The sequence below is a fragment of the Cutibacterium sp. 37298 genome (assembly GCF_023838685.1).
GTDB classification, from domain to species: Bacteria; Actinomycetota; Actinomycetes; order Propionibacteriales; family Propionibacteriaceae; genus Cutibacterium; species Cutibacterium acnes.
In genome coordinates, this window is record NZ_JAJNRJ010000002.1 from 1 (window position 1) to 54676 (window position 54676).

58 protein-coding genes, 3 tRNA genes, 1 other RNA gene and 3 pseudogenes (1 of these 65 cut by a window edge) are annotated in these 54676 nt (G+C 59.6%); 53 read left to right on the forward strand and 12 right to left on the reverse strand.

Features of this window, described 5'->3' with window-relative positions; genetic code table 11:
* Positions 1–374: 374 nt before the first annotated feature.
* From LRP59_RS11990 to LRP59_RS04440, 16 genes are all read left to right on the forward strand, one after another.
* On the forward strand, positions 375–1493 hold the full coding sequence (locus LRP59_RS11990) for a tetratricopeptide repeat protein (RefSeq protein WP_014604391.1): 1119 nt from the start codon (positions 375–377) through the stop codon (positions 1491–1493).
* Positions 1490–2488: an HAD-IIA family hydrolase gene (locus LRP59_RS04370; protein WP_002513291.1), complete on the forward strand. Its 999-nt coding sequence runs from the start codon at positions 1490–1492 to the stop codon at positions 2486–2488. The genes LRP59_RS11990 and LRP59_RS04370 overlap by 4 nt, the downstream gene beginning before the upstream one ends.
* A 55-nt stretch (positions 2489–2543) precedes the next feature.
* Positions 2544–3128, forward strand: coding sequence for a biotin transporter BioY (locus LRP59_RS04375; protein WP_002521443.1), 585 nt, complete (start codon positions 2544–2546; stop codon positions 3126–3128).
* Positions 3125–3877, forward strand: coding sequence for an energy-coupling factor ABC transporter ATP-binding protein (locus LRP59_RS04380; RefSeq protein ID WP_002513293.1), 753 nt, complete (start codon positions 3125–3127; stop codon positions 3875–3877). Before LRP59_RS04375 ends, LRP59_RS04380 begins: the two co-directional genes overlap by 4 nt.
* Positions 3874–4506, forward strand: coding sequence for an energy-coupling factor transporter transmembrane protein EcfT (locus LRP59_RS04385; RefSeq protein ID WP_002513294.1), 633 nt, complete (start codon positions 3874–3876; stop codon positions 4504–4506). Before LRP59_RS04380 ends, LRP59_RS04385 begins: the two co-directional genes overlap by 4 nt.
* Positions 4507–4761: 255 nt before the next feature.
* A complete protein-coding gene (locus LRP59_RS04390; RefSeq protein WP_002521445.1) occupies positions 4762–5553 on the forward strand; it encodes a TlyA family RNA methyltransferase in 792 nt (263 codons plus the stop codon).
* A 39-nt stretch (positions 5554–5592) separates the two neighbouring features.
* The gene (locus LRP59_RS04395; protein WP_002513297.1) at positions 5593–6528 is read left to right on the forward strand and encodes an NAD kinase; all 936 of its coding nucleotides are present in this window, start codon (positions 5593–5595) and stop codon (positions 6526–6528) included.
* Positions 6525–8204: a DNA repair protein RecN gene (gene recN, locus LRP59_RS04400; RefSeq protein WP_002513298.1), complete on the forward strand. Its 1680-nt coding sequence runs from the start codon at positions 6525–6527 to the stop codon at positions 8202–8204. Before LRP59_RS04395 ends, recN begins: the two co-directional genes overlap by 4 nt.
* A gap of 15 nt (positions 8205–8219) precedes the next feature.
* Positions 8220–8441 carry a hypothetical protein gene (locus LRP59_RS04405; RefSeq protein ID WP_002513299.1) on the forward strand — a complete coding sequence of 74 codons (222 nt, stop codon included), beginning with the start codon at positions 8220–8222 and terminating at the stop codon, positions 8439–8441.
* Positions 8438–8584, forward strand: a complete 147-nt coding sequence (locus tag LRP59_RS04410; RefSeq protein ID WP_002532986.1) for a hypothetical protein — start codon at positions 8438–8440, stop codon at positions 8582–8584. Before LRP59_RS04405 ends, LRP59_RS04410 begins: the two co-directional genes overlap by 4 nt.
* Before the next feature lie 385 nt (positions 8585–8969).
* A complete protein-coding gene (locus tag LRP59_RS04415) occupies positions 8970–10658 on the forward strand; it encodes a CTP synthase (protein ID WP_002513302.1) in 1689 nt (562 codons plus the stop codon).
* Positions 10655–11314 carry an NUDIX domain-containing protein gene (locus LRP59_RS04420; protein ID WP_002513303.1) on the forward strand — a complete coding sequence of 220 codons (660 nt, stop codon included), beginning with the start codon at positions 10655–10657 and terminating at the stop codon, positions 11312–11314. The genes LRP59_RS04415 and LRP59_RS04420 overlap by 4 nt, the downstream gene beginning before the upstream one ends.
* The gene (locus tag LRP59_RS04425) at positions 11311–12231 is read left to right on the forward strand and encodes a site-specific tyrosine recombinase XerD (protein ID WP_002513304.1); all 921 of its coding nucleotides are present in this window, start codon (positions 11311–11313) and stop codon (positions 12229–12231) included. The genes LRP59_RS04420 and LRP59_RS04425 overlap by 4 nt, the downstream gene beginning before the upstream one ends.
* 91 nt (positions 12232–12322) lie before the next feature.
* Positions 12323–13240 (forward strand): ParA family protein, encoded by a 918-nt coding sequence (locus LRP59_RS04430; RefSeq protein WP_002513305.1) that lies wholly within the window; start codon positions 12323–12325, stop codon positions 13238–13240.
* Positions 13225–13590 carry a hypothetical protein gene (locus LRP59_RS04435; RefSeq protein WP_002513306.1) on the forward strand — a complete coding sequence of 122 codons (366 nt, stop codon included), beginning with the start codon at positions 13225–13227 and terminating at the stop codon, positions 13588–13590. Before LRP59_RS04430 ends, LRP59_RS04435 begins: the two co-directional genes overlap by 16 nt.
* 17 nt (positions 13591–13607) lie before the next feature.
* Positions 13608–14345 (forward strand): pseudouridine synthase, encoded by a 738-nt coding sequence (locus LRP59_RS04440; protein WP_002513307.1) that lies wholly within the window; start codon positions 13608–13610, stop codon positions 14343–14345.
* On the opposite strand, the gene LRP59_RS12215 is transcribed toward LRP59_RS04440, so the two are convergent.
* Positions 14274–14558, reverse strand: a complete 285-nt coding sequence (locus LRP59_RS12215; RefSeq protein ID WP_370531085.1) for a hypothetical protein — start codon at positions 14556–14558, stop codon at positions 14274–14276. The two genes, LRP59_RS04440 and LRP59_RS12215, sit on opposite strands and share 72 nt — an antisense overlap.
* Here LRP59_RS12215 and LRP59_RS04450 point away from each other — a divergent pair.
* Entirely contained in the window at positions 14458–15429 is a 972-nt protein-coding gene (locus tag LRP59_RS04450) for an FKBP-type peptidyl-prolyl cis-trans isomerase (protein ID WP_370531084.1), read from the forward strand. The two genes, LRP59_RS12215 and LRP59_RS04450, sit on opposite strands and share 101 nt — an antisense overlap.
* 42 nt (positions 15430–15471) lie before the next feature.
* Here LRP59_RS04450 and gluQRS read toward each other — a convergent pair whose 3' ends face one another.
* A complete protein-coding gene (gene gluQRS, locus LRP59_RS04455) occupies positions 15472–16473 on the reverse strand; it encodes a tRNA glutamyl-Q(34) synthetase GluQRS (RefSeq protein WP_002513309.1) in 1002 nt (333 codons plus the stop codon).
* 87 nt (positions 16474–16560) lie between these two features.
* Here gluQRS and LRP59_RS04460 point away from each other — a divergent pair, with 87 nt between their 5' ends.
* The 11 genes and pseudogenes from LRP59_RS04460 (at position 16561) to ilvC (ending at position 25914) form a co-directional block, all read left to right on the forward strand.
* Positions 16561–17523 carry a YafY family protein gene (locus LRP59_RS04460; protein ID WP_002513310.1) on the forward strand — a complete coding sequence of 321 codons (963 nt, stop codon included), beginning with the start codon at positions 16561–16563 and terminating at the stop codon, positions 17521–17523.
* Entirely contained in the window at positions 17520–18488 is a 969-nt protein-coding gene (locus tag LRP59_RS04465; RefSeq protein ID WP_002513311.1) for a WYL domain-containing protein, read from the forward strand. The genes LRP59_RS04460 and LRP59_RS04465 overlap by 4 nt, the downstream gene beginning before the upstream one ends.
* A complete protein-coding gene (locus LRP59_RS04470; protein WP_002513312.1) occupies positions 18488–18691 on the forward strand; it encodes a hypothetical protein in 204 nt (67 codons plus the stop codon). The genes LRP59_RS04465 and LRP59_RS04470 overlap by 1 nt, the downstream gene beginning before the upstream one ends.
* A 94-nt stretch (positions 18692–18785) precedes the next feature.
* Complete coding sequence (locus tag LRP59_RS04475; protein ID WP_002513313.1) at positions 18786–19019, forward strand: twin-arginine translocase TatA/TatE family subunit; 234 nt, start codon at positions 18786–18788, stop codon at positions 19017–19019.
* A 3-nt stretch (positions 19020–19022) separates the two neighbouring features.
* Positions 19023–19892: a twin-arginine translocase subunit TatC gene (gene tatC, locus LRP59_RS04480; RefSeq protein ID WP_002513314.1), complete on the forward strand. Its 870-nt coding sequence runs from the start codon at positions 19023–19025 to the stop codon at positions 19890–19892.
* Positions 19889–20056 (forward strand): annotated as a pseudogene (locus tag LRP59_RS04485) (gamma-glutamyl transferase). The gene tatC and the pseudogene LRP59_RS04485 overlap by 4 nt, the downstream one beginning before the upstream one ends.
* A gap of 29 nt (positions 20057–20085) precedes the next feature.
* Positions 20086–22839 carry an RNA helicase gene (locus LRP59_RS04490; protein ID WP_148378398.1) on the forward strand — a complete coding sequence of 918 codons (2754 nt, stop codon included), beginning with the start codon at positions 20086–20088 and terminating at the stop codon, positions 22837–22839.
* A 46-nt stretch (positions 22840–22885) separates the two neighbouring features.
* On the forward strand, positions 22886–23647 hold the full coding sequence (gene hisF / locus LRP59_RS04495) for an imidazole glycerol phosphate synthase subunit HisF (RefSeq protein WP_002513316.1): 762 nt from the start codon (positions 22886–22888) through the stop codon (positions 23645–23647).
* Between the two features lie 44 nt (positions 23648–23691).
* Positions 23692–24102, forward strand: coding sequence for an HIT family protein (locus tag LRP59_RS04500; protein ID WP_002513317.1), 411 nt, complete (start codon positions 23692–23694; stop codon positions 24100–24102).
* A 182-nt stretch (positions 24103–24284) separates the two neighbouring features.
* A complete protein-coding gene (locus tag LRP59_RS04505) occupies positions 24285–24833 on the forward strand; it encodes a thiamine pyrophosphate-dependent enzyme (RefSeq protein WP_002521456.1) in 549 nt (182 codons plus the stop codon).
* Between the two features lie 52 nt (positions 24834–24885).
* Positions 24886–25914: a ketol-acid reductoisomerase gene (ilvC, locus tag LRP59_RS04510; RefSeq protein ID WP_002513319.1), complete on the forward strand. Its 1029-nt coding sequence runs from the start codon at positions 24886–24888 to the stop codon at positions 25912–25914.
* A gap of 66 nt (positions 25915–25980) precedes the next feature.
* Here ilvC and LRP59_RS04515 read toward each other — a convergent pair whose 3' ends face one another.
* Both LRP59_RS04515 and LRP59_RS04520 read right to left on the reverse strand, forming a co-directional pair.
* Positions 25981–26559 (reverse strand): hypothetical protein, encoded by a 579-nt coding sequence (locus LRP59_RS04515; RefSeq protein WP_002513320.1) that lies wholly within the window; start codon positions 26557–26559, stop codon positions 25981–25983.
* Positions 26560–26625: 66 nt separating this feature from the next.
* Positions 26626–27684 (reverse strand): 3-isopropylmalate dehydrogenase, encoded by a 1059-nt coding sequence (locus LRP59_RS04520; protein WP_002513321.1) that lies wholly within the window; start codon positions 27682–27684, stop codon positions 26626–26628.
* Between the two features lie 87 nt (positions 27685–27771).
* Between LRP59_RS04520 and LRP59_RS04525 the strand changes: the two genes are divergently transcribed.
* Positions 27772–28863: a branched-chain amino acid aminotransferase gene (locus LRP59_RS04525; protein WP_002521458.1), complete on the forward strand. Its 1092-nt coding sequence runs from the start codon at positions 27772–27774 to the stop codon at positions 28861–28863.
* A gap of 39 nt (positions 28864–28902) precedes the next feature.
* On the opposite strand, the gene LRP59_RS04530 is transcribed toward LRP59_RS04525, so the two are convergent.
* On the reverse strand, positions 28903–30192 hold the full coding sequence (locus tag LRP59_RS04530) for a thymidine phosphorylase (protein WP_002513323.1): 1290 nt from the start codon (positions 30190–30192) through the stop codon (positions 28903–28905).
* An 80-nt stretch (positions 30193–30272) separates the two neighbouring features.
* On the opposite strand from LRP59_RS04530, the gene LRP59_RS04535 reads away from it, so the two are divergent.
* The 4 genes from LRP59_RS04535 to LRP59_RS04550 all read left to right on the forward strand — a co-directional run bounded on the left by LRP59_RS04535 (position 30273) and on the right by LRP59_RS04550 (position 32391).
* Entirely contained in the window at positions 30273–31073 is an 801-nt protein-coding gene (locus tag LRP59_RS04535; RefSeq protein WP_002513324.1) for a fumarylacetoacetate hydrolase family protein, read from the forward strand.
* Positions 31073–32017: a CPBP family intramembrane glutamic endopeptidase gene (locus LRP59_RS04540; protein WP_002513325.1), complete on the forward strand. Its 945-nt coding sequence runs from the start codon at positions 31073–31075 to the stop codon at positions 32015–32017. Before LRP59_RS04535 ends, LRP59_RS04540 begins: the two co-directional genes overlap by 1 nt.
* Before the next feature lie 93 nt (positions 32018–32110).
* Positions 32111–32182: transfer RNA gene (locus LRP59_RS04545), tRNA-Gln, on the forward strand.
* 136 nt (positions 32183–32318) lie between these two features.
* Positions 32319–32391, forward strand: a tRNA-Glu gene (locus LRP59_RS04550).
* Between the two features lie 126 nt (positions 32392–32517).
* On the opposite strand, the gene LRP59_RS04555 is transcribed toward LRP59_RS04550, so the two are convergent.
* Positions 32518–33237: an IclR family transcriptional regulator gene (locus tag LRP59_RS04555; protein WP_002513326.1), complete on the reverse strand. Its 720-nt coding sequence runs from the start codon at positions 33235–33237 to the stop codon at positions 32518–32520.
* Between the two features lie 105 nt (positions 33238–33342).
* Here LRP59_RS04555 and LRP59_RS12085 point away from each other — a divergent pair, with 105 nt between their 5' ends.
* The 6 genes and pseudogenes from LRP59_RS12085 (at position 33343) to LRP59_RS04580 (ending at position 36738) form a co-directional block, all read left to right on the forward strand.
* Positions 33343–33558 (forward strand): hypothetical protein, encoded by a 216-nt coding sequence (locus LRP59_RS12085; RefSeq protein ID WP_306403121.1) that lies wholly within the window; start codon positions 33343–33345, stop codon positions 33556–33558.
* The gene (locus tag LRP59_RS04560; protein WP_002513328.1) at positions 33458–33769 is read left to right on the forward strand and encodes an aconitase family protein; all 312 of its coding nucleotides are present in this window, start codon (positions 33458–33460) and stop codon (positions 33767–33769) included. The genes LRP59_RS12085 and LRP59_RS04560 overlap by 101 nt, the downstream gene beginning before the upstream one ends.
* Before the next feature lie 123 nt (positions 33770–33892).
* Positions 33893–34259 (forward strand): annotated as a pseudogene (locus tag LRP59_RS04565) (aconitase family protein).
* Entirely contained in the window at positions 34226–34717 is a 492-nt protein-coding gene (locus LRP59_RS04570; RefSeq protein ID WP_002513330.1) for an aconitase family protein, read from the forward strand. Before LRP59_RS04565 ends, LRP59_RS04570 begins: the two are co-directional and overlap by 34 nt.
* Positions 34718–34869: 152 nt before the next feature.
* Positions 34870–35592 carry a 1-acyl-sn-glycerol-3-phosphate acyltransferase gene (locus LRP59_RS04575; RefSeq protein WP_002521467.1) on the forward strand — a complete coding sequence of 241 codons (723 nt, stop codon included), beginning with the start codon at positions 34870–34872 and terminating at the stop codon, positions 35590–35592.
* 48 nt (positions 35593–35640) lie between these two features.
* A complete protein-coding gene (locus LRP59_RS04580) occupies positions 35641–36738 on the forward strand; it encodes a D-alanine--D-alanine ligase family protein (RefSeq protein ID WP_002532977.1) in 1098 nt (365 codons plus the stop codon).
* Positions 36739–36750: 12 nt separating this feature from the next.
* Here the strand turns inward: LRP59_RS04580 and LRP59_RS04585 are convergent, their stop codons facing one another.
* On the reverse strand, positions 36751–37206 hold the full coding sequence (locus tag LRP59_RS04585; protein WP_002513333.1) for a DUF3515 domain-containing protein: 456 nt from the start codon (positions 37204–37206) through the stop codon (positions 36751–36753).
* Positions 37207–37248: 42 nt separating this feature from the next.
* Here LRP59_RS04585 and LRP59_RS04590 point away from each other — a divergent pair, with 42 nt between their 5' ends.
* Complete coding sequence (locus tag LRP59_RS04590; protein ID WP_002513334.1) at positions 37249–38211, forward strand: thiamine-phosphate kinase; 963 nt, start codon at positions 37249–37251, stop codon at positions 38209–38211.
* A gap of 14 nt (positions 38212–38225) precedes the next feature.
* Here the strand turns inward: LRP59_RS04590 and LRP59_RS04595 are convergent, their stop codons facing one another.
* A complete protein-coding gene (locus LRP59_RS04595) occupies positions 38226–38516 on the reverse strand; it encodes a hypothetical protein (RefSeq protein WP_002521470.1) in 291 nt (96 codons plus the stop codon).
* A 19-nt stretch (positions 38517–38535) separates the two neighbouring features.
* Between LRP59_RS04595 and LRP59_RS04600 the strand changes: the two genes are divergently transcribed.
* Positions 38536–40902, forward strand: a complete 2367-nt coding sequence (locus LRP59_RS04600; RefSeq protein ID WP_002532976.1) for a DNA translocase FtsK — start codon at positions 38536–38538, stop codon at positions 40900–40902.
* Positions 40903–40956: 54 nt separating this feature from the next.
* On the opposite strand, the gene LRP59_RS04605 is transcribed toward LRP59_RS04600, so the two are convergent.
* Both LRP59_RS04605 and LRP59_RS04610 read right to left on the reverse strand, forming a co-directional pair.
* Complete coding sequence (locus tag LRP59_RS04605) at positions 40957–41736, reverse strand: DUF805 domain-containing protein (protein ID WP_032499660.1); 780 nt, start codon at positions 41734–41736, stop codon at positions 40957–40959.
* 71 nt (positions 41737–41807) lie between these two features.
* Positions 41808–41881 (reverse strand) — tRNA-Val (locus tag LRP59_RS04610).
* Between the two features lie 100 nt (positions 41882–41981).
* Here LRP59_RS04610 and prfB point away from each other — a divergent pair.
* The 12 genes and pseudogenes from prfB to ssrA all read left to right on the forward strand — a co-directional run bounded on the left by prfB (position 41982) and on the right by ssrA (position 52886).
* Positions 41982–43088, forward strand: a complete 1107-nt coding sequence (gene prfB, locus LRP59_RS04615; protein WP_002513338.1) for a peptide chain release factor 2 — start codon at positions 41982–41984, stop codon at positions 43086–43088.
* A gap of 11 nt (positions 43089–43099) precedes the next feature.
* Positions 43100–43786: a cell division ATP-binding protein FtsE gene (gene ftsE, locus LRP59_RS04620; protein WP_002513339.1), complete on the forward strand. Its 687-nt coding sequence runs from the start codon at positions 43100–43102 to the stop codon at positions 43784–43786.
* A 33-nt stretch (positions 43787–43819) separates the two neighbouring features.
* On the forward strand, positions 43820–44722 hold the full coding sequence (gene ftsX / locus LRP59_RS04625; RefSeq protein ID WP_002513340.1) for a permease-like cell division protein FtsX: 903 nt from the start codon (positions 43820–43822) through the stop codon (positions 44720–44722).
* 45 nt (positions 44723–44767) lie between these two features.
* Positions 44768–45250, forward strand: a complete 483-nt coding sequence (smpB, locus tag LRP59_RS04630) for an SsrA-binding protein SmpB (RefSeq protein WP_002513341.1) — start codon at positions 44768–44770, stop codon at positions 45248–45250.
* Positions 45251–45348: 98 nt separating this feature from the next.
* A pseudogene (gene argC, locus LRP59_RS04635) lies at positions 45349–46403 on the forward strand (N-acetyl-gamma-glutamyl-phosphate reductase).
* Between the two features lie 11 nt (positions 46404–46414).
* Entirely contained in the window at positions 46415–47581 is a 1167-nt protein-coding gene (gene argJ, locus LRP59_RS04640) for a bifunctional glutamate N-acetyltransferase/amino-acid acetyltransferase ArgJ (protein WP_002513344.1), read from the forward strand.
* The gene (argB, locus tag LRP59_RS04645; protein WP_002513345.1) at positions 47578–48510 is read left to right on the forward strand and encodes an acetylglutamate kinase; all 933 of its coding nucleotides are present in this window, start codon (positions 47578–47580) and stop codon (positions 48508–48510) included. The genes argJ and argB overlap by 4 nt, the downstream gene beginning before the upstream one ends.
* Positions 48503–49717 carry an acetylornithine transaminase gene (locus tag LRP59_RS04650; protein WP_148378392.1) on the forward strand — a complete coding sequence of 405 codons (1215 nt, stop codon included), beginning with the start codon at positions 48503–48505 and terminating at the stop codon, positions 49715–49717. Before argB ends, LRP59_RS04650 begins: the two co-directional genes overlap by 8 nt.
* Positions 49718–49858: 141 nt before the next feature.
* Positions 49859–51265 (forward strand): argininosuccinate lyase, encoded by a 1407-nt coding sequence (argH, locus tag LRP59_RS04655; protein WP_032501742.1) that lies wholly within the window; start codon positions 49859–49861, stop codon positions 51263–51265.
* Positions 51262–51786 carry a DUF1707 domain-containing protein gene (locus LRP59_RS04660; protein ID WP_002513348.1) on the forward strand — a complete coding sequence of 175 codons (525 nt, stop codon included), beginning with the start codon at positions 51262–51264 and terminating at the stop codon, positions 51784–51786. The genes argH and LRP59_RS04660 overlap by 4 nt, the downstream gene beginning before the upstream one ends.
* A gap of 98 nt (positions 51787–51884) precedes the next feature.
* Entirely contained in the window at positions 51885–52487 is a 603-nt protein-coding gene (locus tag LRP59_RS04665) for a DUF1707 domain-containing protein (protein ID WP_002513349.1), read from the forward strand.
* 28 nt (positions 52488–52515) lie between these two features.
* Positions 52516–52886, forward strand: a transfer-messenger RNA (tmRNA) gene (ssrA, locus tag LRP59_RS04670).
* Between the two features lie 175 nt (positions 52887–53061).
* Here the strand turns inward: ssrA and LRP59_RS04675 are convergent.
* Positions 53062–53826, reverse strand: a complete 765-nt coding sequence (locus LRP59_RS04675; protein ID WP_002513350.1) for an ABC transporter permease — start codon at positions 53824–53826, stop codon at positions 53062–53064.
* A protein-coding gene (locus tag LRP59_RS04680) for an ABC transporter ATP-binding protein (protein ID WP_002513351.1) crosses the window boundary here: on the reverse strand, positions 53823–54676 show its 3' portion. The gene runs 91 nt beyond the window's last position; only the last 854 of its 945 coding nucleotides appear in the window; its start codon lies beyond the right edge, outside the window; it ends in the stop codon at positions 53823–53825. Before LRP59_RS04680 ends, LRP59_RS04675 begins: the two co-directional genes overlap by 4 nt.

Consider the following 54676-nt stretch of genomic DNA (forward strand, 5'->3'; position numbering starts at 1 on the left):
ATTGATCCATGTGTAGCCATGCCACGTGGGAGGCATGGCTAGCATGTCCTAACACTCGCTAATAGTACCTGCCTAGCGTGTGCTATCACTACAACACTAGCCAAACACGACGTCGTCGTACTGCTTTTAGCTTGGTAGAGAAATCGTAAGAACGCTTACTCAAGATTTCCCGCAAGAGACCTGCGGTTTATTGATGTATCCCTTTTCCGACGCTCGTGTCTACTCGGCATCTGCTGTGCGTTAGAGAAATGGTCTGAATCCCGCGATAGATGCGTTCTATCGTTCATGATGGTTCTGCTATTCCCCGACGTCTACGCATCGGGGGTGTCCCGGTCGGTTCGCCATGAGGCCCATCTGTGCGGGAGAATGTCAGCATGGCAGATTCTCCCTCCCCTAATAATGGTCGATCTGGCGGAGGCCGTCGAGGCCCGGGCCGCAACGGATGGTCCAGTAAGTCTGGTGGACGCGGCGGTTGGACGTCTAAGTCCCGTGAGCGTCGCGAGGGAGACAGCGGGCGTCGCTGGGACGATGATCGTAAATCACAGCGCAAAGGTGACGTAGACCGTCCTTGGCGCGATGACCGTGGCTCTCGTCGAGACGATCAGCGTCGTCGAGGTTTTCGTGGGAATCGGTGGGACGACAAGGATCAGCACGACAGTCGTCGTGACGTTCACAAGGATGGGCGCCGCGACGGCCATCGCGATGATCGCTCGGTCGATAACACTGCCGTCCAACCCACGGAAACGCCGGCATCCGGTGAGCCGATGGCTCCACTGGACTTCGATGAGAAAGCTCTTCCGGCGCCGGTGCGTGCTGAGTTGCGTGGTGTCCCAGCCGACACCGCTCACATCATTGAGGGTCATCTGGTTGCTGCTGCTGAACTTCTCGACGAGGACCCGGCTCAGGCAAATGCCCACGCTCAGGCCGCTCGTCGACGTGCCCCGCGTCTGCCCATCCTGCGCGAAGTGGCTGCCGAGGCCGCATATCAGGCGGGCGAGTATGCCTCTGCCCTCAATGACTACCGTGCGCTTCGACGTATGACTGGTAACGACAACTTCCTCCCAGTGATAGCGGACTGTGAGCGTGCGCTAGGACGCCCGCAGGCAGCTCTTCGGCTTATCCGTGAAGGGCAGGAGGCGGGTCTCAACCCAGCCCAGCAGATCGAGCTCGTGCTTGTGCAAGCCGGTGCACGTCGTGATCTTGGCCAGAGAGATGAGGCTGTTCGCCTGCTTCGTGAAGCCGTCAAAAACCTTAAAGCTCCTACTGAGGCGACCGCGCGCCTGCACTACGCCTACGCCGAGACGCTGTTGGAGGAGGGTGACATAGCTGGCGCTCGAGAATGGTTCGTTTCAGCCCAGAGGCACGATCCTGCCAACTTCCTCGACAGCCAGGACCGCATTGACATCATTGATGGTCGAGAGCCAAGCGGGGACCCTGCTGACGACATGATCTTCATCGAAGGTGACAATGAAGGCGAGGAGACAGACCAGTGAGCGATGCCCTCATTGATGGACATGACGCTGCCCTCTTCGACTTAGATGGAGTAGTCTACCTGGGGCCGGACCCGGTTCCTGCAGCACCTGACACCATTGCCGAATTACGGCGTCGCGGGGTCAAGGTCGGCTTCGTCACCAACAATGCCGCTCGTTCGGCTGAGGTTGTAGCTCAACACCTGACCGACATCGGTATCCCGACGGGGCCTAACGACGTCGTCACCTCAGGACAGGCGATTTCCGATCTCGCTGCCGATACATTGCCTGCTGGCGCCAGGGTGCTCATCGTCGGGACGGAATCATTACGCGATGAGGCGCGGGCACGCGGGCTGAAGCCGGTCGAGTCCGCTAGGGATGATCCTGTTGCGGTCATCCAGGGGTACGATTCACAGATTGCCTGGCCATTGCTCGAGGAGGCAGGATTCGCCTTGCAGTCGGGTGCGATGTGGTACGCCGCTAATCCAGACATCACTCGTCCAACGGATCGTGGCATTGTTCCGGGGATAGGTGCTCAGCTCCAAGTCGTCGCTACTACGTGCAATGCCGAGCCAGTTATCGCCGGAAAGCCCTACCGTCCGTTGTTGGAGGCCACTATTTCCCGATTAGGGTCTACCTCACCAATCTTTGTTGGAGACCGTTTAGACACCGACATTCGTGGCGCAAACACGATGGATATTGACTCGCTATTCGTCTTTACCGGTTCTCACGGTGTCGCTGACGTGCTAGCTGCTGCTCCTGAGGATCGGCCGCAGAATATTGCTGCCGATCTGTCCGGGTTGCTTGAGCCCAAGCGCGAGGTCGATGTGTCCGACGACCGCGCGCGTTGCGGTGGGAGCACAGCGTCGGTGCACGCTGACCGGGAGGTCCGTGCGGAGAGTATCCCTGATGATATTTGTGGGCAGCTCGATGCCGTGGCCGCCATGATGGCCCTCGTCTATGGGTCGGATGTGACTATTCCCGACGAGGCCGGGAGACTTTTCGACAAGCTTCACTGAACGGTGTTCAATGGATCCCAACGGCTGCCCATGTGGGCAGCCGCTGTATCTCGTCATGGGAAGGAACCCGATGTCGTCACGCAATGGTTTCCAGGCCACCGACCTGGCTCTTATCGCGGTCTTTGCAGCCCTCATTGCTGTGCTAGCCGTCATTCCGCCGATGTTCATGGTGGGGGCGGTCCCTTTTGCCCTTCAGATGGTTGCCGTCATGCTGGCGCCGATGGTGCTGGGAAGTATCCGTGGCGGATGCGCGGTAGGCTTGTATATCCTTGTCGGCGCGCTGGGGCTGCCCGTCTTCAGCGGTGGGTCTAGCGGGATTGGCGTCCTGGTGGGTCCCACTGGTGGGTATCTATGGGGATGGCTGATCGGCGCTTTCGTGGCGGGTGCAGTAGCTACTTCCGTGCTGCGTCGACGTCCACGTAAGTCGATGCTTCCGGTATGGCTTTTTGTCGTCGCACTAGTGGACCTAGTGTGCGTCTATCTTGGTGGCATCTTCGGGCTGATGGGCTTCGCGAAGTTGAGCTTGAATGCAGCCCTGACAGCCAATCTTGTCTTGTTCGGCCTCGATGTGGTGAAGGGGATTTTGGCTTGTCTCATCGCTACTGCGGTGCTGACTGCCTTTCCCCGGCTCATGCCGTGATCGAGTTCAAAAATGTCAGCGTTGACGTTGACGAGTATGACGTTGAGGGCCGCCACCGTCGGGTGAAGATTCTTAACACGATGAACCTCATTGTGCCGGAGCGTAGGGTCGCCGTTATCGGCCCCAATGGGGCCGGCAAGTCGACCCTTCTCAAACTCGTTAACGGGCTAGTTGAGGCGACGAATGGCACCGTCACTGTCGATGGGATTAATCCCTCTGAGGATGGTCGTGCGGCCCGTCGCCACGTCGGCTACGTCTTTACCAATCCGATGAGCCAGCTCGTCATGTCGACGCCAGTAGCTGATGTTGAATTGTCTCTTCGTCAACGGATTCGTAACCGACTTGAACGACATGAAGCGGCCATGCAGATCCTTGCCGATCAGGGACTGGAAGCCGTTGCTGGACGCAGTGTGCACGCTCTCTCAGGAGGGGAACGTCAATTGGTGTCCCTGGCGAGCGTACTGGCCGTTGAACCATCAGTCATCCTCGCCGATGAGCCAACGACCCTGCTGGATTTGCGAAACCGGGAGATGGTGCGGCACGCTTTTGAACGCTTGGACCAGCAAATCCTGTGCTGCACCCATGACCTGGAATTAGCGGCGTCCTTTGACCGAGTGTTGGCTGTCGAAGACGGTCGAATTGTCAACGACGGCGACCCGGGGGAGGTCATTGCCGACTATCGGGCCCGGATGATGTCCGGTCAAGGCGGGGACGTGCCTCGACGCGGTGGACAGGATAAGAGCCGATGAAGACTGACGCTTCGGCGTTCTTCGGCGGATACCGGGCTGGGAACAGTCCTGCTCACCGTATGCCAGTCTGGTCGAAGTACCTACTCGTTTTGCTCGTCGGCGTAACCCCGTTTTTCGTCAAACAGTGGTGGTTTTCCCTGGGTTGCCTGGTGGTGGCCGTCGTCATCAACTTGGTTGTTGCCAAGATCCCGGTGCGCACGGCGTTATCTATTGGTGTGCCGTTGTGGATCGCGAATGCTCTCATACTGGCGTATCACTGTTTTTTCACGATGTGGCAACGAGGAGTGATCTATGTTGCTGGGTTGCTGGCCTGTCTCTACATCGCCCGGCTGGTGACGTGCACCACGGATCCCGGTACGCTCATGGACGCCATTGTGGCCTTGGCTCGGCCGCTGCGGCCGTTGGGTGCTAAACCTGAGAAATTCGCACTTACCATTGCGTTGATGTGGACCACAATTCCGTACCTCGTTGGATCCATAGGCCAGGTCAGGGAAGCCGCTAAAGCACGCGGATTGGAACGGTATAGTTGGAGGTTCCTCATTCCGATGTTCGTAGGGGCGGTCGGCCATGCTCTGGAGATTGGGGAGGCCCTCAAAGCTCGGGGGTTGGGGGATGAAGAACCTTTCTGATATCTATATCGTGATATCGATATTCACAGAGTGAAAAAGTTCTTCAGGGCCCGCAGTATTGCGTAGGCCTTACTGTCAACTGTGCTACAGCTTTAGTCAGCAGTTGGCGGTCCCCCTTGTGCGGGATCTTACGTGGGAGATACACGACGACGCTCACGAGATGATGTCTGAACACCAGATGCAGGCAGGACGCGAGTGCAATGCGACTATCAACACTGTGGACACTGCGTGGCAGAAGACCTGCTACGCCGACGGATGAGGCTGCCGCCGATGGATGCACCAAGGTCTTGGAAGTGGCAGTCTGTCCCTGTGAGACTTGACCAGGCCCTTGTCGAAGCCGGACTGGCACGTTCCCGCACCCTTGCCACACGCCTAGTGCGGGAAGGCAGAGTGACGGTCAATAGAGTCGTCGTTACTAAACCGGCGATGAAGGTGAGCACCACCGACGTGCTGGTTGCCGACGAAGAGGTGTGGGTGTCTCGCGCTGCACACAAACTTCTAGGTGCCTTGGATATCCTTGGCGTCCAAGTGCCGTCAAGAGTACTTGATGCTGGTGCGTCCACCGGTGGGTTCACCCAAGTTGTGCTGTCACGGGGAGCCAAACTTGTGCATGCCGTCGATGTTGGTCACGACCAGATGTCTCCGATGCTGCGGAATGATCCCCGTGTCATTGTTCATGAAGGCTTGAACTTGCGTGATCTTCAGCCTGCGGACCTGGCGGTTGACGGCGTTATTGAGCCGGTGGACCTCGTGGTCGGAGATGTCTCTTTTATCTCCTTGACGATGATCCTTGAACCCATTTCAGCTGTTGTCAGCCCAGACGGCCTCATGCTGTTGCTGGTGAAGCCTCAATTTGAGGTTGGTCGCAAGGCTTTGGGAGCCCATGGCGTTGTCACGGACCCTGCCCTGCGCTTGCAGGCCATCGCGGGTGTCATGGCAGCAGCGGTAGATCTGGGTTGGCGTATGCGTGACGAGTGCGATAGCCCGTTGCCCGGGCAGGATGGAAACGTTGAGCACTTCGTCTTGCTGGAACGTAAGGGTCGGTGACAGACGTCCGGGCAGATCACGGGCCGCTACTGTGGTCTTGTGAACGACACGAGCCCTTCCAGATACGTTGTCGTCGTCACCCATGCCACGCGGGACGACGCTTTTGACGCGGCTGCCGAATTCATCTCTGAAATGGCGGGGCGAGACATTGGTTGCGCGGTTCCGGATGATCAGGTGAAGCCGATGTCAAGCAAGCTGCCAGGGATCGATCTTGAAAGCTTGGGAGAGTTCGCCCACGAGGCGGAGGTGGTCGTCGTCTTTGGCGGCGACGGCACGATCTTGCGAGCTGCTGAATGGTCATTACCTCGCCACGTTCCCATGATTGGCGTCAACCTTGGCCATGTCGGCTTTCTGGCTGAGCTGGAGCGCTCCGATATGGCGGATCTAGTGAACAAGGTGTGTTCGCGCGACTACACCGTTGAGGATCGCCTCGTGCTTAAAACCACCGTCACCGAGCATTCCGGACAACACCGTTGGAGTTCTTTTGCCGTCAACGAGTTGTCTCTGGAAAAGGCAGCCCGGCGGCGCATGCTCGACGTTCTGGCGTCTGTCGACGAGTTGCCGGTGCAACGCTGGAGCTGCGACGGGATCCTGGTCTCGACCCCGACCGGATCGACGGCCTACGCGTTCTCAGCTGGCGGCCCGGTCATGTGGCCCGATCTCGACGCCATGCTCATGGTGCCGTTGAGCGCTCACGCTCTCTTTGCTCGACCGCTGGTCATGAGCCCAGCTGCTCGAGTGGACCTTGACATCCAGCCAGACGGTTCAGAATCAGCGGTTCTGTGGTGCGACGGGCGCCGATCGTGCACCGTACGACCGGGGGAAAGAATCACCGTCGTCCGCCATCCCGACCGTCTGCGCATTGCTCGTCTGGCCGCGCAGCCCTTCACATCGCGTCTGGTCAAGAAGTTTGAGCTCCCGGTCAGCGGGTGGCGTCAGGGTCGTGACCGTCATCACCTAGAGGAGACTTCGTGATACGTAGTGTGCGAATTCGTGGACTCGGCGTCATCGATGAGACGGTCCTCGAACCCTCATCCGCGCTGACGGCAGTCACCGGCGAGACCGGTGCCGGAAAGACCATGGTGGTCACCGGTATTGGTTTGCTGCTCGGCGACAAGGCTGACACTGGATTGGTCCGGCATGGCTGCGATCGTGCCGTCGTCGAAGCCGTTCTCGACACGCCTGATGCCGGTCGCGTCAGCGAGCTTGGCGGAACAGTCGAGGATGGTGAGGTTATCTGCGCTCGACACATCACGAGTCGTCGCTCTCGAGCGCTGCTTGGAGGAGCTCAAGTTACCGCTAGTCAGCTAGCCCACATCGTTGGGGATCAGGTGACTATCCATGGCCAATCTGAACAAGTGAGGTTGGTCGACGCAGCGCGGCAGCTCGACGTCGTTGACCGTGCCGCCGGAGATGAGCTGGCAGGCCACCTAAGTCGACATGCACAGCTGTGGTCGGAGTTTCGTGCTGCATCCCAGCGTCTTCAGCGCCTCAACGAGGATCGCGCTGGGGCCGAGATGGAACGCGAGGTGCTTACGCGTCGGGTCGGCGAGGTTGACGCTGTTGATCCTAAGCCCCATGAGGACGACGACCTCATCGCCGAGATAGCGGGGCTACAGGCTGCTCAGTCGATCCGGGAATCCTTGAACAAGGCTGATGTCCTGCTCAATGGGGTAGAGACGTCGACCGGTCCGCAGCCGGGTGCGCTTGCTTTGCTGGAACAGGCCGTACATGAGCTGGATGGCACTGGGGATGCTGATCCTCGCGCCGCTGAGTTGGCTGAGCGCGCCCGCCAGATGTCGTATGACCTCACTGACCTCGCTGCTTCGGTCGCTGGCCATGCGGCTCGGGCTGAAGCTGATCCGCAACGGCTTGAGGAATTGGGGGGTCGTTTGGCGGCTATTCAGCGGCTGTTGAGGGCGCGCACCACCACCCTCGACGATCTCCTCGAGTCCACTGCGGCAGACCGACACCGACTTGCCGAGCTTGACCCTGGCGCGACAGATCTCGATTCCTTGGGACAGCAGGTTGAACAACTGCGATCCGAGTTGAGGCGATCCGCGGACCACATGAGCGCGGTGCGCCGTCGTACGGCCGTCCGGCTTGCTGCTGAGGTGCGTCCTGAGCTGGCTGCTCTTGCGATGCCGCACGCCCGGCTGGAATTTCGTGTCGAGCCTGCACCCATGGGGCCACGCGGCGCTGACTCGGTGACGATTATGTTGGCCGCCAACCCCGGTTCCGATTTGGCCCCGTTGGCCAAGGCCGCCTCGGGCGGAGAGCTTTCACGGGTGAGACTGGCCTTAGAGGTCGTCGTGGCCCAACCCCAGGTTCCGCAAACTTTCGTCTTCGACGAGATCGATTCGGGCGTCGGAGGTGCGGTCGGTATCGAGATCGGACGACGACTGCGTCAGTTGGCAAGACGGCACCAGGTCATTGTTGTCACTCACTTGGCCCAGGTGGCTGCTTTCGCGGACACGCATGTCGTTATTACTAAGGCTTCCGACGGGGCCGTCACCAGTTCGGGGCTGCGCGAGGTCACTGGATCGGAGCGGGAAATCGAACTGTCTCGGATGATGAGCGGCATGGTGGACTCAGAGTCCGGGCTAGAACATGCCCATGACCTGCTGCGCGAGGCTGGTGAGATGGATTGATGATGGCGTTGACACATGGGACGACTGGACCATTTCGAAAAGAGCAACGCATTCATCATGGAGGCGACGGCGGTGACTCTGTCGACGAGTGCTGAAATAAAAACGGCGATCTATCTGGGCCCGGTCGACGTGGGGCGATTCGTCGATACCGACGAGCTGGCGATCCTCATGGTTTGCGCGCAGATGCACGGTCATTACCACATCCGGTGCCCCATCATGTCCAGAGTCTGGGCGTGAACACGGTGCTTGTGATGGCTGACCTCATCCGACTTATGGGGCTGGCCACTCCGATTGCAGTTGACGTCGAATCAATGTACTTCGTTGCGGAGGAATGGGAACTGATTGCCCCTCCACGTAAGAGCAAATGCGTACATATTTGATGCATGAATCGATGCGATGGTTCTCGCCGCATCTCGGTCATACACGGTGAGCAACGTTCGAGGCCCATGAACTTCGATCCGGATATCGTGAGACGCGAAATATCGATGATGTATCCCTACGATCCGGAATATCCGTGGCCCGGGTATTCACCGGAGGTGATGGATGGTTCCTTATCGTGGCGCATGCCTGACGATCTGGTCGTTATGGAATGGCTTTTCGATGTCATAACCATTTCTAGATGGACAGCCACCAGAGCTCATTCATACCGTTCCATTGACAGACGAGATTCACCATACAGACGCGCCATGAACTTCAGCGTAGTGAGTCGGGTACGGTCGTGGGGGCTTGCCCCGAAGTCGTGGTGATCGGTTAGGCTGGAGGTCCGTGGGCACCGACAATCACTGCAGCAAGCACGTTTTCGTCACTGGAGGGGTCGTCTCCTCCCTGGGAAAGGGGCTCACGGCCTCCTCCCTCGGGTCGCTTCTGAAGACGCGTGGCCTTAAGGTCACAATGCAGAAGCTGGACCCTTACCTCAACGTCGATCCGGGAACGATGAACCCGTTCCAGCATGGCGAGGTGTTCGTCACCGAGGACGGCGCGGAGACTGACCTCGACATCGGCCACTACGAGCGTTTCCTTAATGAGAACTTGTCAGGGCAGGCCAATGTGACCACTGGCAAGGTGTACTCCGCGGTCATCGCCAAGGAGCGTCGGGGTGACTACCTGGGAGACACTGTCCAGGTGATCCCCCATATCACCAACGAGATCAAGGAACGTATGTTGGCGATGGAGGAGGGCCATCCCGATGTTGTCATCCACGAGATCGGTGGCACCGTCGGCGACATCGAGTCACTTCCTTTCCTCGAGGCCGCCCGCCAGGTGCGCCACGAGATCGGCCGGGAGAATGTCTTCTTCCTGCACGTCTCGCTTGTTCCTTACATCAAGCCGTCCGGCGAGATGAAGACCAAGCCCACCCAGCATTCGGTGGCCGCGTTACGTGAGGTCGGCATCCAGCCCGACGCCATCGTGTGTCGATCCGAGCGTCCAATTGGCAAGGGCATCAAGTCGAAGATCGCTCTCATGTGCGACGTCGAGGGCCCGGCCGTCGTCTCCTGTCCGGACGCTCCGTCGATCTACCTCATTCCGAAGGTTCTGCACCGTGAAGGTCTCGACGCCTACGTTGTGCAGAAGTTGAGCCTGTTTTTCCGCGACGTCGACTGGACAACGTGGGACGACCTGCTGGATCGCGTCCGTAAGCCGCGCAGCGAGGTGACCGTGGCCTTAGTCGGCAAGTACATCGACCTGCCGGATGCTTACCTGTCGGTGACCGAGGCGCTGCGAGCTGGCGGATTCGCCAACAAGGCGAAGGCCAACGTGGTGTGGGTGGCCTCCGATTCCTGCGCCACTGCCGAGGGTGCTGCCCAGCAGTTACGTGACGCTGATGCCATCTGTGTTCCGGGCGGGTTCGGGATCCGCGGTGTCGAGGGCAAAATCGGTGCCATCCGCTACGCCCGCGAACACAAGGTTCCCTTCCTAGGGCTGTGCCTTGGCATGCAGTGCGCCGTCATTGAGGTTGCCCGCGACCTGGCTGGCATCAAGGATGCCGCATCTAGTGAGTTCGACTCACAAACCCCCGATCCGGTCATCGCGACGATGGCAGAGCAGGTCGAGGCAGTGGCCGGCAAGGCCGATCTCGGTGGAACGATGCGTCTGGGGGCCTACCCGGCCAAGCTTGCCAAGGACTCTCTGGTCGCCGAGTTGTATGGCACGACGACAGTTACCGAACGCCATCGTCACCGTTACGAGGTCAACAACGCCTACCGTGACCGTCTGGAGCAGGCTGGGCTGCGTATCAGTGGCACGTCCCCTGATGGCGGCCTTGTCGAGTTCGTCGAGTTGGACCGTCAGACCCATCCGTACTTCGTGGCTACTCAGGCTCATCCTGAGCTCAAGTCCCGTCCGACTCACGCCCACCCGCTGTTCCGCGGACTCGTCGCAGCGGCCGTCGGGCACGCCAAAGCAGCATCGAAGGGAGCGGCCAAGGAGTCCTCCACCAAGGTGGTCGACAAGTGAGTCAGGAGCGCTGGGATAAGGACGAGTACTGGCAGGTCGTTGACCACCAGGTGAAGGCCACGGGGCAGGTGTGCGATTTCATTGATGACGCGGTCATTACCCCGTCGGGGGAGCGGATCAACCGTCAATACGTGAGCCACCCCGGCGCAGTCGGCATCATCGCCCTTGACGATCAGGATCGCGTCGCGGTCGTCAGACAGTATCGTCACCCGGTGCGCATGGTGTTGGTCGAGCCGCCGGCTGGCCTGCTCGATGTCGAGGGAGAAGACTTTCTAGCGGCTGCCCAGCGTGAATTGGCCGAGGAGGCCATGTTGTCGGCCGACGATTGGCGGGTTCTCGTCGACATCGTCACCACTCCGGGCGGGTGCCAGGAGTCTTTGCGGATTTACCTGGCCCGGGGTCTTCATGAGGTACCGCGTCCCGAGGGATTCCTGCTAGAAGGCGAGGAGGTGTCGATGAAGGCTGGTTGGGAGCCATTGGACGACCTTGTCGAGGCAATTTACGCCGGGCAATGCCAGTCTCCCGCCCTCGTGACGGGCGTGATGGCCTTGGAACTGGCTCGTCGCACTGAGCGAGTTAACGAGCTGCGTCCCGCTCATGCGCCGTGGCCGATTCGGGAGCGTCCTGGTGGTATTGACGGAGTTCGCGCAGAGTGACCTCGTCGGTCGGCGGTCAGGTCGAGGATTACTTGCGTCACCTTGTAGTGGAGCGGGGTCTGTCCGATAACACGGTGCAGGCCTACCGACGTGATCTGTTGCGTTACCAGGAATACCTTGGTTCGCGGGGGATCGGATCGTTAGCCGAGGTGACCCGTGTCGACGTCGAGGAGTTTCGACGCCATCTGGATCACATTGGCCTGGCCCCCGCGTCTGTGACGCGTTGTGTGGTTGCAGTACGAAATTTGCATCGTTTCGCAGTGGGGTCTGGGCAAGTCCAGGCCGATGTCACCGCTGGGATGTCCCCAGGAACCCGTTCCCGTCGACTCCCGAAAGCCTTGACGATGGATCAAGTTGAGTCCTTGCTCGCTGCACCAGACACCAGTACGGTCGAGGGGCTACGGGACGCTGCCCTGCTGGAGCTGCTCTACGGTACGGGGGCGCGGGTTTCGGAGGTCTGTGCTCTTGACGTTGACGACATCCGTCGCGTGCTGGATGACCCTGACCTCGGTTTGAGGCTCATCGGCAAGGGGGATAAGGAGCGCATCGTTCCGCTGGGCAGCTACGCCGCTAAAGCTGTAGATGCCTGGTTAATAAGGGGACGTCCTGCATGGGCTGAGATTGGCAACGGGGAACATGCCCTACTGCTCAATACCCGCGGTCGGCGGCTGTCCCGACAGTCAGCGTGGGCTGTTATTCGTCGTGCCGGTGAGGCTGCCGGGCTCGACGTCGAGCACCTATCCCCGCACAGTCTTCGACACTCCTACGCCACCCACCTACTGGACGGTGGTGCCGATGTTCGTGTCGTGCAGGAGCTACTGGGGCATTCGTCCGTGACGACGACCCAGATCTACACCCTCGTGACGGCCGATCACCTGAGGGAGGTCTACCGCTCGTCGCACCCTCGCGCCGTCTAGGCTCAGTATTGCGGGTGGGTGTGGCTGTCGGTTGTGCCCACTATCGTTAAGAAAAGCAATATTGCCGCGATGTCGAGAGGAAGGTCACTACGTGTCCGAGACTGCCCCCGAACCGTTGTTCCGCGTACCCGGTCCGGGCCGGGAGGCCGAAGAAGCTGCCGAGAACTCGATCGGTCCGACCGGACGTCCGCTTCCTGACCTTACTGAGCCGACGCCGGTTCTCGACGGCCCGAAACATGCCACCGTCATTTCGATGTGTAACCAGAAGGGTGGTGTCGGCAAGACAACAACCACCATCAACTTGGGAGCGGGACTGGCCGAGTACGGACGACGCGTTCTGTTGGTGGACTTCGATCCTCAGGGCTCCCTCTCGGTGGGCTTGGGGATTAACCCCCATACTCTCGAAAATTCCATCTACACCCTGCTGATGTCACCTCGTGACGATGTTCATGACGTCATCCAGCCCACTGAGACCGAGGGCATGGACTTGTTACCGGCCAATATTGACCTGTCTGCCGCTGAGGTGCAGCTCGTCAGCGAGGTGGCCCGCGAGCAGACCCTCAAACGGGTCATTGACCGGATCCGCGGCGAATACGACATGATCCTCATCGACTGTGCACCGTCGTTAGGTCTGCTCACCATCAACGCTCTGACCGCTTCCGACTACGTCATCATGCCTTTGGAATGCGAGTTCTTTGCCTTGCGCGGTATTGCTCTGCTTACCGACACTATTGAGAAGGTTCAGGACCGTCTCAACCCCGACCTGGAGGTCCTCGGCATCCTTGGAACCATGTTCGACCCGCGTACCCTGCATGCCCGGGAGGTCATGGAACGGGTGGTACAAGCCTTTGGTGACGTCGTATTCCACACCGTTATCAAGCGCACTATCAAGTTCCCCGAGACCACCGTCGCTGGGGAACCCATCACGAGCTACGCCTCCTCATCTCCGGGGGCTCAGGCCTACCGTGACCTGGCCAAGGAGGTACTGGCCCGATGCCGCGCCGCGTGAGCCTGCCGGGGGCTAACGAGCTTTTCCGTCCAACGGTTGGTAGCAACGAACCCCAGTCAGTTGAAGTTTCCCAACAGTCCAAGGCACACAGAGCACGCAAGACGTCTCAAGACGCCACCTCTTGTGGGAAACATGCTGGTAGCGGGCGAGTGCGCCATGATGAGAAGATCACCGTCTACGTCTCTACGGAGGAGCTCATCGCTCTGGAGACTGCGAGGCTGACAATGAGATCCCAGGGCATTAATGCTGATCGAGGCAGAATTGTGCGTGCCTCGGTGGCGATGGCCCTGGCCGATTTTGAGGAGAATGGTGAGGACTCTGCTCTCGCTCATCTCCTCGCGACTGACTGAATACTTTAAGGACACATATGAGTAACGAGCAAGGCATTCGGCTGCAGAAGGTGCTGGCCCAGGCCGGTCTGGCATCCCGCCGTGCTGCTGAAGACATGATCGCGGCCGGAAGAGTTGAGGTCAATGGTGAACTCATCGTTGAGCAGGGGCGACGCGTTGACCCTGAGCGCGATGAGATCCGGGTTGATGGGTCCCGTATCCCGACTGCGCGGCGTCACGTCTACTACGTACTTAATAAGCCGCAAGGAGTTGTCTCTACTATGGACGATCCGGAAGGCCGCCCATGCCTGTCCGACCTCGAAGGAGTGCCGCGCGGTATCCGTCTGTTTCACGTCGGTCGTCTCGACACTGAGACCTCGGGCCTCATCTTGCTGACCAATGATGGCGAATTCGCTAACCGGATGACCCACCCGTCCTACAAGGTTCTTAAGACCTACTTGGCAGATGTTGAGGGCCGCGTGGATGACAAAGTCATTCACCGCCTTTCGAAAGGGCTGACCCTTGAAGACGGCCCTGTCAAGCCTGACGCCGTGCGCCTAGTACAGGCTGGCGAGGAGCATTCCTTGGTTGAGGTGAGCCTTCATGAGGGCCGCAACCGGATTGTGCGTCGCATCATGGATTCGGTCGCTCATCCAGTGCGTCGACTGTCTCGCACCGCGATCGGCCCGGTCCGATTGAAGCGTTTAGGGCGCGGAGATATGCGTGAACTTACCCATGAAGAACTGGGCCAGCTCCTCGACCTCGTCGAACTGTGAGTTCTCGCGCATGGCTGGAATTGTCCTCAAGCATCGCTCGGGTAACCTCAAGCAGGTGAGTTCGAACAAGTATCGTCTGGTCAACGCCGCGGCACTCGCTACCGTCCTGTGCGTGTCGTCACTGGCCCTCGCTTCCTGTAACAAGTCGTCGTCGAGCCCGAAGCCTTCGGCGAGTGTCTCCAGCATTTCGGCCCCCGCTTCTGCCGGCGCCAAGGCCTCCTCTTCCCCAACGAAGAAGCCGACTATGGTCACTAACCTCGACCAGATCAAGGTGTCTGGTGAGGACGGCAAGGCGCCAAAGGTTGGGGAAGCCTGGCCGCTAGCTATTGCTAAAACCGAGTCCAAAGTCCTCAAGAAGGGCACAGGCGAAAAGGTCGACAAGAACGCCACCCTCAAAGTGAATTATGTCGGTGTCAACGGACGTACTGGCAAGGAATTCGACTCTTCCTATAAGCGTGGCACTACCGCTGACTTCCCATTGGCCCAGGTGGTTCCTGGATTCGCTAAGGGTCTTGTTGGAAAGCATCAGGGCGACCGAGTACTCATCATGATGCCCGGATCTGACGGCTATGATTCCCAAGGTGGTGCCCCGCAAGCTGGCATCATGAAGGGTGACTCCCTTATTTTTGTCGTCGACATCGTTGCCATACCTTTGCCTAAGGCGACGGGTGAGACCGTCAAACCGGTGGCTGGTCTGCCTACTGTCAAGGAGGTACAGGGTGCTCCCGCGGTAACCATCGGCAAGGCCACCAAGCCGAATAAACTCGTCGTCCAGCCCCTCATCAAGGGTAAGGGAGCTGCGGTTACTGCTCATGACTCCATCGACGTCAAGTACCGCACTTATGCTTGGTCCTCTGGGGAGCTTATTGAGGACGGATACTCCGGCGAGCCTGTGACTGGATCCATGAACTCCGTTATTCCTGGATGGAAGAAGGGATTGATTGGGCAGACCGTCGGTTCTCGGGTGATGCTCATCGTGCCGCCCGCTGACGCCTACCCGAACGGCAGCACTAACCCGCCGGTAAAGAAGGGCGAGACCCTGATCTACGTTATCGACATCCTTTCGGCTCAAAAAGAATCCTGAGTGGCGATGGCTTTGCGCGAGACATGCCGGCCGATACGTGTCTTAGGGTTGACGGGTCTCGCGCAGCACCGCCACATCGAGAACTGCATCACTCCACCACCCCATCGCTCCGCCGAGAGGCCTAGGGTCTAAGCGGTGGATGCCCGCAACAGGGGTAGGCGGTGTCAGGGCCACGTTGTTGATGAGCTCATGGGGATCAGCAACTTCAGGGAGTCCGAGGGAACGGCAGAGCCACGCCACGACCTGGTGGTGGTCAATACCTGAATCCGCGAGATCGGACAGCCCCGCCGCACCCGCCGACTTTGACAAGCGTACCCCTCCCGGACCGGTGACAAGACCAGTGTGGGCGTAGACCGGAGGGATAAATCCGAGCAGTTTGGCCAACTGGGCTTGGCGAGGGGCTGAGGACCATAGGTCTCGGGCTCGAACGACCTGATCGACCCCTTGCAGACCGTCGTCGACTACTACCGCAAGGTTGTAGGCCGGCGTGCCGTCATTGCGCACCAGGACAAGATCGTCCACCCGTCCTTGAGCACAGCCACGAGCGAGGTCGGTCGCTTCGAAAGTGTTCAGTTGACTGGCCAGTCGGGTGGCTGGCGCCCGGGTGGTCAGACGTTCGTGTCTCTGCTGGACGGTGAGGCGGCGGCAGGTACCCGGATACGGGCGCCAATCGGCCTCGTTGGGGGCGGTAGTGGCCGCAGCGATTTCCCTGCGAGTGCAAAAACAGGGGTAGGTCTCCAGACCCGCTACTGCGTCGGCGTACAAGTCGAGGCGCTCAGACTGTCGGACGACTGGACCATCCCAATCCAGACCTAGGGACTCCAGGTCGCGTAATTGCGTCGAGGCAATTTTTCCGGCCGCGGCCACTCGCGCACGATCTAAATCCTCGATGCGTACCACGAACCGACGACCCGTCGAGCGGGCCAAAAGCCAGGCCGCTAATGCGGTGCGGAGGTTCCCCAGATGCAGTGCTGAGGTTGGGGAGGGGGCGAAACGACCAGCTGCGTGTCGAAGACCGGAGTGAGTGGTGGCGAAATCGGTCACGAGCGGCAGTGTAGGCAACAATTGGGGTGACGCGGCGGGTATGCCCCCGTCAGATGGGTAGGCTGGGACGCTGGAAGGAGGGTGCCGATGGCTGCACAGCGTTCGGAGAGGTTGGTTAACCTCGTCATCGCTCTCCTGGTCACCGACCGTCCTCTCACTCGCGCGCAACTGCGTGACATGATCGAGGACTACCGCAAGGTTTCCGAGGTGGCGTTTCAACGGTCCTTTGAACGCGACAAAGAGGAGCTGCGTCGAATCGGTATCACCGTCGAATCCGTCACCCTCGACACCTTCTTCGGTGACGAAGTTGGCTACCGCATTCCCCGTGCCGATGTGGAGCTTCCCCCTGTCCAATTTACACAAGCGGAGGCTGACGCTTTAGCGACCGCAGCCCGAGTGTGGCGCGAATCCGTCCTCGACGAGTCCTCCACGTCTGCCCTGGTGAAGTTGCGTGCCGCAGGAGTTGAGCCCGACACGGAGGCCGGCATCGCGACCCAGGTCGTCACCGGCGCAGATGCTCCATCGTTCTCTGATCTGTGGCGGGCCACTATTGACCGGTCCAGAGTCCGCTTCGGTTACCGAGGGGGAAAGCACCGTACCGTAGACCCCTGGCGAATGGCCTTGCGGCGTGGTCGTTGGTACCTCGTTGGGCGAGACGTCGACCGCGACGAGCCACGACTATTTCGGCTGTCACGTATCAGTTCTGCCGTGACGACCGTGGGAGAACCCGGCGCCGTCGCGAGTCCTGAACCTGAGGTGATCGAGGCCCACCTCAATCGCCTCGAGCCACCTGAACCGGAGGAGGTTGACGTCACGATGGCCGTCGCTCCCGGAGTGCGTTTAGGAGTCATGACGACGCATGCCGAATGGGATGGGCCAGTTCCCGAGGGCTACGAAGTTGTTACCGGTGGGTTTGGCGGATATGACGAGGCCGCGACAGCCGTGCTACGCGCCGGCGGTCGTATCATCTTGCTTGCCCCACAGGAGGCTCGCACCGTATTAGCCGAGAGGATCAATGCCGTGCTGCGGTTGGAAGAGAATGCCTCATGACGGCTCGCACTGATACCGCCCGTCTGCTAGCCCTTATTCCCTATCTGCGATCTCACCCTGGGGTGGCCGTCACCGAGGTTGCCCGAGTGTTTGGTGTCAGCACTGACCGTGTGATTGCTGATCTCAAGATTTTGTGGATGGTTGGTCTGCCCGGTGGGATGCCAGACGACCTCATCGACATTGACATGGACGCCGTCGACTCCGACGGCACCATCACCATCACCAATGCTGATGCTCTGCCACGGCCTATGCGTCTGACGCCCGACGAGGCGTGGTCTCTGCTGGCCGCTTTGCAAGTCATCGCTGATCTGGCTGACGACACCGTTCGTCCTGCAGTGGAATCCGCGGTAGAGAAGTTGCGCCAGGTCTGCCCGCAGGCTGGTCCAGATCCGGTGGAGGCTAGCCTCGAAGCCGATTACGACCCTCGCTCAGAGTGGTTCACCGGGGCCTGTGCTAACAAATGGCGGATTGAGATCGTCCATCGACGCGGTGACGACCCTACTCCGCATACCCAGATCGTCGACCCGGTACGTGTCGAAGTTCGCGACGGTCATCGCTATCTCGTCGGATGGTCGATGGCTCGCAAGCAGTGGCGCACGTGGCGGCTTGACCGCATCGTCACTGGCAGGCGAGTTGGGCACGCCACGAATCACGGACGTCCGCCCGAAACCCTCGAATGGTTCTCTGACGTCGTGGACGAGGTGATGCTGACCCTTGCTCCGCGCGCGGGCTGGGTTGCTGAGTATCACCCGGTGCGCCATGTTGAGAAGGACGGGGACATGTGGAAGGTGACTTTTGCCGTCGCCTCTGCGACGTGGCTTGCTGAGCTCATGGTGGGCCTCGGACCAGATGTTCTCTCCGTTGACCCACCTCATGCTGCAGCTCCTGCCCTTCAGTTGGCACGCGCTGCGGCTGCCGCAAATGGCATTGAGATTTCGAACCGTGAGGCGGTAGAGAAATCCTGATGTGGTGGATCTGGGTGTTGGTCTTTGCCGGTGTGCTGCTTGTCGTGGAGATCGTCGTTGGCACGATCTGGTTGTGGCGAAAGCTCGCGGCTATCTTGGGTGAGGTTGAGCAGGCAACCGGTCGACTCGATGAGTTGGCTCACATTCTCGAGGATGTCGATACCACGATGAACAAGGACATGACGGCTCCCAAAGCGCCCTGATCATCGTGGTAGCCTGAACGCCGATCGTCGAGTTGGTAGCCTTCCTGTGCGGTACGGGGATGGGATGCCAGCCAAGTCTGGAAGGAGAGCCTCAATGGCTCCTCTGCTCATTGCGAATGAAGCAACCATCATCATCATCGTGCTTCTCGCACTCGTACTCTTCGGTGGTTCCCGCATCGCTGGCGTCGGTAAGGGTGCTGGTCGCGCTATCCGTGAGTTCAAGGAAGAAACGGCGGGTCTGAACAAGGGCAAGGACGCGAAGGCCGAGAAGGACATTGAGGCTACCGAGGCTGACGTCGCCAAGGACGAGACCAAGCCAACTGAGTGAGTCATGGCCACGGATACTCGGCAGTCCGATGAGGATCACCGCCGGTTTGCCCGATTCCGCCCGCCCCAGGCTGGAGAGGGCGGCACAATGTCGCTCCTGGACCACATCCGGGAGCTCCGTTACCGGATCATTGTGTCGTTTATAGCGGTGGTCATTACAAGCTCCGTGGCCTTTGTCTTTTACCGTCCGCTGGTCGAGATTGTCATGCATCCGTACCAGCAGGCGAGCCTCGCCATCAAGGCGAAGAACCCGACGGCCTCCCTCCAGGTAGTCAATACTGGTGTCGTCGCCCCGTTTGTGCTGAATATGAGGGTGGCCATTGTTGCTGGCCTCATTGCGGCCTGCCCCATTTGGCTCTATCAGATCTGGGCTTTTATTGTTCCTGGCTTGCTCGTCAATGAGAAGAAGTGGGCTCTGCGATTCCTGGGATCGGCTATCCCCCTGTTTCTTCTAGGATCAGTACTGGGGTATTGGGTGCTCCCGAAGGGTATTGCCTTAATGCTGAACTTCACGCCTCACGGCATGGGCATTACCAACCTGCTCGACATGAATGCGTTCTTGGCACTGGAGATTCGCGTCATCTTGCTCTTTGGAGTGAGTTTCCTGCTACCGGTGGTCTTGGTCTTGCTTAATCTGATCCACGTCTTGTCGTCTGCGCAGCTGAAAGCGGCACGGAAGTGGTCCATCTTTGGATTCTTCTGTCTGGGCGCTTTTGTGAACCCGTCTGGTGACCCAATTTCCATGTGTGCCTTGGCTATTCCGCTGAGCGTCATGTATGTCATTGCGGAGTGGATTTGCCGCAGCAATGAACGTAAGCGTTCGACCGGCAATATGGGTATTGATAAGTCCGAATTCGACATTCAGATCGATTGAGCGGTGTCAGTCACACCACAAGCGTTCAAGCCGCTGATATTTGCTAGCCCGATTCGTGGCTTGCCACGGTCAAGGTGACCGGCTCGTTGTCATGGGATGGTGACGGCATGCGGATACGCTCGCGGCCCAGCGTCGTCGCCCGACCCCTCGTCGAGGTTCCCTGAGAGTCGTAGCCTCCCGCTAGGTTGGGAGTATGAGCGAGACTCTCGATCGGTTCATCGCCGGGCTGTCCTTTGAACCTGACGACTACCAGGTAAAGGCCTGCCAAGATCTCGACGACGGCGCGGGTGTTCTAGTGGCCGCTCCTACTGGAGCTGGCAAGACCGTGGTGGGGGAGTATGCCACTGATTTAGCTCTGGCATCGGGGCTGAAGTGCTTTTACACCACACCCATTAAGGCGCTGTCCAATCAAAAGTTCCATGACCTTGTCGCCCGACACGGTGAAGACCAAGTAGGCCTTCTCACCGGTGACGTCACTATCAACTCCGAGGCACCAGTCATCGTCATGACGACTGAGGTATTGCGCAATATGATCTACCGCAATTCCCATACTCTCGACACTTTGGGGTGGGTGGTGCTGGATGAGGTGCACTACCTCGCGGACCGTTTCCGCGGCCCGGTGTGGGAAGAGGTCATCCTTGGACTCGATCCGCGCGTCAAGATCGTTGGTCTTTCGGCAACCGTCTCTAATGCCGAGGAATTTGGAGAGTGGCTCGACGAGGTGCGTGGCGACGTCAGGGTCGTCGTGTCCGAGCGTCGCCCGGTACCGCTTGTCCAACACGTAGCGGTGGCGCGACGTCTTTATGAACTCTTCGATTCGCGCCGTCCTACGGAGGTCAACCCCGAACTAACCTCCATTGCCAAGGAGGAGGCCCGGTTCCAGCGTGATGACTCCCGTCGTCCGCGAGGAAGGTCTGGCAAGGGGAAACACAGTGTGTCTTATGGAACTGGCCGATTCGGTGGGGCCTCGGCACAGCGTCGGGGGCGTGGCGGTCGGCCTCGTGGCCCTCGCAACCAGCCGAGCCGTATCCAGGTGGTGCGTTCCCTCCACAAGGCCAACCTCTTGCCGGCCATCATCTTCGTGTTCTCCCGGAGCGGGTGTGACGCTGCTGTCAGCCAGCTGCTTAACACCGACCTGGTGCTCACTAGCCAGCAGGAAGCCCGTCAGTTGCGTCGCATCGCTCAACGCCATGGGGAAGGATTGACTGACGAGGAACGCCGCGCGGTTGGCTGGAATCACTTCATGGCAGCCTTCGAACGTGGCATTGCTGCTCACCATGCCGGTCTGCTCCCGGTGATCAAAGTGATCGTTGAGGAGGGGTTCGTCGCGGGATTACTCAAGGTCGTCGTCGCTACCGAGACCCTCGCTCTGGGCATCAATATGCCAGCTCGTACCGTCGTGCTGGAAAAACTCGTCAAATACAATGGCCAGACTCACGCTGACATCACCCCCGGGGAATACACCCAGCTCACCGGACGCGCCGGACGCCGTGGGATCGACACCCAGGGGTACGCCGTCGTCTGCTGGCAACCAGGTATGGATCCGCGTGCGGTGGCCGGACTGGCCTCGCGTCGTACGTACCCGCTCAATTCGGCCTTTGTGCCGACATACAACATGGCCGTCAACCTCGTTGGATCGATGGGGCGGGAAAAAGCTCGTGACCTACTGGAGCATTCCTTCGCACAGTTCCAAATCGATCGCAGATTGGGAGGCTCGGCAGTTCGCAACCGGCAAACCCAGGCCGACATCGAGGCCTACCTCAAGGCGGCCCATTGCGAAAGGGGAGATTTCACCGTATACGCCCGGTTGCGGGAAAACATTAGGGAGCTGGAACATGAGCAGGCGAGGTTGCGCAAAGGTGAACTTCCTAGCCAGGTTGCCGACTCACTGTCGAGTCTTGATCCTGGGGACATCATCGCCGTGCCATCTGGGCGTCACGCTCGGTGGGTCGTTGTCGTTGACCCTGGCACCCACGGCGCGAGAGGTCAACGGCCTCGCCCCCTTGTCATGACCCCGGATCGGACAGTGATTCGTCTGGGGCATCAGGATATTGACGCCCCCGTTACCCGAGTAGCCGGCGTGAAAGTCCCGCGCCATTTCCACCCCGAAAACCAGGCCGATCGTCGCTGCCTCGGCAAGGCCTTCGATCGGGTACTTGAGGGGCTGGGGAGGCCAGTGGTGAAGCCGCGTCGTGCTGCGGTGGATGCTGAGCTTTCCGACCAGATCGCCGAGCTGCGCTCCCAGATGAAGGCTCATCCCTGCCACTCCTGCCCCGATCGCGAGTCCCATGCGCATTTCGCTGAACGTGCCATGAGACTTCGCCGTCGCAGTGAGAGGGAATTGACGAAAGCACGCGCGAAGGCGACGTCGATTGCCACCCAGTTTGAGCGAATTGTGCTGGTACTGGAGGCTTTGGGATACCTCGGTACGGGTGGGGATACTGTCACGGACGCTGGCCGGATGCTTTCGGGGATCTATTCCGAACTCGACTTGGTGACGGCTGAGGCAATTCGGCGAGGCGTCTTTGACGGCCTGGATTGCCCGCAGTTGGCGGCGGTGTTGTCGACCATCGTTCACGAGTCGCGGCCGGGGGACCGGGGCCACCTTCATCGCATGCCCGATGGGAAGAGCGAAGCGGCGGAGTCCCAACTGCGTGCGGTCCGAGCCGAAATTGGTCTGCTCGAGCGTGACCACCGCATTGAGCGTCCCCGAGATCTCGACATTGGTTTTGCCGAGGCCAGCTATGCATGGGCTGCCGGTGCCGGTCTGGACACCGTACTCGACGACATGAGTGCTGGTGATTTTGTGCGCCGGGTGCGTCAGGTGTGCGATCTAGCTGGACAGATTGCCCATGCCGGGGTTGGGGAGAATCTGGCCCACACTTGTCGTCAAGTGGTGGGTGCCATGCAGCGTGGGGTTGTCACCATGGACCGCGAAGAAGACTGATTCGTGCGCCCACTAGGGGGGGGGTGCGGCCCGGTAGCCTGAGGTCATGGCTGTGGCTATACGTGTCATTCCATGTCTGGACGTTAAGGATGGGCGGGTCGTTAAAGGGGTTAACTTTGTCGGCCTGCGCGATGCCGGTGATCCCGTGGAGCTAGCGGCGGAATACGGGCGGCTCGGTGCCGACGAGGTGACTTTCCTCGACATTTCCGCCTCAACAGAGGGGCGCGCCACCACTCGCGAGATGGTGACACGGTGCGCTGAGACAGTTTTCGTGCCCCTCACTGTAGGTGGTGGGGTGCGCGGGGTCGACGACGTCGATGTCCTGCTGAGGGCGGGAGCTGACAAAGTTGGTGTCAACACCGCAGCGATTGCTCATCCCGAGATGATCGACGAGGTCGCTGACCGGTTTGGCAATCAGGTCATCGTGTTGTCTGTCGATGCCCGTCGCGAACCAGATCGGCCATCCGGTTTTGGGGTGACGACCCATGGTGGCGCCCGTTCGGCAGGGTTGGACGCCGTTGAGTGGGCTTGCCAAGCCGTGGAGCGTGGGGCAGGTGAGATTCTGCTCAATTCGATGGACGCCGATGGTACGGCTGATGGCTTCGATATTGAGATGATCGAGGCAGTGAGAGCAGCTGTCGACGTCCCCCTCATCGCTTCAGGTGGAGCTGGAAAGGTTGCCGATTTCGTCGAGGCGGCGCGCGCCGGAGTTGACGCGGTGCTCGCCGCGTCAGTTTTTCACTATCACACCCTGACGATCGCGCAGGTCAAGGATGGCCTGCGTCATGCCGGCTTTGAGGTCCGCTGAGCGAACACGTACTGTAGGCCTAGCCGATGTGGTAGTCATAACTTATGGACTGCCTTTTCTGCTCAATCGCTGCGGGAGACATCCCAGCGACGATCATTGACTCGGACGACGCCTCGGTCGCATTCCTCGACATCGAGCCTTTCCAGGATGGCCACACCCTCGTCATCCCGCGTAATCACGTTACAAGCGTTCTCGACGATGATGGTGAGCTCGGACGTATCAGCCCGATGGTCACCAAGGTGGCTCGTCGCCTCGTAGACTCTCTGGGGGCTTCTGGAGTCAATGTCGTCTCAAACGCCGGTGAGGTTGCCGGCCAGAGTGTCCATCATCTGCACGTGCATATCATTCCCCGGTACGACCGTGAGCCGGGCATCAACGCCATTCGGTCGGCCATGCCTCGTCGCTCTATTGAGGAGGTTGCGGCCATGGTGACTGGGGAATCAAATCGCAAATAGCTCATAATGTGAGACGTTTGTCCGAAACTGTTGACGGTTAACCGTGCACACAAGGAGTCAGTGGCATGAACGACCAGCTTCTTGTTATTGGCTAGCGTCCTGATCCTCCCAGACAGCACGACCTGCCCGATATCTCTGCCTGGGTGCGTCAGTTACAGCGGATGAAAAACCTATGCACTCACATGGTGAAGAAATGCCTGAGGAAGAAATCTCCCCCGCAGCAGGTCATCCAGCGCATTGGTGCTTTGGCGCCCCAAGACACCGTGCTCGTCACAGGTGTGGGACAACACCAGGTGCGGGCTTCCCATTTCCTGCCGCATGACAAGCCCGGGTCTTGGCTGACCTCTGGCGGTGCCGGCGCTATGGGCTACTGCATTTCGGCGGCCTTGGGCGCCAAAACTGGTCGTCCGGAGGCTATCGTCTGGGGTATCGACGGCGACGGCTGTTTCCAACTGGACCAACGGGAACTCGCTACTGTTGCCCTTAATAGTGCTCCTGCCAAGAATAGTGCTCCTGTCAAGATCGCCATCATTGACACCGTTGCTCTACTTCGTGCCAAGGCCGTTGACGCCTCACTGGAATCGCTGACGATCGAGGCCACCGGGAGACGTGAGAAGCTGGATGTGTTACTGCAGGTGCTGGAACATTTCGGAATTGTCGAACTTGTTCAATCCGGACAAGTGGCCCTCAACCGTGGTGTGGCTGTTCTCGGGGCGAAACGCCCCGGGTGACGTCCCCTAGATCCCAAGACAACCCAGACCTCAACAAGGAGAGAAATACGCTATGGCAAAGATCTACTACGACGATGACGCCGATCTGTCCATCATTCAAAACCGTCAGGTTGCCGTCATCGGTTACGGTTCACAAGGTCATGCTCACGCTCTCAACCTGCGCGACTCCGGTGTCGATGTGCGTGTCGGTCTGCGCGAGGGCTCCTCGTCTATCGTCAAGGCTGAGGCTCAGGGACTGCGGGTGCTGTCCATTGAGGATGCCTGCGAAGAGGCCGACCTAATTATGGTGCTCGTTCCCGACCAAGACCAGCGCCAGCTCTATGCTGAGCACATTGCCCCGCACCTCAAGGACGGTGACGCTCTCTTCTTCGCTCACGGCTTCAACGTCCACTTCGGCTACATCAAAGCTCCCCAGGGCGTCGACGTCTGTATGGTTGCCCCGAAGGGTCCCGGTCACATCGTGCGTCGGGAGTACTCTGATGGTCGCGGAGTCCCGGTGCTGGTGTGCGTCGAGCAGGATGCCTCTGGCATCGCCTGGGACCTCACGAGGTCTTATGCCAAGGCCCTCGGCGGTTTGCGCGCCGGCGGCATTGAAACGAGCTTCCGTGAGGAGACCGAGACCGATCTTTTCGGTGAGCAAGCGGTGCTGTGCGGTGGCCTGTCCCACCTCATCCAGGCCGGTTTTGAGACTCTCGTTACCGCCGGTTACCAGCCGGAGATGGCCTGTTTTGAGGTTTGTCACGAGATGAAGATGATCGTTGACCTCATCATCGAAGGCGGTATCTCCAAGCTGCGTTGGTCAATTTCCGATGCTGCTGAGTATGGCGACTACGTGTCTGGCCCGCGTGTGATCGACGACCACGTCAAAAAGAATATGAAGGCGGTCCTAGACGACATCCAAACTGGCGCCTTCGCTAAGCGTTTCATCGCCGATCAGGATGCTGGTGCTCCACAGTTCAAGAAAATTCGCGAGGATGAGGCAAAGCATCCGATCGAGGCTACTGGTAAAGAGCTTCGCAAGATGTACTCCTGGCTGGCAGCTGCTGATGATGACTACACCGAAGGCAGCGCGGCTCGTTGAGCCTGCTGACCTGACGCTGAGGGCCCGTAGGTAGCGCGGGCCCTCAAATCTGTGTCCTCTGCCTCGTCAGCCTCGGGCAGATAGCCGACAGGCAACGATGGCCGCCATGTCGGAGGCAAGCTGGATCTCGGTGGCGTGCACCTTCGGGTGGGTCAGCCAGGCCAGCCTGGTGGTATCGACGGTGCCATTGATGTCGTGGGGAGGAAAACCATGACTGGGGGGCATATCGTCGATGACGACGAGGCCTCCGACCGAGACCGCCTTAAGAATCTCGTCAACATCGCGCGCTCTCGCTACTCGGATCGGTACCGAGAGCAGGCCGAAGGGGCCGTGATCGAGCAGGTCATCCCAGGTGCCCTCGATGACCTCGATATCGAGGTCATCCAAGACCTCGCGAGCTCGAGCGCAGACCGTGGGATCTGGTTCGTAGCTGACAACTCTGGTGCGTTTTCGTGCCCCCAGTCGTAGCCAGGCAGCTCCTGCCCCAGACCCCGTTTCGCACTCCCCAATGGCGCCATGTACCCCGGCCGCCAGGGTAGCCATGAATCGGCCGGTCTCATTGCGGGTGGTGGTGAAATAGCCCATCTCCAGTGCGTTATGGAGAGCTTTCGTCACCGGTTCAGGGATCTCGGGAATGGGTAACACGGGGCCATTCTGCCAGTCGGTATCTTCGAACTTTTTGTGAGGGCGGTCAGCTGGTAGTTGGTTGGGTCAGATGCGTTGGGCAATGTCTCGCCCGATCTCGCTGGTCGTTCGAGCGGGGCCGGAAGCCCTAGTGGCAATGTCCGCCGAGACAGCCTCGCGGACGCGGGCTGCATCCTCAGGGCGGTCAAGATGATCTAGCAGCAATGCTATCGACAGGATCGCTGCCGTCGGGTCAGCCTTACCAGTGCCAGCAATGTCAGGCGCTGAGCCGTGCACCGGCTCAAACATCGACGGGAATTCGCCGGAAGTATTGATATTGGCGCTAGGGGCAAGCCCGATGCCACCGGTCACCGCTGCGGCAAGATCGGTGATGATATCACCAAAGAGGTTGTCGGTGACGATGACGTCGAATCGCTGGGGGTCTCGTACCAGAGCGATCGTGACAGCGTCGACGTGCAAGTAGTCAGTGGTGACACTCGGGAACTCTTGAGCAACTTCGTCGACGATCCGACGCCACAAGGTTCCGGCATTGACGAGCACGTTGTGCTTGTGGACCAGGGTGAGATGGCCGCGTCGAGCAGCTGCACGGGCGAAGGCGTCACGGACGACCCTTTCCACTCCGAAGGCGGTATTGACGCTTACTTCGGTAGCAATCTCGTGCGGTGTGCCGGTACGCACCGATCCGCCATTGCCACAGTAGAGGCCTTCGGTGCCCTCACGACATACGACGAAGTCAATGGGCCCAGCGTCGGTAATGTCCGACGACAACGGGGTTGATGTGCCGGGGTGCCACGTGGACGGACGCAAATTAACACCCTGATCGAGGGCGAAACGAAGTTTGAGTAGCAGACCGCGCTCCAATAAACCTGACGGCACCTCTGTCGAGTCAGGGGTAGCGCCGACCGCGCCGAGCACGATGGCGTCTTCCTGGGCAATCTCGGCCAGAGTGGAGTCGTCAAGAACCTCTCCTGTGGCCTTCCAATGTGCGGCGCCAAGGTGGTATTCGTGGGTGGCAAAAGCATCAGATCCGACGGTCTGCTCCAGCACGTGGAGTGCCTGCTCGGTGACTTCGGGGCCAATTCCGTCGCCGCCGATGACGGCGAGTTGCGTTACGTCGTTGGTCATAGGTGAACCATACTCAGCACGTCCACAATATGATCCATCGATTCAAAAAATGGAACGAATTGCTCGGCGTGGGTGTAATGTGTGGCCATGAGTTTGCGCTTTGCTTCTGCTGACGATTTGACGTGGTCCTCCGACGAGCGGATCGCGCTGGAACATGCCAATCCACGATTTGGTGCGGTCCTTGCCGACCATATGGCTGTTGCTACCTGGCAGGCCGGTGAAGGCTGGGGAGACGACGCCGTGGTCAACTACCACGGACTTGATATCAACCCTGGCAGCGCTGTGCTGCATTACGCCCAGGAGATTTTCGAGGGCCTGAAGGCTTACCGCCACGCTGACGGCTCTATCTGGCTCTTCCGCCCTGATCAGAACGGTGAGCGTTTTGTCCGGTCGGCCGAGCGTCTCGCCCTGCCTACGCTGCCAGTCGAAGACTTCGTTACTGCTTGTATGCGCTTGGTTGAGGTCGACTCCCGTTGGGTCCCTGAGCCCGGTGAGGGTGGAGAGAAGTCCCTCTACCTGCGGCCGTTCATGATCGCCTACCAGGATTTTCTCGGTCTTGCCGCGGCAAGTACCGTGCTGTTTTCCGTTATTGGTTCTCCCGTTGGCGCTTACTTTGTCAGCGGGGTGAAGCCGCTGCGGCTCCTCGTCGAGCGTCGTCAGGCTCGAACGGCCCCCGGCGGCACCGGTGAGGCGAAGTGCGGTGGCAATTACGCAGCTTCGCTGCGTTCCCAGATCGATGCCAAGACCCGCGGCTGCAACGAGGTGCTCTTTGTCGATGCAGTTGAACATCGCTGGATCGAGGAGCTGGGTGGTATGAACTTCATGGCCATCAGCAAAGACGGTCAGCTCGTCACCCCCGAGCTAGCTGGCACCATCCTGCGTGGCGTGACCCGCAAGTCCATTCTGGAAGTTGCCCCCGACCTCGGTCTTGAACCAGTGGAGCGCAAGATCGATGTTGACGAGCTCCTTGATGGCGTTCGCTCTGGCGAGTTCCCGGAAGTCTTCGCCTGTGGTACCGCCGCGGTTGTCACACCGATCGGCTCTTTCCTGGACGGAGATACCGACGTGAAGGTCTCTGAGCCCACCGGAAAGACCACGATGGAGATCCGTCGCCGTCTGCTGGATATCCAGTTCGGACGCGCTGAAGACACCCATGGCTGGTTGAGGCGAGTCTGCTGACGGCGTCGACGACCATTGGGACTGGCCCCAATGATGTGTTCACGATCGGGCTACGACGGTGTCGATGACAATGTCTTGCGGCTGGAAGGTTTGCCCGACGGTGAACGCGTTGGTCATGGCATCCTCGGCCCGCGCAATGGAGTCGGGGGTGTCGGTGAGCAGGGTGGCCAATGGCTGGCCCGTGACAACGCGGTCGCCGGGACGAACTCTCAACATGACGCCAGCCGCAGCCTGCACCGGATCCTCTTTGCGGGCGCGTCCGGCACCCAAACGCCAGGCAGCTAGGCCAACGGACATGGCATCAATCCCGGTGATGACGCCAGTCTCGGTGGCGACGATGTCCTGGGAATGGTGGGCCACCGGTAGTGGAGCGTCAGGGTCGCCGCCCTGAGCACGAACCATGTTGCGCCAGACATCCATTGCCTGGCCACTGGCGAGTACATCGGCCGGGTCGATGCCGTCCAATCCAGCCACCTTCATCATGTGACGGGCCAAGGCGACGGTGAGCTCGACGACGTCGGCAGGACCTCCGCCGGCTAACACCTCGAGGGATTCGGCAACCTCGATGCCGTTACCGCAAGCGTAACCCAGTGGGACGTCCATGTGGGTCAGTAGGGCGGTGGTACGCACCCCGGCGGCTTCACCTAACTCGACGAGACGGCTGGCGAGCTCGCGGGCGTCCTTATCTGTCTTCATGAAGGCACCTGAGCCGGTTTTGACATCGAGGACGAGGCTGTCGGTGCCCTCGGCGATCTTCTTGCTCATGATGGACGAAGCGATCAGCGGGATGGACTCGACGGTGCCGGTAACGTCGCGCAGGGCGTAGAGCTTCTTGTCAGCAGGGGCTAGTCCCGGGCCCGCTGCGCAGATGACAGCGCCGACTTTCTCGAGCTGGGCGACCATCTCGTCATGAGAGAGATCCGCCCGCCATCCGGGAATGGCCTCCATCTTGTCGAGGGTGCCTCCGGTGTGGCCCAGGCCACGCCCAGACAGCTGTGGGACGGCAGCACCGCATGCGGCCACCAGGGGAGCCAGCGGCAAGGTAATTTTGTCGCCCACGCCGCCAGTGGAGTGCTTGTCGACGGTGGGGCGGGATAGCCCAACGAAGGACATCCGCTCGCCCGACTCGATCATGGCCGTCGTCCAGGCTGACAGCTCAGCGTCGTCGAGCCCCTGGAAGTACACCGCCATCGCCATGGCAGACATCTGCTCGTCGGCGACGATGTCGTCGGTGTAGGCGCGGATAAGCCATGCGATTTGGTCGGAGTTGAGAGCCTGGCCTTCGCGCTTAGCGCGGATAAGGTCGACGACGGAATAGGTGCTGGTCATGGCGCAAGTATGACAGGGCTTACCCTTCTCCAGTGCGTGGATGCCCCGGTTATGTCGCGTTATGTCGTTAGTCTTAACCCATGCGTATTGCCCGGTTTGTCACCGCTGGTTCCGACCCTGCCTTCGGGATCGTAGAGCTTGCTGCCGATCATGGAGATCATCCCGAGACCATCGCCGTTATCACGGGGGACCCAGTGGCGGCACCGGTTCAATACACTGGTGCCCGTCACGACCTTGCCGATGCGCGACTGCTGTCTCCGGTGATTCCGCGATCGAAGATCATTGGGGTTGGTCGCAACTACGCCGATCACGCCAGCGAGCTGGGCAATGAGGTTCCCCACCAACCGCTTCTATTTGTTAAGCCGAATACCTCGGTTATCGGCCCTGACGAACCCATTGTGCGACCGACTGCGTCCTCCAACCTGCACTACGAGGGGGAGCTGGCCATCGTTATCGGACGGATCTGTAAGGACGTGCCAGAGGACAGAGCTCAGGAAGTCATCTTTGGGTTCACCGTTGCCAATGACGTCACTGCCCGCGATCTGCAAGATTCTGACGGTCACTGGGTTCGCGCCAAGGGTGCTGACACCTTCTGCCCGCTGGGGCCATGGATGGTTACCCACTTCTCCATTGCGGAAGCGTCTCACTGCCAGATCGTGACTCGACTGGACGGTAGGGAAGTTCAGCACGGTAATACCGACCAGATGGTCCACTCCATCCCCAAGCTCATCTCCTATATCTCCTCGTTCATGACCTTGTTGCCGGGCGATGTCATCCTCACGGGTACCCCCGCTGAGGTCGGGCCGATGGAACTCGGACAGCGCGTCGAGGTTGAAATTGAGGGGATCGGGACGCTAACGAACACTGTCGTGGAGGCCTGATGGCGGCTCGTGCCCTGTCCCGCCGTGCGACGGTGACTGACCCCGAGCCACGGGTCGACTACACCCGGGTTCTCGTTGATTCGAGTGCTGGCCCGGGTCCCGGACTGCTGGGGCTCATCGGGTTGCTGTTGGGGTATGCCGTCGTCGTTCCGGGGCTGCTATACGCCTTCCTTGGCGTCGGTTGGCTCCTCGAGCGTACCGACGGGGAAGGATTCAGCGCCTATTACACGCGAGCAGCCGGGTATCACACCGTCGGGGGGCTCATAGCCACACATGTGGCTCTAGCCAGCCTGATCGTCGTGGTGCTTGTGCTCGCCCGCTACCTTAACCATCGTGTGCCGCGATGGGTGGCTTCGGTACAACCAGGAATTCGCTGGAGATTCGGGTTGTTGGTGGGCCTTGTCGCTGTCGTGGTGCTCAACCTCACGCAGTTACTGGTACGAGGAGGGGCCAACGCCCATTACATCGTTCCCCGGCACTGGTGGGCGTGGTTGTTGGCAATCATCATAACTTCGCCGTTCCAAGCGATCGCCGAGGAGATGTTCTTTCGCGGCTACCTCATGAACGTCATCTCTGGACTGTCGGTGAACCTGCCGGAAAAAGCCGGGCGCTGGACGTCAGTAGTCGTCTCCGCACTGGTTTTTGCCCTTATGCATGGCACGCAAAACGCGTGGCTTTTCGCGGATCGATTCGCCTTTGGTTTGCTCGCCGGTTGGCTCGTCATCGTTACAGGAGGCCTCGAGGCTGGCGTGGCGGCTCACGTCGTCAACAACCTTTTCGCCTTCGGTTATGCAGTCTTCCTGAGAGGGGTGTCGCAGGCCCGCGGTATGACCGCGATGAGTTGGGTGGACGCCGCGTGGGACATTGGTGGTTTCTTGGCGATCGCTCTTGCCGGATGGTGGATCGGAAGTCTCATGAGAGTGGCCCGACGGACACCCGCGTGACAAGGAGTTTCGTCCTGATTTGCAAAGTTGGTGGATGGGCCATTAAAGTTTCTCGTCGTTGCGCCACCGAGGTTCATCACGGTGGAATGACATTGGGGTATGGGGTAATTGGCAGCCCGACTGATTCTGGTTCAGTTAGTCCAGGTTCGAGTCCTGGTACCCCAGCGCGGGAAACCAAATCCGTGAAGTTGCACAGATAGCGGATGGATTGCTAAAGTTTCCCAGCCCGGTTTGGAAACGAGTCGGGGGACAATCGAAGAAGGTTCTCAAGACCGAGCTCGACGGTCATTGATAACCTCATGGCCCCGTAGTGCAGCGGCCTAGCACGCGGCCCTCTCAAGGCTGAAACGGCGGTTCGAATCCGCTCGGGGCTACCCATAGTAGATGGCCCGGATCTAGCAGGATCCGGGCCATGGCAGCATTTTGACGAGATGCCATCCCCCAAGACGCGAGGAATTACCCTCTCACACCTCTGGTCACTTTGGGCAGCACTGTGATCCTCATTGCGCGGACCGGCGCAGCACCTCCGATAAGCGCTCTCCCGCCGCGACGACGGCAGGAGCGTGAATACGTCCCGGCTGACGGGTGAGACGCTCGATCGGTCCTGACACCGATATAGCCGCAATGACCTTCCCTGAGGGAGAGCGCACTGGGGCCGAGACCGATGCCACACCGGCCTCACGCTCACCGACAGATTGAGACCAGCCGCGCTTGCGCACGGCCGCCAAGGTGACTTCGGAGAAGGCAGAGTGGCTCAAGCCACGGCGGATCTTGTCAACGTCTTCCCATGCCAGCAGGATCTGAGCGGCTGAACCGGCATCCATCGACAACACCGACCCGACCGGAATGGTGTCGTGAAGACCGGTGGGACGCTCAGCAGTTGCGGCACAGACACGGCTGCCGGCCTGGCGTCGGTACAGTTGAGCGGACTCGCCTGTGATGTCACGCAGCCTGGCCAGGATCGGCCCAGAAGCAGCCAAGAGACGATCTTCGCCGGCGGCTGCGGCAAGTTCTGATAGCCGCGGGCCAAGAATGAAACGCCCCTGTAGATCGCGTCCGACGAAACGGTGGTGTTCCAGAGCGCGCGCCAAGCGATGGGCCGTTGGGCGAGCCAATCCGGTCATTTGAACCAGCCCTGCCAAGGAGGCTGGTCCGGTCTCGAGGGCTGCCAACACAAGGGCGGCCTTGTCCAATACACCAACACCACTTGATTCGTCCATATTCCGATACTAGCGTTCCAAATCTTGACCGTCGAACCAAAATGGGAGTTGTCAAGAGGGGGTCACACTGCAAACAGCGAATGGGAAGGTGCGGTGGGGAGGACGTTGAGCGAGAAACTCTGGGACGCTCACGTCGTCAGGCATGGGCACGACGGGGAGCGCGATCTTCTCTGCATCGACCTTCACCTCGTCCACGAGGTGACAAGTCCGCAGGCTTTCGATGGGCTTATTAGCTGGGCACTCGGTTTGTCGCCCGGATCTGACCATTGCCACCGAGGACCACAGCATCCCTACCGTCGACAGTATCGAGCCAAGTGTTGACCCGGTTTCGCGCGCTCAGGTCGAGGCGTTGCGAGCCAATGCACCCGAGTTCGGTGTGCCGCTGCATTCTTTAGGGGACGCCGATCAGGGGGTCGTGCACATCATCGGTCCCCAACTGGGTCTCACCCAGCCGGGGATGACTGTCGTCTGTGTTGGCCACCCAGACCCTCCCGCAGGTTCGTCCCACAACGATGGCCGTCACGGTGGATAGTGCCTGAGGAGGTCACACCTAAGGACCTCATCCTGGCCCTCATCTCCGAGACCGGCACCGATGGGGAGTCATATGGTCGAGTATCGCGGCGAGGCCATCGAGAAGATGTCGATGGAGGGTCGCATGACGATCTGCAATATGTCGATTGAGTGGGGAGCTCGCGCCGGCATGGTTGCTTCTGATGAGACCACCTTCACCTACCTCAAGGATCGTCCGCACGCTCCGCGTGGTGCACAGTGGGACAAGGCTGTCGCGTACTGACGACGATGCGACCTTTGACGCTGAGATCCATGTGGACGCCTCGAATCTCGCCCCTTTTGTTACCTGGGGTACCAATCCGGGGCAGGGAGTCCCCCCAGGCGGTGTGGCGCCGGCCGTCGAAGACTTTGAGGACGAGGTAGCTCGCAGCGCAGCGTTACGAGCCCTGGAGTACGTGGATTTGACCCCAGGCACTAAGTGCGCGTCATCGCCATTGACACCGTGTTCCTAGGATCGTGCACGAATGGCCGTGAGGACTTACGGCTGGCTGCTGAGGTTCTCAAAGGACGACATATCGCAGCGGGCACCCGGATGCTCGTCGCCCCTGGATCTGCTCGTGTCCGTCTGCAGGCTATGGAGGAAGGCCTCGACGAGATCGGTTCCCGGTTTGCTGACATCTTTCGCAATAACTCTGCGAACAATGGCTTGTTACTGGCTCAGGTTGACCCCGAGGTCGTCGAAGAGTTGTGGGACTTTGCCGAGCAGCATCCTGGTGAGCAGCTCACCGTCTCCCTCGAGAATCGGACGATCAACCTTCCGGGTCGCACGACCTACCCGTTCCATATTGATGACGTCACGCGTCAGCGTCTGCTGGCCTGTCTTGACGCCGTCGGTGAGACCCTAGAACACGCAGACAATATCGCCGCATATGAGGCACATCGGCCATCTTTCATGCCAACTACGTCTTGACCTGGCGCGCCTATCGATCAGCCAACCCGGTCGATGGTCGCTCGCAAAATTGACGAGTCGGTAGGGTATGGTGATCTAGCTCATTCAGGAGGGACACCGTGGCTTTGCCCGCCGTGACTAACCCAGCCGACACCCCCGGATTGATTTTCCGAATGGGGGTAGGGACGCTGTATCCGCTGGCTCGTATCCTGACGCGGTTTGATCATCACGGTGGCGAGAACCTTCCCGGCCCCGGGCCGGCGCTCATCGTCAGCAATCACATCTCGAATTACGACCCAGTCGTGCTGGGGGCTTTCCTTGTCGCCAACGGACGGTGGCCGCACTGGCTGGCGAAGAAAGAGCTGTTTTCAGTGCCGATTGTCGGTTGGGTGGCCTCGGCTAGTGGACAAATCCCGGTCGACCGGAAAGGCCCCAACCCGGCCAAGGTCCTCCACGACGCTAAGGCGGCCCTCGATAAGGGCATGACGGTCGTGATGTACCCCGAGGGTACGATCACCGCTGATCCGCTTCACTGGCCCATGACAGGACGCACAGGAGCGGCACGTCTGGCGCTGGAGACGGGTGTCCCCGTCATTCCAGTTGGACAATGGGGACCCCAAGAGGTCATGGGCTACAAGGAGATGACCTTCCCGAAACTGTGGCCGCGTAAGACCATGAAGCTGTACTGCGGCACCGATGTTGAGCTGTCAGACCTGCGAGGTCGTCACGACCTTGCGTCTGTCAGGGAGGCCACGAATCGGATCATGGACGCCATTGACGCCCAAGTTGCTCGGGTTCGGGGGGAGTTCCCACCGCCGGATCGCTACGACATGCGCAAAGGGGCACGTATTCCCAAGTCCATTGCTCCCGCGCGGCCAGTCGTCGACCCTCACTGAGGTACTGGCTCGGTAGGCTGGAGTGCCGTCATACGGAAAGGACCTCACATGAATCGCATCCACGTCGCTGTCATCTTCGGGGGGATGAGTTCGGAGCATTCGATCTCCTGCCTTTCGGCGGCGAACGTGGTAGCTGCGATTGACGCCGAACGATTCGATGTCTCCGGTGTCGGTATTAGCCCCCAGGGGATCTGGGTGCGATATGGGGCTGACGAAATCCTCGCTCTTCCCGGTACCGGACAACTTCCTACTGTCGAAATGGGAGATCGTCCTCTGGTGTCGGTCAAACAGATGCCCGAGGGCACCTGCATCGTCGATACCGAGGGTAATGTCGATGCAGTCCAGGTGGTATTTCCGGTATTGCACGGACCATTCGGTGAAGACGGCACCATTCAGGGCCTGCTGGAGATGGCCGGAGTGCGATATGTCGGGTGCGGGGTGGCAGCCAGCGCTAACTGCATGGACAAGCACCTCACCAAGATGATCCTCTCGGAAGCTGGAGTATTGGTCGGACCCTACGTTGTTGTGCGTGATCATGAGTGGCGTGAGGACAGAAATGCTGTTCTCAAAGCTGCATCTCGCCTGGAATACCCGCTATTCGTGAAGCCGGCCCGCGGTGGATCTTCGATCGGCATTTCTCGCGTGACAAGCCCAGAACACCTGGAAACTGCGATTGAGATGGCCCGCGAGCACGACAGCAAAGTCCTCATTGAGCAGGGGATTCGTGGTCGCGAGATCGAGTGCTCTGTCATTGATGGCCGTCATGGTGCTGCCCCTCGGGCCTCCGTGCCCGGTGAGATTGTCGTTCATGACCCTGACGGCTTCTATGACTTCGAAGCTAAATACCTCAGTGGAGAGCAGAAAGCATCCGTTCAGGCTCATGCAAATCTGGACGATGTGACCCGCAGACGGGTGCAAGAAGTCGCGATCAAAGCGTTCCAGGTGCTTGGCTGTGAAGGGCTTGCCCGTATCGACACGTTCGTCACCCCTGACGGCGCCGTTTACGTGAATGAGCCCAATACCATGCCCGGATTTACCCGCAGCTCAGGATTCCCACTCATGTGGCAGGCCAGTGGCATGACGTACGCCCAGATTGTCAGTGAGCTCATTGAGTTAGCTCTGGAAAGGCCCCTCGGCCTGCGCTGATCGGGGTGTATCTCACTGGCAAGCACGTACTTGGGGCATTTTCTTAATGGTTGCTGAAAGATCGACCAGGGCATCCGCCTGCGGGGCGTAACTAGTCGGAACCGTCACTTCGATGTTGCCTGCTCTCCCAATAGTGGTGAATCGCCAGCCGTCGTTAATCTGCTCAGAAAACCATCCGACATCGTTGACGACGTCACAGGGTGACGTTGGTTGGAGGCCGGCAGGCTTGTCGACCCCGCAGCGCAGCACGATATGCGGATCACCCCAGGTTGCCACGGTCGTGTTGTGGTCGTTGAGCGTCGCCCCGGCAACCGTTTGCGGTAAATCTGCCATGACTGCTCGACACCCCGCCGCAGCAGGGCCGCTGGGAGAAGGATGGGCGATCGGCTCATCCTGGCCGGAGCAGGCAGTGGTCAGGAGGAAGACCACTAGCAGGGTTGCGACCGGGGATGCATGATAGATGTGCACATATCCACGCTAGCGCCGATGACCGGTTGATAAGGAGATCCCATGGCCACCACGACGACCATTTCCCAGGTAGGGGAGTTTCCCCTCATCTCCTCGATGGTCGGCGACTTGACGATGGGCCAGGCTGTCACCCTCGGCCCGGGAGACGATGGCGCGGTGTTCCAGGTAGACGGTTCCGCAGTTGTCTCGACCGACGTCCTCGTCGAGGAGGTTCACTTCCGGCGTCGATGGTCTACGGCGACCGACGTGGGCCGAAAAGCCGTTGCCGTCAACGTTTCCGACATCGAGGCAATGGGCGCCGTACCAGTAGCCCTCGTCGTCGGGTTTTCCGCTCCCGGTGATCTTCCGGCGTCCTGGGCCCGCGAATTCATGACCGGGATGGCCGCCGAGTCCCAGAAGGCAGGAGTCAGCGTCGTCGGTGGGGACACCACGGGTGGCCCGGTTGTCAGCATCGCCGTAACAGTTATCGGACAGACCGCTGGCATGGCACCTGTGCGTCGTGACGGTGCTGTACCCGGCGATGAAGTTGCGGTGATTGGCCAACTCGGTTTGGCAGCTGCCGGACTGGCCCTTCTCGGACGCGGTTTCCGTTCTCCACGTGCCGTTGTGGCTGCCCAGCGTTGTCCCGAGGTTCCCTACGGTCAAGGACGGGTGGCGGCTAAGGCTGGAGTACACGCCATGATTGACGTGTCGGATGGTCTGCTGGCTGATTTGGGCCATATCGCGGAGGCATCCGGATTCGCCATGGATATCGACACTGCGAAGCTGGATATCACCGAGTCAGTCCGAACCGTCGGTATGGCCACCGGTGTGGACCCGCTGACGTGGGTGCTTGCCGGCGGGGAGGATCATGCGTTGGCAGCGACTTTCGCTCCCGGCACTGTTCCGGATGGGTGGACCGTCGTCGGACGGGTCCTACCTCCCGACGAGGCACCAGATCCCACGGTTCTCGTTGATGGCCAAGTCTGGCAACAGGAACGAGGTTGGACCCACTTCCATTCCTGAGGTGGCGACGGCGTTTACAGTGCCGTCGAGTTTCGCACCACGACTACCAATCCCGTGACTCCCCGCTTCACCTCTGGGCGGGTGGTGGCCATGGTTGATAACGTCAATGACATGGCGACCCGTGCGTCTTCCCCAGCGCGGCCCCGAAAGACGGCGGCGAAAAAATCGTCGCGTGGCTCGGGCGCGCGCTCGAACGGAAGCAACAAGAAAACGTCGGCCAGCTCGCGGAGCAGGTCGACGCCCTCCAGCGCGTCCACTTCCCCCAACCCGGTGGCCCAGGTGCTGTTAGCAACGTGGTCCGGCATTGCGAGGGGATTGGGAAGTATGATTCGTGGGATCGGTGGACGTCCTTCCGAACCTGATATCACTCATGACGGTACTGGCCTCGTGCTGTTGCTGCTGTCTGCCCTTGTCGCAGCTGGCTTTTGGTTCGACCTGCCGGGCGGGTTTGGCAATGGGTTGCGAATGGGAGTCTCGACGATCTTCGGGGCGCTGTCCTATGCTCTTCCGCTCTTCGGCCTAGCCGCGATGTGGCATACCCTGCGTCACCCAGTGACACTTGGGACCGGTGGACGCCAGGTGCTGGGCTGGGCTTGTTTCTTTCTTGGCTTACTTGGGGTTATCAATATTGCCCATGGCCTGCCGCGCCCGGATCATCCTGAGGCAGTGCGCGCCGCCGGCGGGATGCTCGGTTACATCTCCTCAAGTTTGTTCGCGGATCTGTTAACGAAATGGGTCGCTTTGCCGATGCTCCTCGTCATGACGGCTCTAGGGGTGTTGCTGGTCGTGGGACGGCCGTTAATTGACGGTGTAACCCACATTCGTAACGCTTCGCATCGTGCCGTGGTTAAGCCTCGTGAAATCGAGTCGCGTCGCGCCTATGACACCCCGCTGGTGGGGGATACCTTCATCGATCACCGTGATGATGACGTCGCTACCCAGCAGATGGATCCTGTTAAGGAGCGTCCTCGAAAGCGCAAGAGCAGTTCCGAGCACACTAACGAGAGCCTTGATGCGATCTTTGATGCTGAAATTGTGGACGAGACGCCGTCGGCCTCAGCTGAGGAATCCCTGTCGCGTGACGTGCCGACGGACGATGAGCCGAATAAGGCGCGCACAACTGCCGGGTTGCCGCAGGGCTTTACCGTTCACGAACATACCGATCTCGAGCCGCCGGCTCATGAGCCGATGCCGGCCCGAGTGGAACAGTTGCAACTGTCCGGGGACATTGCCTACACCCTGCCGGCCTCGGAACTGTTGCGTCCAGGTTCAGTGCCGCAGGCGCGTACTGATGCCTCCGACGCTGTCGTTTCCAAGCTGTCAACGGTTTTCGACGAATTTGGTATCGATGCCCAGGTGACTGGCTATTCCCGTGGCCCGACGGTCACGCGATACGAGGTCGAGCTTGGTGCGGCCGTCAAGGTGGAGAAGGTCACCGCCTTGAGTAAGAATATCGCTTACGCTGTTGCTTCCCCCGACGTGCGTATCCTGTCGCCGATTCCTGGAAAATCCGCTATCGGTATTGAGATTCCAAACCGGGACAAGGAGGTCGTCTCCTTGGGCGACGTGCTGCGCTCTTCGAAGGCCCGCAATGATCACAATCCGCTGGTCGTCGGCCTGGGTAAGGATGTCGAGGGCGGATTTGTTATCGCTAACGTGGCCAAGATGCCCCATCTGCTGGTCGCTGGTGCCACTGGTTCCGGTAAATCGAGTTTCGTTAACTCCCTCATTACCTCGGTCATGATGCGAGCTACTCCTGACGAGGTGCGGATGATGCTCGTTGACCCCAAGCGGGTGGAGCTGACCCAGTATGAGGGGATTCCACATTTAGTGACGCCCATTATTACTAGCGCCAAGAAGGCCGCCGAAGCTCTGCAATGGGTCGTGCGTGAGATGGACCAGCGCTATGACGACCTGGCTGCGTTCGGATTCCGTCACGTCAAGGACTTCAATAAAGCTGTACAGGCTGGCGAGGTCACCTTGCCTCCGGGATCGGAACGGGTCTTGGCTCCCTACCCGTACCTGTTGGTCGTCGTTGACGAGCTGTCCGATCTCATGCTGGTTGCCCCTCGTGACGTTGAGGATTCCATCGTCCGTATTACCCAGTTGGCACGCGCTGCCGGTATCCACTTGGTGTTGGCTACTCAGCGTCCATCGACCGATGTGTGCACCGGTCTTATCAAGGCCAATATTCCGTCTCGGTTGGCCTTCGCGACCTCCTCAATGACCGATTCGCGAGTTATTTTGGACCAGCCGGGTGCCGAGAAGCTCGTTGGCCAGGGCGATGGGCTCTTCCTGCCGATGGGTGCTTCGAAGCCAGTGCGTGTGCAGGGAGCGTGGGTGTCTGATTCCGAGATCCATCAGGTTGTCTCCCATGTCAAGTCCCAGATGGAGGCTCATTATCGCGACGATGTCGCCGCCCCGACGGCCGCGATGAAGGTGGCTGAGGATATCGGTGACGACATGGAGCTTGTGCTGGAAGCGGCGAAGCTCGTGGTCGAGCTGCAACTAGGATCGACGTCAATGTTGCAGCGTAAGTTGCGTGTGGGCTTTGCTAAGGCGGGCCGACTTATGGACATCCTCGAGACCCGTAATGTCGTCGGGCCGTCTGAGGGGTCTAAGGCGAGGGACGTTCTGGTCAAGCCTGATGACCTTGACGACGTGTTGGCCAATTTGCAGGCGGAGGGTTGAGCGATGGGGAGGGTCCGAGCACTTGGCGCGGACCCTACCCACATGAACCCTGGATCACTCGGTGACGGGCAGAGGTTCCTTGTCGTACTTCTTCCATGCTTCGGGATGAGAATCCGAGATGACGAAGATAAGAAGGATGATATTGACGACAAAGATGGCGACGAAAAGAACAATGCCGATCGTCAGTAGGGCCATAGATGGTTTCCCGTCATTTGCGGCGGCGGATACAAATGCGAGAATCATCATGGTCGCGGACGCGATGCCGCAGAGAGTCGGTGCCATGACCCACCATCCCGAGTGGTTGACGTCGTGGAGACGGCGCACCGTGAGGGCCAGGCGAGGAATGATAATAGCGAGTAGCCAAGCAAGGGGCAGCATCGTGAAGATGACGCCGGATGTCGACATGGCGGAGAATTCGGTCGTGGAGTTCGAGGTAATGGCCGACATGAGACCGACGCCTTGGAGGATGGGCATGAGCGCCTGCATCGCGACGGCGATGATGAAGTTGAACAGAACGGTCCACCAGTACTCTGAGCGGGAGGCGCGGCCTCGAAAAACCGCATAGTTCTTGAAGAACAACTTGATGGCCAAGCCGAAGTCGACGTAGGGGCGGCGATGATTCTCAGCTACTGGAAGGTAGCTCGAGTAGGGGGCGGGCACCTCGTAGGGATTGCTGGGCTGTCCGTAGGGATCACGTCCGGCCTCGCTTGGCCACCTTGAGACACCGGCCTCATCGGGTCGGTGTGGATCGTTCGGCTCCGTCATATGGACACCTCTTTTCGTGTGGTCGATACTGGCGGGACGCACGGTAGCGTAAAAACGCTTAATGCCCATAGCTAATGCAGGAGCATGGACACCGTGGGGTTGGAATGCCGTGCACTTGGCACGGCTATTCATTGTGGAAGTGGGCGCAGCCGGGCTCGAACCGGCGACCTCCAGCGTGTAAGGCAGGCGCTCTGACCAACTGAGCTATACGCCCCAGGTGCACCTACTCTACCGATGTATCACGTGAAGCACACTTCCCGGGTGGAGAATCATCGCACCGGAGTTGTCGCCACGTCCCTGTAGAGTTACTCAACGTGGCATTGGTAGACCTTCAGCAGACCGTTGAGGACCTCGACGCATCCCTGTCCTCGATTGAGAATGTTCTCGATCCCGAGGCTAAGAAAGCGGAGATAGCGGACCTCGAGAAGCAGGTGGCCGTTCCCAATCTCTGGGACGACCAAGAGAATGCGCAGCGGGTGACTTCTCGACTGTCGGCCCTGCAGGCTGAGATTGAACGTCTGGAGCGGTTGCGCGCGCGGATCGAGGATGTCCACGTACTGTTGGAATTCGCGGCTGCTGATGACGACAAGGAATCCCTAGCTGAGGCGACGACCGAGACGGTTAAGCTTCGCGAGGAGATTGACGCTCTCGAGGTGAGGACCTTGCTGTCGGGGCAATACGACGAGCGCGAGGCCGTCGTCACTATTCGTTCAGAGGCTGGCGGTGTTGACGCTGCCGATTTTGCGGAGATGCTGCTACGCATGTACCTGCGTTGGTCCGAGCGTCACGGTTACAAGGTTGAAATCCTCGACACTTCGTACGCTGAAGAGGCAGGCATTAAGTCGGCGACGTTCGTCGTTCATGCCCCCTTCGCCTACGGCACTCTTTCGGTCGAGCAGGGCACCCACCGTCTGGTGCGCATTAGCCCCTTCGACAACCAGGGACGCCGTCAGACATCCTTTGCCGGTGTCGAGGTGTTGCCCGTCGTTGAGGAGACCGACCACGTCGACATCCCAGAGTCCGATCTGCGCGTTGACGTCTTCCATGCCTCGGGCCCTGGTGGCCAGGGTGTGAATACCACCGACTCTGCCGTTCGTCTGACACACCTTCCGACCGGCATCGTAGTGAGCTGTCAGAATGAGCGTTCCCAAATTCAGAACAAGGCCGCCGCCTTGCGAGTTCTTCAGGCCAAGCTGCTTGAGAAAGCCCGTGAGGAACAGGAAGCCGAAATGAATTCATTGAAGTCTGAGGGCAACTCATGGGGAGCCCAGATGCGCTCCTACGTGCTGCATCCCTACCAAATGGTCAAGGATTTGCGTACTAATCATGAGGTCGGTAACACTGATGCCGTCTTCGACGGAGATATCGACGACTTTATCGACGCTGGTATTCGTTGGCGTCGCAAGAACGAAACCGACTGACGGGGACAGACGTGATCACCTTCGATAGTGTCACAAAGACATATACCGGGCAGAGCCAAGCGGCTCTATCTGACGTCAATGTCGACATCGACAAGGGGGAGTTCGTTTTCCTCGTGGGTCAGTCCGGATCAGGGAAGTCGACCTTCATCCGACTCATCTTGCGTGAGTACCGACCCACCCGCGGCACCCTGTATGTCGCCGGGAAGAACCTTAACCAGTTGAGGTCGTGGAAGGTGCCCGCGTTGCGCCGCCAGATAGGCACGGTCTTCCAGGACTTCCGACTGCTTCCCAGGAAGACGGTCTATGAGAACGTCGCCTTCGCGATGCAGGTTATCGGCAAGCCGACGAAGGAGATTCGCAGCGTCGTCCCCGAGACCCTTGAATTGGTTGGCCTTGATGGTAAACAAAAGCGGATGCCCGACGAACTTTCCGGTGGCGAGCAACAGCGCGTCGCTCTGGCTAGGGCTTTTGTTAACCGCCCCAAGATCCTCATTGCAGACGAGCCCACTGGAAACCTTGATCCGGATACTGCAGTGGGCATCATGAAAGTGCTTGATCGCATTAATCGCACTGGCACGACGGTCGTCATGGCTACCCATGATTCGACGATTGTCGACCAGATGAGGCGGCGAGTGATCGAACTCGAGTTCGGACATGTTGTCCGGGACGAGAACGAGGGCGTCTACCGTAATTCTTGAGATCCCCGACACGAGTACAGAACGAGGAAGTACATGCGTCACACCTTGCAAGAGACGTGGTCTGGACTACGCCGCAACGCAGCGATGACCCTGGCCGTCGTCGTCACCATGTGGGTGTCCTTGTCCCTATTCGGGGCGGCTCTGTTGGCCACCCAGCAGGTCGATCTGCTCAAGGGCAAGTGGTACGACAAGGTCGAGGTATCGGTCTTTCTGTGCGTCGATGGTGTTCCTGGGGCCCAATGCTCAGGCGAGAAAGCTGCCACCCAGGCCCAAAAGGACGCTATCCGTGAGGCATTGGAGTCAAACCCGCAAGTTTCCCGCGTCTACTACGAATCCAAGCATGAGGCGTTCGAAGAGTATCAGCGTATCTATGCTGATTCTCCGGTGCGTGACGTCTTGACAGAGGACACCATCCAGGATTCGTATCGTGTCAAGCTGGTTGACCCTCAGCAGTACCAGGGGGTGGTGACGGAGGCTCAAAGTCTGCCGGGAGTGCAGTCGGTTGTCGACTTGCATAACGTATTGGACCCGATATTCCTGTGGATGAATGCTCTGAGATGGGTCACCTTTGGGATGTCTGTGCTTTTGCTCGTTGCGGCAGCCTTGCAGATTGGTAACACGATTCGGATGGCGGCTTTCTCCAGGCGTCGAGAATTGGGAATTATGAAACTTGTAGGTGCGTCCAACACCTATATCCTCATGCCCTTCCTCCTTGAATCTCTCATCGCAGGGCTTCTTGGTGCGCTGCTTGCCTGTGTGACCCTGGCTTTGGGCGCTGATTTGGTCGTCATGCGTAAAATGGCGCATTCTATTACGACGTTGGCATGGGTTGGATGGCCTCAGGTGTGGAAGTCCATCGCGTGGATGGTTGTCGTAGCAGTCGTGCTATCTGTGGCACCAGCCTACGTTGCAACAAAGAAGTACCTTAGAGTGTAATTTCTTCGTATAGGATGAAAGATCCTGCGTCGAAGGAGGTTTGTCATGCCCAGGGAGCAGGGGGTCAAGGTCGTTGCGCGTAACCGACGCGCCGCCCATGACTACACCATCGGTGACACATGGGAGGCCGGTCTCGTTCTGCAGGGAACCGAGGTGAAGTCCCTGCGGGCTGGCAAGGCCACGTTGACTGATGCTTTCGCTCAGGTTGACGAGCGCGGTGAGGTGTGGATGTATAACCTCCATATCCCCGAATATGCCTTCGGAACATGGCGAAATCACGACGTGATGCGCAAGCGCAAACTCTTGCTCAATAAGCGTGAGATCGCCAAGCTGTCCCGCGAGGTGGACGGTCCGGGCAAAACGATCGTTCCATTGCAGCTCTACTTCAAGGACGGCTACGCCAAGGTCGAGATTGCCGTTGGCACTGGTAAGCGGGACTGGGATAAGCGCCAGGCGATCCGCGAACGCGATGCCAAGCGTGAAGCTCAGCGAGCTCTGGCAAATCGGGTGCGCAACCGTAAACGCTGAATCTTTGATGGCCGCCGTCGCACGTATAGGTGCGGGGTGGCCGTTCTTGATCACATTGTGAGTCGGGGTTGGTCTCGTGGGCGATCAAGTGTATAAATATGCACATGAGCGCAAAAGGATTCACTGTCGCTGTCGCCGGAACTTCCGGGTATGCGGGAGCCGAAGTCGTGCGCCTGTTATCAGGGCATCCCGCGTTGACGATGGGGGATCTTGCCGCGCACAGCCAGGCTGGACTTCCATTGGCGCACGTCATGCCCCACCTTGTCGGTGTGGCTAAGGAGCGAACCCTTTCCGAGATCGACGTTGAGCGTCTCGCCTCCCACGATGCCGTCGTGCTGGCTTTGCCTCATGGGGCTTCCGGACAGATTGTCCAGGAGCTTGTCAAGATGAATCCCGGCCTTGTCATCGTCGATGCTGGAGCGGACTTTCGGTTGTCATCAGCGTCAGACTGGCAGCGTTGGTACGGCCGTGACCACGCTGGTACCTGGACGTATGGGCTTCCCGAGCTGCCACGAGCTGAGGGCGGCTCGCAACGTGACATGCTGTCAGGTGCAACCCGCATCGCCGCGCCAGGGTGCAATGCCTCCGCGGTTGCCCTGGGACTGGCGCCCCTCGTCGGCCTTGTTGACACTTCTCAGTCGGCAGCCACCCTTATAGTTGGGACATCCGGTGCTGGAAAATCCAGTCGTCCAGACCTCACATTCTCCCGAATGAGTGGGGGGCCCATCCCTATTCGGTTGGTAACGCTCATCGTCACATTCCTGAAATTCTGCAGTCACTTCGCATGGCGGGAGTTGAGAAACCGCACCTGAGCGTTAGTGCCGTGCTGGTGCCGATGACCCGGGGAATTCTCGCCGTGTGCACCGCACCATCACAGGCTTCCTCTGATGATTTACTCGCGCGGTTGCGCGAGGTCTATGGTGATGAGCTACTCATTCACGTCACTGACGCCTACCCCGATACCCATGACGTCGTCGGGTCCGCCATGACGCACATCAATGCTGTGGGCGATCCTGATAACGGCCTTGCCACCATCGTTGTCGCTCTGGACAACCTTGTTAAAGGGACGGCTGGTGTCGTCATTCAATGTCTCAACGTGGTGCTTGGTCTCCCCGAGACTACGGGGTTGCCTCTCATTGGACTCAATCCGTGACAGGAGGATTCATGTCAGTCACCTATTCACTCGGATTCCGCGCCGGGGGTATTCAGGCCGGGTTGCGAACCACCCCAGGCCTGGACCTTGCCCTCATCGTCAACGATGGACCCGCCGACGTCGTTGCCGGGGTATTCACAACAAACCGTGTGTGCGCTGCGCCGGTCCAGTGGTCGCGTCATGTCACTGCCGACCACAAGGCTCGTGCTGTCATTGCCAACGCGGCTGTCGCTAACGCCTGCACCGGGATCGATGGCTTTGCCGACTGTCAGTGCGAGGCTGAGCATGTTGCGACCCTTCTCGAGTGCAAGCCGCACGAGGTCGTTATCGCCTCAACTGGAGTCATCGGAGTCAGGCTCGATATGCCGTCCATTCTGGTGGGAGCGAGCACTATCTACCGCGCCCTAGGCAGGGGAGACAACGCTGACGCCTCAGCGGCTCGAGCGATTATGACGACCGACACCGTCCCGAAAATGGCAACTGTCGATGCAGGCGGTGCGCGATTCGGCGGGATCGCTAAGGGCGCCGGAATGCTGGCTCCACAACTAGCGACGATGCTCGTTTTTCTTACTACTGATGCTATTGTCGACCCCGAGGAGTTCCAGGAATCCCTGGCCAAGGCATGTGACATCACCTTCAGCCGGGTTGACTCCGATGCCTGCATGTCGACCAATGACACAGTTGTCGCTATGGCCTCGGGAGCTTCCGGTATCAGCCTGACGGGTGATGAACTTACCGACGCACTCACCGAGCTATGCGCCATCTTGGCTCGCCAGCTTGTCGCAGATGCTGAGGGATCCCACCACGATGTCAAAGTGACCGTCGCAGGTGCTATCAGTACCGAAGCTGCTGTGGCGGTGGCCCGGGAGGTCACGCGTTCCAACCTCGTCAAAACGGCTATCGCAGGAAATGACCCCAACTGGGGTCGCATCCTCGCGGCGATCGGATGTGTTCCTGAGAATATAGCTCCCTTCGATCCCGACCAGGTGGATGTGTCCATCAATGACATTCAGATCTGTAAGGCCGGGGGTATCGGGGAGGACCGCAACCTCGTCGATATGAGGCCACGAGAGGTTCACATCGATATTGAGCTGCATGCGGGTGATGCCGAAGCTGCGGTATGGACTAATGATCTGACCCACCAATACGTCGAAGAGAATAGCGCGTATACATCATGACCCTTGCTCTTGACATCCCCCTCAACGACTCCCAGTTCTCGGCTCAGCGGAAATCTGAGGTCCTGGTAGAAGCGCTGCCTTGGATCAGGCGGTTTCAGGGCCGCACTGTCGTCGTGAAATATGGCGGCAACGCGATGGTTGATCCCGGTCTGCAGCAGGCCTTCGCCGACGACATTGTGTTTATGGCCTCTGTGGGGATTCGCCCTATTGTCGTCCACGGTGGTGGCCCTCAGATCAATGCCATGCTTGCTGAATCCGCTACCCCGGTGGAGTTCCGTAATGGTTTGCGGGTGACATCTCCGGAGGTCATGGAGGTTGTCCGGATGGTGCTCGTCGGGCAGGTGGGCCGTCAGCTCGTTAACCGAATCAACGCCTATGCGCCGCTAGCAGCTGGCATGTCAGGCGAGGACTCTGGCCTTTTGTCGGCCCGGAAGTCGCGGGTAATTGTTGATGGCGAGCAAATAGACATGGGTTTAGTGGGAGACATCGTTGACGTCAACATCGATCTCGTTATCTCTATGCTTGATCGCGGTCAGATTCCGGTCATTGCACCGGTGAGTCCCGAAGTTGACGCGGCTGGTCGTCCCACCGGACAGGTTCTCAACGTCAATGCCGACACTGCCGCCACCGCTATTGCTCAGGCACTGCGTGCGGAAAAGCTCGTCATGCTGACAAACGTCGCTGGTATTTATGGCACCTGGCCTGACCCTCACACCCTTATCTCTGAGGTCTCCGCGAGTGATTTGCGTGCCATGATTCCGCGTCTAGGTGAGGGTATGCGTCCGAAGGCGCAGGCTCTGCTTGATGCCATTGACGGCGGGGTCTCGAGTGCTGCGATTGTTGACGGACGCATTGAACACGCCCTTTTGCTGGAGATTTTCACTACCAGGGGTGTCGGAACAATGGCACGCAGCGACGACTATGTCTGAGGGAATGACAATGGCGGAGCAACAGAAGACCGGCGATTGGCAAGAGCGCTACCGCAATGCGATTCTCGGCGTCTTTGGCAGGCCCCAACTGTGCCTAGACCACGGCCACGGTTGCGTCGTTGTCGACAGTGATGGCAAGGAATACCTGGACTTGCTAGCTGGAATTGCGGTTAACGCCTTGGGATATGCCCATCCGGCGTGGGTCGAGGCTGTGATCCATCAGTCAGAGACACTGGCTCACGTCTCGAACTTTTTTACCACGGGGCCCCAGCTGGATCTCGCAGAAAAACTCCTCGCACTGGCGAAAGCACCAAAGGGGTCGGCAGTGTTTCTCTCGAACTCTGGTACTGAAGCCAATGAGGCGGCCATCAAGATCTGTATGGCCCGTAAAAACGGACGTATCATCGCCTTTAATCATGCCTTCCACGGTCGTACCATCGGCGCTCTTTCGTTGACCCACAAGATCGCTTACCGTCAACCGTTCGGTCCCTCGGCTGTCGATGTCACCTTCATAGCTCCCAAAGACCCAGACGCATTAGCTAGTGAGCTAGACAGGGGCGATGTTTCCGGGGTCTTTATGGAACCCATTCAGGGTGAGGCTGGGGTTGTCCCATTGTCGGATGAATACCTACAGCAGGTACGCGAGCTGACGGCCTGCCACGATGTCTTCATGGTCGTCGACGAGGTGCAATGTGGCATGGGACATACCGGTCGCTGGTTTGCGCACCAGGGCGCTCACATCACCCCCGACGTCATGACTATGGCGAAAGCACTGGGAGGCGGCTTTCCCATCGGGGCGACGATGACGTTCGGATCGGACGTGTCTGGGATCCTCGCAGCCGGGCAACACGGGACTACTTTCGGCGGCAACCCTCTAGCTTGTGCTGCGGCGTTAGCGGTCATTTCTACGATCGAATCCGATGACCTACTGACCCACGTCCGTCAGATCGGCAGCTTGATGTCGACCACGCTGCGCCAAAGTCATCCGCGCATTACAGAGGTACGGGGTACCGGTGCTCTCCTTGGCGTCCAGTTCGATTCGGACATCGCCGCCGATCTTGTCGTGGCTGCCCGCGATGCTGGGTTCATCGTCAACGCTGTTAACCCATCGACACTGAGGTTGACCCCGCCCTACATCCTCACGAAGGCGGAGGCTGAGTCCTTCATCGCTGCCCTTCCCCGTCTCATTGACGCGGTGCAGGCCTGACGACCCTCGTGGATGCCGGGGGATGGGGTTTGAAGACGGCGTGAAGGACGGTAGGTAAGCTGAAAATCCCCGACAAAGGAGTTCTTTGTGACCACCGAACCGTACGACCATTCCCAGAACAACGCCCAGGCCGATCGCCCGATGGCGCTGTGGGGTGGACGATTCTCTGGCGGCCCGTCTGAGGCGTTGGCGGCGCTGTCAGTCTCCACCCAATTCGATTGGCGACTAGCCCGCTACGACATTGCTGGGTCGAGAGCTCACGCCGGGGTACTTCATGCCGCAGGTCTCCTCGATGACGATCAGTACGAGGGGATGATGAAGGCTCTTAACGCCTTGGAGGAGGACGTTGTTTCGGGCCGTTTCGTGGCTCAGCCAGAGGACGAGGATGTCCATACTGCTCTGGAGCGCGGTCTCATGGAGCGTGCCGGGAAGGATCTCGGAGGACGGCTACGTGCCGGGCGTTCCCGCAACGACCAGATTATTGCTCTGCTGCGTCGCTACCTTCGTGAGGAAGCCCGCAGTCTTGCTGGGGAGCTTCTGGGACTCGCTCATGTGCTAAGTCGACGAGCCGAGGACGTCGGTGACGCGGTTATTGCTGGTCGTACCCACATGCAGCACGCCCAGCCGGTGTTGCTGGCTCACCAGCTGCTGGCCCACGCGTGGCCGCTGCTCCGCGACGTGCAACGTTTTCGCGATCTCGATGCGCGACTGGATTGTTCGCCATACGGGTCCGGGGCACTGGCAGGATCATCATTGGGTCTGGATCCAGAGGCGGTTGCACGTGATCTGGGGTTCTCGTCGTCAGTCCCGAATTCCATTGATGGTACTGCGGCTCGAGACGTCGTTGCTGAGTTCGCCTTCGTTGCCGCCCAGGTCGGAGTCGATCTATCGCGGTTGAGTGAAGAGATCATCATCTGGAATACCCGCGAGTTCGGTTACGTCACTCTCGACGATTCCTTCTCGACGGGTTCGTCGATCATGCCGCAAAAAAAGAACCCGGACATCGCTGAGCTTGCCCGCGGCAAGGCAGGGCGTCTCATTGGTGATCTTGCCGGTCTCATGGCTTCCCTTAAGGGCCTTCCACTGGCCTACGCCCGTGACCTCCAGGAGGATAAAGAGCCGGTTTTCGACCAGATTGACCAGCTCCACCTGCTGTTGCCAGCTATCACTGGAATGGTGGACACCGCCGTGTTCAACACCGACCGCATGGCCGAGATGGCTGGTCAAGGGTTCTCATTGGCTACAGACGTTGCCGAGTGGTTGGTACGCCAGGGGGTTCCCTTCCGGGTCGCCCACGAGTTGTCCGGGGCTTGCGTGCGCGAGGCAGAGTCTCAGAATAAGGAGTTGGCTGATCTCACCGACCAGGAACTTACCGCGATCGATCCTCGTCTAACCCCGCAGGTGCGCGAGGTCATGACGGTTCAGGGGTCAGTGCGCTCTCGGGCCGGACGCGGTGGGACCGCACCTGAGCGCGTCGCTGAGCAGATCACCGAGCTGCGTGAGGCCATTGCGGGCTTGCGCAGTTTCGGAGAGGCCGAAACCCGATGAATTGGGGGACCGACGACTCGTCGCTGCGGGTGACGAATGAGCAGCGAGACCGGGTTCTCGACCACATCAACGACGCTTATGCCCACGGTGCCATTGACGATATGGAACGAGAACGCCGCGCTGAAACCGCATTATTAGCGCGAACTCGCTGCGAACTCGACGAGAGCTATCGCAATCTGCCGTCCTTCAAGCCCTCCGTCCCCGAGGGGATCAGGACACCATTGCCGGACATCCCGAACAAGAGGCCTACGACGGGAGTCGGGCTGTGCGGTCTGTCAGCTCTGGTTAGTGGTCCGATTGGACCGGCTGTCGGTTTCGCGCTAACGGCTCAAGGGTCATGGGCGCACAGCAAGATCAAACTCCAGCTGGTGACCCAGATCGTGTTCTTCGCCTTCGTGGCGGGCTTTGGTATAGGCCCGATGGGCTTTGGCTTGAATCACCGGAACGCGGGCTTCCTGTCACTGATCTGGACGGTGGTCACGATTGTGCAGGCAGTTCGAGGGTTCAAAGGGCAAGACTGAGACACAGGTATCGCGGTTGCGGGCGGCACCTATGACCACGGTCTACCTCAAGGTGAGTTCGGTTGGTTAGGCCTTGCTGTCGGTTCATCCTGGAAAGCATGAACAGTTGGCAGACGTGGCAAACCGGAAAAGATGGCTGGCTTGTCAACGACGTCGACCGTGATCGAGTCGTGGCCTTCTTGCGCGATGCCTACGTTGACGGTCGGCTCTCGCCCGACGACTTCGACGATAGGGTGACTCGTGCTCTGGGGGCGGTGACTCGCGCTGATCTCAATGCCGCCCTGACCGGACTAGCGGTCGTCGGTGGACAGGCTCACGGTTCGCGTATCGCCGCAGGCGAGACGTTGGCAGCTGGCGTCATTGGGCTGTCCCCATTGTTCCTTGGGCCGCTTGGGCCGATGCTGGGAGTTGCTATCTCGCCACGAGGATCCTGGATACGTCGTCAGGCGGCCCAGCAGGCCAATTTCCAGCTCGTCGCGCTGCTCCTGGCGATAGTGGTATTGGGAGTTGCCGTCAAAACGAACCTCATGATCGTGACCTTCCCATTCGTCGGTATGGCGTGGTTCGCTGGCACGATCATGCACGCTGCTAAGGCATTCGAGGGAATTGAGTGGACGAACCCCCTCTTACGGGTGATCCCGCTGAGATTTTTCGATGATGGACGACGGCGTGCGGTGGGTTCGGTAAGTCGTGGTCGATGAGATACACTTAACCTATACAACTCAACAGGGGGATGACTGGTTTCGACTTGGAATGGTTGTTCCAGGAGAAGCGGGCCGAGGACCCAGGGTCAACTCGTTAACGATCCTTGGGAACCTATAAGTGCCGAGAACACTCGCACTGACTTCGCTCTCGCTGCCTGATCAGTGATCGAAGGGTCAGCCCGGATGTAGCCTTCCGTCCGGATCCTGGCCTCGTTTAGAAGGCTTGCCGTGCGGCCGTGGTCACGGAGGCTGCACGGGACGTTTCCGTGACTGGGCTTGTCTGCACCATGTCGGTGTGAGTGCAGGAGCCGAGCAATAACGACAGCATCGACTGCGCCCGGAGAATGTCTGGACGGTCTTTCAAGGACGCGGGTTCAATTCCCGCCATCTCCACTCAGTGCTTGCTGGCGTTGATACATTGACGCGCCAGCAAGCGTTTTGTTGTTTGCGTGTGCCATTTCCGCACCGTGCATGAGAGTTCACGATTTGGCGCAAAACCTCTAGTCAGGGCGTTTTAATGCGCGCGAGGGTTGGGTGCTTTGCCAGTGAGTTGACTCTTCCGTGAGGTTGCTTACAGCTCTCGCTTCGAGAACAGCCACCCGGCTAGCGCGACGAAGGCAGCGACGGCGGCAAGCCCGGTCCAGATGGGCCACCAGTATGTGACAGGTTCGCCCGCCGTGATCTTGCTCTGGACGCCCGCCAACCCAGCGGGAGAGTACTTCGCTGCCGGTCCCCAGAGGCCGAGCAGGCTGAGGGCAAGCATGGACGCGAGGCCAAGGCCAGACGCAGCCAAGATGCTGGTGAAGCTGGCCGACCCTATGAGGGTCACTGCGACGAGAACGAGTGCGTAGAGGAGCCAGGTGGCGGTGAGTTGGAGCAGAGGAAGGGCGCGGCTGTCGTGGAAGAAGATCAGGCTTGCGGCATACTCCACGAGCGCTCCTACGGTCACTGTCGCGGTGCAGAAGATGACGGTGGAGACGAACTTCGCCAGTACATAGTCCCAGCGGGAGACAGGTTTGGTGAGGATGAGGATCTGTGTGCCTTGCCGCCCCTCGGTGTTGATGATGCCGCCTGACATCAGGAGGATGGCGATGGTGCCGATCTGGCTGAGGTTCTTGGTCCATTGGCCGAGGGTGTCGCGCCATGTGGGATCGGGGATCAGGGTTGACATGTCACTGCCAGCAGGGAGCAGGGATTGCATCAGTTCTTTGGCGAAGCGCGCTGAGAGCACGCCGGTGACTGCCAGCACGATGAACAGGCCAGGAATCACCCAGATCTTCCAGGTGCGAGCGAACTCGGTGAGTTCCTTGCGTAGCAAGGAGGTGAAGCGGTTCATCGGTCCTCCTCGGTCAGTCGGACGAAGGCGTCCTCCAGAGTGAACAGTGCTGGTCTGTACTCGCGCAGGGTGAGGTTTGCCGACGCCAGTAACCCTGGAAGCGCGCGGCCAACGCGATCGGCGTCGTTGACGGCGAAGACGACGGCATCGTCGTCGACGGTTACTTCACTGGCCCAGTCCTCGCCTTGTAGGAGTGTGACGACGTGGGCAGGGCCGCCGTCGGTGACTAAGCGCATCTTATGCGCGCCGCCGTAGCGGGAGCGCAGCTCAGCGATAGTGCCAGTGGCGAGGACGTGCCCCTGGTTGAGCACGACGGCGGAGTCGCAGACGCGCTCCACATCGTCTAGGAGATGTGTCGAGAACAGGACAGTGGCCTTGCCGCGCAGGGCCTCGATCATGGTGAGGACGTCCCTGCGTCCCAATGGGTCCAGGGCTGAGGTGGGTTCGTCGAGCATCAGGAGTTTCGGGGCGTTGACCAGGGCTTGGGCGATGCCCAACCGCTGTTTCATGCCGCGCGAGAATCCGCCGATCTTGTGGGTGACCCCGGTCAGCCCGGCCAGGTCCAGCAGGGAATCGATGCGGGGATTCAGCGTCGTCTTGTCGATCCCGAACAGAGATCCGGCGAAGCGGAGGAACTCCGGGGCGGTCATCCAGGCCGGGAAACCTGGGACATCGGGCAGGTATCCGATCTGTTGTCGGATGGCGTTTGCGGCCTTGGTGGCATCGTGGCCAAGAATCTGGACCGAGCCGGACGTGGGCCGAGCCAGTCCCAGGATCATGCGCAGCGTAGTCGTCTTGCCTGCGCCGTTGGGGCCCAAGAAACTCACGATCTGACCTGCGGGAATGTCGA

Excerpts from the sequence above, each read along its gene's own strand:
- LRP59_RS11990 (WP_014604391.1), top strand. The coding sequence starts at position 375 with ATGGCAGATTCTCCCTCCCCTAATAATGGTCGATCTGGCGGAGGCCGT.
- LRP59_RS04375 (WP_002521443.1), top strand. The coding sequence starts at position 2,544 with ATGGGAAGGAACCCGATGTCGTCACGCAATGGTTTCCAGGCCACCGAC.
- LRP59_RS04385 (WP_002513294.1), top strand. The coding sequence starts at position 3,874 with ATGAAGACTGACGCTTCGGCGTTCTTCGGCGGATACCGGGCTGGGAAC.
- LRP59_RS04390 (WP_002521445.1), top strand. The coding sequence starts at position 4,762 with ATGAGGCTGCCGCCGATGGATGCACCAAGGTCTTGGAAGTGGCAGTCT.
- LRP59_RS04405 (WP_002513299.1), top strand. The coding sequence starts at position 8,220 with ATGGGACGACTGGACCATTTCGAAAAGAGCAACGCATTCATCATGGAG.
- LRP59_RS04435 (WP_002513306.1), top strand. The coding sequence starts at position 13,225 with ATGCCGCGCCGCGTGAGCCTGCCGGGGGCTAACGAGCTTTTCCGTCCA.
- LRP59_RS04440 (WP_002513307.1), top strand. The coding sequence starts at position 13,608 with ATGAGTAACGAGCAAGGCATTCGGCTGCAGAAGGTGCTGGCCCAGGCC.
- LRP59_RS04460 (WP_002513310.1), top strand. The coding sequence starts at position 16,561 with ATGGCTGCACAGCGTTCGGAGAGGTTGGTTAACCTCGTCATCGCTCTC.
- LRP59_RS04465 (WP_002513311.1), top strand. The coding sequence starts at position 17,520 with ATGACGGCTCGCACTGATACCGCCCGTCTGCTAGCCCTTATTCCCTAT.
- LRP59_RS04470 (WP_002513312.1), top strand. The coding sequence starts at position 18,488 with ATGTGGTGGATCTGGGTGTTGGTCTTTGCCGGTGTGCTGCTTGTCGTG.
- LRP59_RS04475 (WP_002513313.1), top strand. The coding sequence starts at position 18,786 with ATGGCTCCTCTGCTCATTGCGAATGAAGCAACCATCATCATCATCGTG.
- tatC (WP_002513314.1), top strand. The coding sequence starts at position 19,023 with ATGGCCACGGATACTCGGCAGTCCGATGAGGATCACCGCCGGTTTGCC.
- LRP59_RS04490 (WP_148378398.1), top strand. The coding sequence starts at position 20,086 with ATGAGCGAGACTCTCGATCGGTTCATCGCCGGGCTGTCCTTTGAACCT.
- hisF (WP_002513316.1), top strand. The coding sequence starts at position 22,886 with ATGGCTGTGGCTATACGTGTCATTCCATGTCTGGACGTTAAGGATGGG.
- LRP59_RS04500 (WP_002513317.1), top strand. The coding sequence starts at position 23,692 with ATGGACTGCCTTTTCTGCTCAATCGCTGCGGGAGACATCCCAGCGACG.
- LRP59_RS04505 (WP_002521456.1), top strand. The coding sequence starts at position 24,285 with ATGGTGAAGAAATGCCTGAGGAAGAAATCTCCCCCGCAGCAGGTCATC.
- ilvC (WP_002513319.1), top strand. The coding sequence starts at position 24,886 with ATGGCAAAGATCTACTACGACGATGACGCCGATCTGTCCATCATTCAA.
- LRP59_RS04520 (WP_002513321.1), bottom strand. The coding sequence starts at position 27,684 with ATGACCAACGACGTAACGCAACTCGCCGTCATCGGCGGCGACGGAATT.
- LRP59_RS04525 (WP_002521458.1), top strand. The coding sequence starts at position 27,772 with ATGAGTTTGCGCTTTGCTTCTGCTGACGATTTGACGTGGTCCTCCGAC.
- LRP59_RS04530 (WP_002513323.1), bottom strand. The coding sequence starts at position 30,192 with ATGACCAGCACCTATTCCGTCGTCGACCTTATCCGCGCTAAGCGCGAA.
- LRP59_RS04535 (WP_002513324.1), top strand. The coding sequence starts at position 30,273 with ATGCGTATTGCCCGGTTTGTCACCGCTGGTTCCGACCCTGCCTTCGGG.
- LRP59_RS04540 (WP_002513325.1), top strand. The coding sequence starts at position 31,073 with ATGGCGGCTCGTGCCCTGTCCCGCCGTGCGACGGTGACTGACCCCGAG.
- LRP59_RS04555 (WP_002513326.1), bottom strand. The coding sequence starts at position 33,237 with ATGGACGAATCAAGTGGTGTTGGTGTATTGGACAAGGCCGCCCTTGTG.
- LRP59_RS04560 (WP_002513328.1), top strand. The coding sequence starts at position 33,458 with ATGGGCTTATTAGCTGGGCACTCGGTTTGTCGCCCGGATCTGACCATT.
- LRP59_RS04575 (WP_002521467.1), top strand. The coding sequence starts at position 34,870 with ATGGGGGTAGGGACGCTGTATCCGCTGGCTCGTATCCTGACGCGGTTT.
- LRP59_RS04580 (WP_002532977.1), top strand. The coding sequence starts at position 35,641 with ATGAATCGCATCCACGTCGCTGTCATCTTCGGGGGGATGAGTTCGGAG.
- LRP59_RS04590 (WP_002513334.1), top strand. The coding sequence starts at position 37,249 with ATGGCCACCACGACGACCATTTCCCAGGTAGGGGAGTTTCCCCTCATC.
- LRP59_RS04595 (WP_002521470.1), bottom strand. The coding sequence starts at position 38,516 with ATGCCGGACCACGTTGCTAACAGCACCTGGGCCACCGGGTTGGGGGAA.
- LRP59_RS04600 (WP_002532976.1), top strand. The coding sequence starts at position 38,536 with ATGATTCGTGGGATCGGTGGACGTCCTTCCGAACCTGATATCACTCAT.
- LRP59_RS04605 (WP_032499660.1), bottom strand. The coding sequence starts at position 41,736 with ATGGGCATTAAGCGTTTTTACGCTACCGTGCGTCCCGCCAGTATCGAC.
- ftsX (WP_002513340.1), top strand. The coding sequence starts at position 43,820 with ATGCGTCACACCTTGCAAGAGACGTGGTCTGGACTACGCCGCAACGCA.
- smpB (WP_002513341.1), top strand. The coding sequence starts at position 44,768 with ATGCCCAGGGAGCAGGGGGTCAAGGTCGTTGCGCGTAACCGACGCGCC.
- argJ (WP_002513344.1), top strand. The coding sequence starts at position 46,415 with ATGTCAGTCACCTATTCACTCGGATTCCGCGCCGGGGGTATTCAGGCC.
- argB (WP_002513345.1), top strand. The coding sequence starts at position 47,578 with ATGACCCTTGCTCTTGACATCCCCCTCAACGACTCCCAGTTCTCGGCT.
- LRP59_RS04650 (WP_148378392.1), top strand. The coding sequence starts at position 48,503 with ATGTCTGAGGGAATGACAATGGCGGAGCAACAGAAGACCGGCGATTGG.
- argH (WP_032501742.1), top strand. The coding sequence starts at position 49,859 with ATGGCGCTGTGGGGTGGACGATTCTCTGGCGGCCCGTCTGAGGCGTTG.
- LRP59_RS04660 (WP_002513348.1), top strand. The coding sequence starts at position 51,262 with ATGAATTGGGGGACCGACGACTCGTCGCTGCGGGTGACGAATGAGCAG.
- LRP59_RS04665 (WP_002513349.1), top strand. The coding sequence starts at position 51,885 with ATGAACAGTTGGCAGACGTGGCAAACCGGAAAAGATGGCTGGCTTGTC.
- LRP59_RS04675 (WP_002513350.1), bottom strand. The coding sequence starts at position 53,826 with ATGAACCGCTTCACCTCCTTGCTACGCAAGGAACTCACCGAGTTCGCT.